Origin of the sequence: Janthinobacterium sp. J1-1, assembly GCF_030944405.1 — a bacterium.
GTDB lineage: Bacteria > Pseudomonadota > Gammaproteobacteria > Burkholderiales > Burkholderiaceae_D > Janthinobacterium.
The window spans coordinates 1,653,747-1,710,910 of the sequence record NZ_CP132339.1; the positions used below are offsets into that span (position 1 = coordinate 1,653,747).

The 57,164-nt window shown below is 62.4% G+C and carries 51 protein-coding genes and 1 tRNA gene (1 of these 52 only partly in view); 24 read left to right on the top strand and 28 right to left on the bottom strand.

Annotated features, from left to right (window positions below):
* Together Q8L25_RS07480 and Q8L25_RS07485 are read left to right on the top strand one after the other, a co-directional pair.
* Positions 1-225, top strand: the 3' portion of a protein-coding gene (locus tag Q8L25_RS07480) for a porin (RefSeq protein WP_308924259.1). The gene continues 849 nt to the left of window position 1, outside the view; only the last 225 of its 1,074 coding nucleotides appear in the window; its start codon lies off the left edge, out of view; it ends in the stop codon at positions 223-225.
* A 64-nt stretch (positions 226-289) separates the two neighbouring features.
* A complete protein-coding gene (locus Q8L25_RS07485; RefSeq protein WP_308924260.1) occupies positions 290-874 on the top strand; it encodes a GNAT family protein in 585 nt (194 codons plus the stop codon).
* A 25-nt stretch (positions 875-899) separates the two neighbouring features.
* Here the strand turns inward: Q8L25_RS07485 and Q8L25_RS07490 are convergent, their stop codons facing one another.
* The 5 genes from Q8L25_RS07490 to Q8L25_RS07510 all read right to left on the bottom strand — a co-directional run bounded on the left by Q8L25_RS07490 (position 900) and on the right by Q8L25_RS07510 (position 7,402).
* Complete coding sequence (locus Q8L25_RS07490) at positions 900-1,415, bottom strand: hypothetical protein (RefSeq protein ID WP_308924261.1); 516 nt, start codon at positions 1,413-1,415, stop codon at positions 900-902.
* A 370-nt stretch (positions 1,416-1,785) separates the two neighbouring features.
* Positions 1,786-2,826 carry a hypothetical protein gene (locus tag Q8L25_RS07495; protein WP_308924262.1) on the bottom strand — a complete coding sequence of 347 codons (1,041 nt, stop codon included), beginning with the start codon at positions 2,824-2,826 and terminating at the stop codon, positions 1,786-1,788.
* A gap of 400 nt (positions 2,827-3,226) precedes the next feature.
* A tRNA-Leu gene (locus tag Q8L25_RS07500) sits at positions 3,227-3,313 on the bottom strand.
* Between the two features lie 149 nt (positions 3,314-3,462).
* On the bottom strand, positions 3,463-4,785 hold the full coding sequence (locus tag Q8L25_RS07505; RefSeq protein ID WP_308924263.1) for a hypothetical protein: 1,323 nt from the start codon (positions 4,783-4,785) through the stop codon (positions 3,463-3,465).
* Positions 4,786-5,053: 268 nt separating this feature from the next.
* Entirely contained in the window at positions 5,054-7,402 is a 2,349-nt protein-coding gene (locus tag Q8L25_RS07510) for a DNA polymerase II (RefSeq protein ID WP_308924264.1), read from the bottom strand.
* A gap of 175 nt (positions 7,403-7,577) precedes the next feature.
* On the opposite strand from Q8L25_RS07510, the gene Q8L25_RS07515 reads away from it, so the two are divergent.
* Both Q8L25_RS07515 and Q8L25_RS07520 read left to right on the top strand, forming a co-directional pair.
* The gene (locus Q8L25_RS07515; RefSeq protein ID WP_308924265.1) at positions 7,578-9,821 is read left to right on the top strand and encodes an ATP-binding protein; all 2,244 of its coding nucleotides are present in this window, start codon (positions 7,578-7,580) and stop codon (positions 9,819-9,821) included.
* Positions 9,822-9,830: 9 nt separating this feature from the next.
* Entirely contained in the window at positions 9,831-10,286 is a 456-nt protein-coding gene (locus Q8L25_RS07520) for a response regulator (RefSeq protein ID WP_308924266.1), read from the top strand.
* An 11-nt stretch (positions 10,287-10,297) separates the two neighbouring features.
* Here the strand turns inward: Q8L25_RS07520 and Q8L25_RS07525 are convergent, their stop codons facing one another.
* Positions 10,298-11,902: a response regulator gene (locus tag Q8L25_RS07525; RefSeq protein ID WP_308924267.1), complete on the bottom strand. Its 1,605-nt coding sequence runs from the start codon at positions 11,900-11,902 to the stop codon at positions 10,298-10,300.
* 213 nt (positions 11,903-12,115) lie between these two features.
* Between Q8L25_RS07525 and Q8L25_RS07530 the strand changes: the two genes are divergently transcribed.
* A complete protein-coding gene (locus tag Q8L25_RS07530) occupies positions 12,116-13,798 on the top strand; it encodes an AMP-binding protein (protein WP_308924268.1) in 1,683 nt (560 codons plus the stop codon).
* A gap of 166 nt (positions 13,799-13,964) precedes the next feature.
* A complete protein-coding gene (locus tag Q8L25_RS07535) occupies positions 13,965-14,438 on the top strand; it encodes a type II secretion system protein (protein WP_308924269.1) in 474 nt (157 codons plus the stop codon).
* 3 nt (positions 14,439-14,441) lie between these two features.
* On the opposite strand, the gene Q8L25_RS07540 is transcribed toward Q8L25_RS07535, so the two are convergent.
* From Q8L25_RS07540 to hutC, 9 genes are all read right to left on the bottom strand, one after another.
* Positions 14,442-16,388, bottom strand: coding sequence for an AAA family ATPase (locus Q8L25_RS07540; RefSeq protein WP_308924270.1), 1,947 nt, complete (start codon positions 16,386-16,388; stop codon positions 14,442-14,444).
* 275 nt (positions 16,389-16,663) lie between these two features.
* Positions 16,664-17,662 (bottom strand): collagen-binding domain-containing protein, encoded by a 999-nt coding sequence (locus tag Q8L25_RS07545; protein ID WP_308924271.1) that lies wholly within the window; start codon positions 17,660-17,662, stop codon positions 16,664-16,666.
* 136 nt (positions 17,663-17,798) lie between these two features.
* On the bottom strand, positions 17,799-19,523 hold the full coding sequence (locus Q8L25_RS07550) for a glycosyltransferase (protein WP_308924272.1): 1,725 nt from the start codon (positions 19,521-19,523) through the stop codon (positions 17,799-17,801).
* Positions 19,524-19,678: 155 nt separating this feature from the next.
* Positions 19,679-19,948, bottom strand: coding sequence for a type B 50S ribosomal protein L31 (locus Q8L25_RS07555; RefSeq protein WP_308924273.1), 270 nt, complete (start codon positions 19,946-19,948; stop codon positions 19,679-19,681).
* A gap of 285 nt (positions 19,949-20,233) precedes the next feature.
* Positions 20,234-21,496 (bottom strand): transcription termination factor Rho, encoded by a 1,263-nt coding sequence (gene rho / locus Q8L25_RS07560; protein WP_034746249.1) that lies wholly within the window; start codon positions 21,494-21,496, stop codon positions 20,234-20,236.
* Positions 21,497-21,651: 155 nt separating this feature from the next.
* The gene (gene trxA, locus Q8L25_RS07565; RefSeq protein WP_065309607.1) at positions 21,652-21,978 is read right to left on the bottom strand and encodes a thioredoxin TrxA; all 327 of its coding nucleotides are present in this window, start codon (positions 21,976-21,978) and stop codon (positions 21,652-21,654) included.
* A gap of 223 nt (positions 21,979-22,201) precedes the next feature.
* Positions 22,202-22,645 (bottom strand): response regulator, encoded by a 444-nt coding sequence (locus Q8L25_RS07570; protein WP_308924274.1) that lies wholly within the window; start codon positions 22,643-22,645, stop codon positions 22,202-22,204.
* 38 nt (positions 22,646-22,683) lie between these two features.
* Positions 22,684-26,118 (bottom strand): PAS domain S-box protein, encoded by a 3,435-nt coding sequence (locus Q8L25_RS07575; RefSeq protein ID WP_308924275.1) that lies wholly within the window; start codon positions 26,116-26,118, stop codon positions 22,684-22,686.
* Positions 26,119-26,362: 244 nt separating this feature from the next.
* Complete coding sequence (gene hutC, locus Q8L25_RS07580; RefSeq protein WP_308924276.1) at positions 26,363-27,082, bottom strand: histidine utilization repressor; 720 nt, start codon at positions 27,080-27,082, stop codon at positions 26,363-26,365.
* Positions 27,083-27,259: 177 nt separating this feature from the next.
* Here hutC and ada point away from each other — a divergent pair, with 177 nt between their 5' ends.
* From ada to Q8L25_RS07595, 3 genes are read left to right on the top strand one after another with little or no spacing between them, the layout of a single operon-like run.
* Positions 27,260-28,315 (top strand): bifunctional DNA-binding transcriptional regulator/O6-methylguanine-DNA methyltransferase Ada, encoded by a 1,056-nt coding sequence (ada, locus tag Q8L25_RS07585; protein WP_308924277.1) that lies wholly within the window; start codon positions 27,260-27,262, stop codon positions 28,313-28,315.
* Positions 28,312-29,004 (top strand): 2OG-Fe(II) oxygenase, encoded by a 693-nt coding sequence (locus Q8L25_RS07590; RefSeq protein ID WP_308924278.1) that lies wholly within the window; start codon positions 28,312-28,314, stop codon positions 29,002-29,004. The genes ada and Q8L25_RS07590 overlap by 4 nt, the downstream gene beginning before the upstream one ends.
* A 44-nt stretch (positions 29,005-29,048) precedes the next feature.
* Positions 29,049-30,701 carry a mechanosensitive ion channel domain-containing protein gene (locus Q8L25_RS07595; RefSeq protein WP_308924279.1) on the top strand — a complete coding sequence of 551 codons (1,653 nt, stop codon included), beginning with the start codon at positions 29,049-29,051 and terminating at the stop codon, positions 30,699-30,701.
* Here the strand turns inward: Q8L25_RS07595 and Q8L25_RS07600 are convergent.
* From Q8L25_RS07600 to Q8L25_RS07630, 7 genes are all read right to left on the bottom strand, one after another.
* Entirely contained in the window at positions 30,693-31,181 is a 489-nt protein-coding gene (locus Q8L25_RS07600) for a hypothetical protein (RefSeq protein ID WP_308924280.1), read from the bottom strand. The two genes, Q8L25_RS07595 and Q8L25_RS07600, sit on opposite strands and share 9 nt — an antisense overlap.
* 31 nt (positions 31,182-31,212) lie before the next feature.
* Positions 31,213-31,734, bottom strand: coding sequence for a hypothetical protein (locus Q8L25_RS07605; protein WP_308924281.1), 522 nt, complete (start codon positions 31,732-31,734; stop codon positions 31,213-31,215).
* Positions 31,735-31,747: 13 nt separating this feature from the next.
* Entirely contained in the window at positions 31,748-32,182 is a 435-nt protein-coding gene (locus Q8L25_RS07610) for a hypothetical protein (protein ID WP_308924282.1), read from the bottom strand.
* A 191-nt stretch (positions 32,183-32,373) separates the two neighbouring features.
* On the bottom strand, positions 32,374-32,889 hold the full coding sequence (locus Q8L25_RS07615; protein WP_308924283.1) for a hypothetical protein: 516 nt from the start codon (positions 32,887-32,889) through the stop codon (positions 32,374-32,376).
* Positions 32,890-32,897: 8 nt separating this feature from the next.
* Entirely contained in the window at positions 32,898-33,452 is a 555-nt protein-coding gene (locus Q8L25_RS07620) for a hypothetical protein (RefSeq protein ID WP_308924284.1), read from the bottom strand.
* Positions 33,418-33,954 carry a hypothetical protein gene (locus Q8L25_RS07625; RefSeq protein WP_308924285.1) on the bottom strand — a complete coding sequence of 179 codons (537 nt, stop codon included), beginning with the start codon at positions 33,952-33,954 and terminating at the stop codon, positions 33,418-33,420. Before Q8L25_RS07625 ends, Q8L25_RS07620 begins: the two co-directional genes overlap by 35 nt.
* On the bottom strand, positions 33,872-34,942 hold the full coding sequence (locus Q8L25_RS07630) for a hypothetical protein (protein WP_308924286.1): 1,071 nt from the start codon (positions 34,940-34,942) through the stop codon (positions 33,872-33,874). The genes Q8L25_RS07625 and Q8L25_RS07630 overlap by 83 nt, the downstream gene beginning before the upstream one ends.
* 121 nt (positions 34,943-35,063) lie before the next feature.
* On the opposite strand from Q8L25_RS07630, the gene Q8L25_RS07635 reads away from it, so the two are divergent.
* The 9 genes from Q8L25_RS07635 (at position 35,064) to Q8L25_RS07675 (ending at position 46,308) form a co-directional block, all read left to right on the top strand.
* The gene (locus Q8L25_RS07635; RefSeq protein WP_308924287.1) at positions 35,064-35,687 is read left to right on the top strand and encodes a GNAT family N-acetyltransferase; all 624 of its coding nucleotides are present in this window, start codon (positions 35,064-35,066) and stop codon (positions 35,685-35,687) included.
* 54 nt (positions 35,688-35,741) lie between these two features.
* Positions 35,742-37,415: an amidohydrolase gene (locus Q8L25_RS07640; protein ID WP_308924288.1), complete on the top strand. Its 1,674-nt coding sequence runs from the start codon at positions 35,742-35,744 to the stop codon at positions 37,413-37,415.
* Between the two features lie 94 nt (positions 37,416-37,509).
* Positions 37,510-39,210 (top strand): urocanate hydratase, encoded by a 1,701-nt coding sequence (gene hutU / locus Q8L25_RS07645; RefSeq protein ID WP_308924289.1) that lies wholly within the window; start codon positions 37,510-37,512, stop codon positions 39,208-39,210.
* Positions 39,211-39,214: 4 nt separating this feature from the next.
* Positions 39,215-40,780: a histidine ammonia-lyase gene (hutH, locus tag Q8L25_RS07650; RefSeq protein ID WP_308924290.1), complete on the top strand. Its 1,566-nt coding sequence runs from the start codon at positions 39,215-39,217 to the stop codon at positions 40,778-40,780.
* A gap of 19 nt (positions 40,781-40,799) precedes the next feature.
* Positions 40,800-41,588 (top strand): N-formylglutamate deformylase, encoded by a 789-nt coding sequence (gene hutG, locus Q8L25_RS07655; protein ID WP_308924291.1) that lies wholly within the window; start codon positions 40,800-40,802, stop codon positions 41,586-41,588.
* Positions 41,585-42,955 carry a formimidoylglutamate deiminase gene (locus Q8L25_RS07660; protein ID WP_308924292.1) on the top strand — a complete coding sequence of 457 codons (1,371 nt, stop codon included), beginning with the start codon at positions 41,585-41,587 and terminating at the stop codon, positions 42,953-42,955. Before hutG ends, Q8L25_RS07660 begins: the two co-directional genes overlap by 4 nt.
* Positions 42,952-43,527: a HutD family protein gene (locus tag Q8L25_RS07665; RefSeq protein ID WP_308924293.1), complete on the top strand. Its 576-nt coding sequence runs from the start codon at positions 42,952-42,954 to the stop codon at positions 43,525-43,527. Before Q8L25_RS07660 ends, Q8L25_RS07665 begins: the two co-directional genes overlap by 4 nt.
* A 9-nt stretch (positions 43,528-43,536) precedes the next feature.
* Entirely contained in the window at positions 43,537-44,787 is a 1,251-nt protein-coding gene (gene hutI, locus Q8L25_RS07670) for an imidazolonepropionase (protein WP_308924294.1), read from the top strand.
* 81 nt (positions 44,788-44,868) lie between these two features.
* The gene (locus tag Q8L25_RS07675) at positions 44,869-46,308 is read left to right on the top strand and encodes a glycine betaine ABC transporter substrate-binding protein (protein WP_308925680.1); all 1,440 of its coding nucleotides are present in this window, start codon (positions 44,869-44,871) and stop codon (positions 46,306-46,308) included.
* Between the two features lie 513 nt (positions 46,309-46,821).
* On the opposite strand, the gene Q8L25_RS07680 is transcribed toward Q8L25_RS07675, so the two are convergent.
* Together Q8L25_RS07680 and Q8L25_RS07685 are read right to left on the bottom strand one after the other, a co-directional pair.
* Positions 46,822-47,334: a GNAT family N-acetyltransferase gene (locus Q8L25_RS07680; RefSeq protein WP_308924295.1), complete on the bottom strand. Its 513-nt coding sequence runs from the start codon at positions 47,332-47,334 to the stop codon at positions 46,822-46,824.
* On the bottom strand, positions 47,331-48,275 hold the full coding sequence (locus Q8L25_RS07685) for an EamA family transporter (RefSeq protein ID WP_308924296.1): 945 nt from the start codon (positions 48,273-48,275) through the stop codon (positions 47,331-47,333). The genes Q8L25_RS07680 and Q8L25_RS07685 overlap by 4 nt, the downstream gene beginning before the upstream one ends.
* Positions 48,276-48,437: 162 nt before the next feature.
* Here Q8L25_RS07685 and Q8L25_RS07690 point away from each other — a divergent pair, with 162 nt between their 5' ends.
* A complete protein-coding gene (locus tag Q8L25_RS07690; protein ID WP_308924297.1) occupies positions 48,438-48,569 on the top strand; it encodes a hypothetical protein in 132 nt (43 codons plus the stop codon).
* 2 nt (positions 48,570-48,571) lie between these two features.
* Here the strand turns inward: Q8L25_RS07690 and Q8L25_RS07695 are convergent, their stop codons facing one another.
* On the bottom strand, positions 48,572-49,021 hold the full coding sequence (locus Q8L25_RS07695; protein WP_308924298.1) for a glycine zipper 2TM domain-containing protein: 450 nt from the start codon (positions 49,019-49,021) through the stop codon (positions 48,572-48,574).
* 124 nt (positions 49,022-49,145) lie between these two features.
* Entirely contained in the window at positions 49,146-49,592 is a 447-nt protein-coding gene (locus Q8L25_RS07700; RefSeq protein ID WP_308924299.1) for an Mpo1-like protein, read from the bottom strand.
* 80 nt (positions 49,593-49,672) lie between these two features.
* On the opposite strand from Q8L25_RS07700, the gene Q8L25_RS07705 reads away from it, so the two are divergent.
* Positions 49,673-50,188, top strand: coding sequence for a DNA-deoxyinosine glycosylase (locus Q8L25_RS07705; RefSeq protein ID WP_308924300.1), 516 nt, complete (start codon positions 49,673-49,675; stop codon positions 50,186-50,188).
* A gap of 5 nt (positions 50,189-50,193) precedes the next feature.
* Here the strand turns inward: Q8L25_RS07705 and Q8L25_RS07710 are convergent, their stop codons facing one another.
* Together Q8L25_RS07710 and Q8L25_RS07715 are read right to left on the bottom strand one after the other, a co-directional pair.
* Positions 50,194-50,544, bottom strand: coding sequence for a transcriptional regulator (locus Q8L25_RS07710; RefSeq protein WP_308924301.1), 351 nt, complete (start codon positions 50,542-50,544; stop codon positions 50,194-50,196).
* Positions 50,544-50,906, bottom strand: coding sequence for a DUF6516 family protein (locus Q8L25_RS07715; protein ID WP_308924302.1), 363 nt, complete (start codon positions 50,904-50,906; stop codon positions 50,544-50,546). Before Q8L25_RS07715 ends, Q8L25_RS07710 begins: the two co-directional genes overlap by 1 nt.
* 298 nt (positions 50,907-51,204) lie before the next feature.
* Here Q8L25_RS07715 and uxaC point away from each other — a divergent pair, with 298 nt between their 5' ends.
* The 4 genes from uxaC (at position 51,205) to Q8L25_RS07735 (ending at position 57,080) form a co-directional block, all read left to right on the top strand.
* Entirely contained in the window at positions 51,205-52,599 is a 1,395-nt protein-coding gene (gene uxaC, locus Q8L25_RS07720) for a glucuronate isomerase (protein WP_308924303.1), read from the top strand.
* Positions 52,600-52,625: 26 nt separating this feature from the next.
* Positions 52,626-54,224 (top strand): altronate dehydratase family protein, encoded by a 1,599-nt coding sequence (locus tag Q8L25_RS07725; RefSeq protein WP_308924304.1) that lies wholly within the window; start codon positions 52,626-52,628, stop codon positions 54,222-54,224.
* 11 nt (positions 54,225-54,235) lie between these two features.
* Positions 54,236-55,666, top strand: a complete 1,431-nt coding sequence (locus Q8L25_RS07730; protein ID WP_308924305.1) for a tagaturonate reductase — start codon at positions 54,236-54,238, stop codon at positions 55,664-55,666.
* 121 nt (positions 55,667-55,787) lie between these two features.
* On the top strand, positions 55,788-57,080 hold the full coding sequence (locus tag Q8L25_RS07735; protein ID WP_308924306.1) for an MFS transporter: 1,293 nt from the start codon (positions 55,788-55,790) through the stop codon (positions 57,078-57,080).
* The last annotated feature ends 84 nt before the right edge of the window (positions 57,081-57,164 follow it).

Consider the following 57,164-nt stretch of genomic DNA (forward strand, 5'->3'; position numbering starts at 1 on the left):
CAGCTGGCGCTGATGTACCGCAATGTGGCCGGCCATCACGCGCTGAACTCGTTTACGGCCGGTTTCGGCTACAGCTACAACTTCTCGAAAACGTCGTCGATCTACACCCGCATCGGCGGCGTGCTCAACAACAGCGAGGGCATTTCCACCCTGGCCGCCACGCCGGTCAGCGCAGCGGGCAACGACGTGCGCGTGCTGGCGCTGGGGCTGCGCCAGCGGTTTTGAGCCGGCGGCCAGCGCGCGCTATCATGTGCTTCCGATACCCGTCACGGAAGGATGGCTCAGCAGCATGGATTCGCAACAACCCACGCTCCACGGCAGCATCGTCACCCTGCTGCCGCTGCAGCAGGAACACGCGCCGGCCCTGCTGCGCGCCGCGCAGGACGGCCAGCTATGGCAGTCCAAGGTGACCAACATCCCCGGTCCCGACACGGTGGATCAGTACCTCGCCACCGCGCTGGCCGGGCGCCAGGCGGGCACCGTGATGCCGTATGTCATCGTGAACCGGGCCACGGACACCATCGTCGGCAGCACGCGTTTCTGGAAGATCGACCGGGTCAACCGCAAGCTGGAGATCGGCCACACCTGGCTGGCCGCCTCGGTGCAGCGCACCGGCATCAATACGGAAGCGAAACTGCTATTGCTGACCCATGCCTTCGAGACTATGCACGCCGTGCGCGTGCAGTTCACCACCGACGAGCTGAACGAGCAATCGCGCGCCGCCATCCTGCGCCTGGGCGCCGTGCAGGAAGGCATCGTGCGCCATGAACGCATCATGCCGGACGGACGCAAGCGCAATTCGGTGCGGTTCAGCATGATTGAGACGGAGTGGGAGGCGGTCAAAAAGGGGCTGGCGCTGCGGCTGGCGCGATAGGACAGTCTGCTTGGTGGCTTCACGCTTAGATACTGTGGATCATTTCCGGACTTGCACCAAGGGCGAGTTGCCGGCATCCTGCGCTGCCTTCAAAAGTGATCAGGTACACGGGCAAGATTGAGAATGCGCACAATGTGAGCTGGCCTTGGGTATTCCAAAACCAGCCTGAAAAATAGCCAAATGCGGCGATGCCATTTTTCCTCGTCGATAAGCCAATCTTATCGAACGAACTGACCTCGCGAATACTTGCCGATGCAACGTCGTTACGCTGCACGGCCAGCGTGTACAAGCTATGTTTGACTACCAAGAGGTCTTGTAACAACTCAAGCACATGCCGTTTTGCCGCAGCGATCAGCATGCCAGATACACCAACGGCGATGACGCCGATGATCGACAAAGCCAGTACATCATCCGATTTGCCGTGTCCTGGCTTGGACGGTGCCCAGAAGACCGCTGCCACTGCCAGTGCTAGTGGTAGCAAAATGAGGAGCGCCAAGTAGAAGAGCTGTTTTGAGGAAACAGGAATATCATATTTCCTCATAAAGGCCTCGCTTCAGGTAAGTGCTGCCTGTTTCCACCATGACGTTGACATGCTGGCGTGGGCGTTGCAACGCAGTCGGCACGCGACGCGCCAATAACAAAAAACCCGCCAAGCTTGGAAGCATGCGGGTTGCGATATCGAACCGGCACGCTGCTTCCAGCGCGGGATTTTGAGTCTCTTGAAAAATTATTTAAAATCAAAGCACTAATCTTGATTTTACTTCCTCAAATCACCAAGGATGCTACTTTGTGACGCCCTGAGACTTTAAAGCCTTAGAACGTTTTGCGGAAAGACTTCGCTAAGAAAATTTGCAATCAATTGCAAAAAAGCCCGCATCAGCAGGCTTTTTTTGTTGTTTGAATGAACTTATCTAGGCCTGCTGGCCGTCATCTGGGACCGCATGATCTTGCTCGCTTCCGACAGGATGTTGTTCTCGCTCATCGTTCGGCGCAGATCCGCCATCAGGTCGTTCTGACTGCTGCTCATCGCGCGAGTTGGCGTCGAAACCTTGCTCTGCGCTGGCAAAGGATTCAGGAACATTCTCATCTTGATTCTCCGTAGGTGCTTCAGGTTGTTGTTGCGAAATTTCATTAAAGGCTTCTACTATAGCAGAAGTTGAAGAGCCCAGTTTTGACATGGGGTGGTTGCGGAAGCTGTTGCAGAGCCACTGTTCATGCGGATTCGGCTTTGTAACGTCCTTGAAGAGTTGCCGCGCTTCAGACCTGTCAATTACAAATCCATGTGTTGGGTACCCCATAATCAGTTTGTTCAGAGAGTGCTCAATCAAGCTTTTTGACTTCGAGTCGAGCCGTTCACCATAGTGTCTGGCGATCTGAAGCGCGGCATTCATTTCGCCGAGCTTCACAGGATCGACCTGCGCAAACAGAGGTTCATACAGTCCAATGACAAGCCCACTCGCGATCTCAGATGCAATTTTAGTGCTTAATCCCGCCCCGCCGTTGATGTCAATCAAATATGTTTTAAAGGACTGAAGTGCTTCGTCTTGAAGGTAAGTCACACCCCGTAGGATGTCAAGCCCCGAGCTTTGTTGAAATAATTCATCTTGTTTGCGTAGCTGTACGTCAAGAGGCCCCAGCTCTGCTTGGTCCGCCATGACCAGCCTTGTCGCCCCAATGCAGATGAGTGTCCCAGCACTTTTGCAGTATGCCGGGATGAGGATAGAAAAATTGTCAGCGCCATAGTTATGGATCGCGGCCCGAGCAATGCGATATCCAGCGTTCGGGTCGCCGCCATAGGTGTTCAGCACCATGAGCAACTTCTTGCGGCGAGGCTTTTCCAGCAGACGGCAAAATTTATCGTACCCTTCGCGCGCGATGCCGCCGGAATAAATCACTACGTCAGTATCGTTGTCAGCAAAATGAGCCTGGCACTCAGCAAGATCTATGGTCATATTCAAAAGTATAAATTTGAAAACTCAAGTATATGTACTTTCATGCCAACAATTATCTCTAAATGTAACATTCAGGTCATCTAGGAACGTCCCCTATCTGGTAGGTTTGACCAGCTTCCCTCGTCGATGCCGAACATATTGAGCAGTCATAGTTTCGGACGAATGCGCGCGATTGCCGCCAGGGCAGATCAACTTGAGCGAAGCTTGCCTCCACCGCCTTACTTGGGCGCGATCGGGCTTATTAGAGGCGCTTTGCGCGTCTAACTCGATGGCGAACCGTGCATTGTAGAGATGCCACGATTGGACTTGAGCGCTTAACAAATTGGGATATTTTGCGGAACGTGCATAGAATTGCGGAACAAAACAAAACGGCCCTCAAGTCTGAGAGCCGCATGTTTGTTGGTGCCGGGAGCCGGAATCGAACCGGCACGCTGTTTCCAGCGCGGGATTTTGAGTCCCGTGCGTCTACCTATTCCGCCATCCCGGCAACGCGAGACGCATTATTACTGATTTATCGCGATCCGGCAAGTTTTTTGCTTTATCTATCATTTATACCGTTTGCACGGCATCTTGCCAGCCATGCAAAACGCCGCCGCAGGCGTGAGCCCGGGGCGGCGTTGTGGGCGCTACAGCAGCTTAGGCAGGGTTATGCACCGAGCTCAGCTGGCGTGCGATGATGTCGTGGTTGAGCCAGACGACGGGCGCTTGCGGGTCGGACATGGCATGGAACATCAGCGGACCCGTGCCTTCCAGCACCAGGGAACTCAGGTGGTCGGTGATCAGTTCCTTGCGGTCCTTGTGCAGCTTGGTGATGTCGTCGGAGGTGCCGATCATGACTTCGGCCAGCTCTGGCGTGTTGTCCATCGGCCAGGCGGCGAAGTTGCGGAAGTGGACGCTGGTGGCGTCGCCGTTGTAGGCGGCGATGCGGTCGAGCAGGTCTTGCAGCGAGGTGCCGTCTTCCAGCAGGGCCTGGCAGGTTTCCCATTGCTGTTCGGCCCAGGCGCCGCCGCCTTCTTTCTTCAGGGCGTCGAGCAGGGGGAACAGCGACAGTTCCACGCCGACAAAAATGTCGGACGAATTGGTGCGGATTTCCGGGCAGTTGAAGACGGTCGCCTTGATGCCCTTGTCCCACGCGGCCTTGGCCACGTTTTCCAGGCGCATCTTGGCCAGGCCCTGGGTGTAGTTGCTGTAGGTTTGCCACTGGTACTTGCCGTCGATCAGGATCTCGGTGCCGTGGTAGCCGTAGGCGCTGTAGCGGACCTGGCCGCCGGCCTGCTCGATGCGGGCGCGGATGGCGGCGCTGCCGTCGATCAGGTGCTGCAGGGTGTTGGCGGTGACTTCGTCGAAGTTCATCAGGATCAGCTTGCCCAGGTCGCTGTCGAGCAGGGCGCGCGAGGACATGAAGCGCTCGCCGCGGCCTTTGTAGATGCGGTTGGCGATCGCCAGGAAGACCTTGACCTTCGGAATGCCGCCGGCCATGGTGTGGGCGAAATAGACATTGCTGCCGTCAGGAATCAGGCTGTCCAGCTCGGCCATGGCTTTTGCCACCGAGGCCGTGAAGCGGGCCGTGCCAGCTTCGCGCGAACGCTCGATTTTTTCCCAGTCCAGTTTGTCTTCCTGCCAGCTTTTCAGCGTCAGGTCGGACAGCAGCGCGGTCGGGGTCGGCTCGCCTTCCGGTGCGTCGAGGTCGAAACCGGCCATCAGCGGCACGTTGATGATGCGGCCACCGAGGTTGGCTTCGGCTTCGGCCAGTTCTTCCGCGTTCAATGGGCGCAGCGCCAGGTTTTCATCGCGGCGGCCGACCGTCATGCCGACGATGTTCATGCCCGCCTTGCGCGCCTCGTCCAGCAGGCCATTGACATAGCCCCGGCCGAACAGCTCGCCAAACAGCACAAAGGTATCGCCTTTGCGGAAGATGTTTTTTTGCGGAATGTCTCTTAAGGACGTGATCTCGGTCATGGTGTCAATTCATTCTAAAAATAACAGGCAAGGGGCAAGCGAGGCCGCATTGCGTGCTGGTTCAACATCGGTGCAGTATGCGCCACTTCAGTCCGGAATATGGTGTTGCGAATGATTCTCGACTGGGGCGCAGCTTCTTGTAACTGGTACAGCTCTTATTCTTTCGCCATGGCGTATTTTACGCCTGTGCAGGGCTGAATGCCTGTGGCCGAGGCCAGGCAGGCGCCGATATTACCTCAGCTTGACGGCGCAGGTAAGCAGAATCGCTTCAGAACAGGTCGTGCTGGCGTGAAATCAGCTTGGAAAAGTCGTCGCCGAGGAAGGGCAAGATGGCGTCGGCCACCGGCTGCAACTGCTTCGTCAGGTAATGCTCGTAGTCGATGGACGAGCGCTGCGTCTCCAGCGGTTCGGGGCCGGCCACCGTGATCACATAGCTGATCCAGCCGCCGTTCTGGTACTGCAAGGGGCGCCCCTGTGCCAGGTTGTAGGCGTCGGCCGTGCGCGCGGCGCGCACATGGGGCGGCACGTTGCGCAGGTATTCGTCCAGCGGCCGGCGCAGGCGCTTGCGGTAGACCAGCAGCGCGTCGAATTCGCCGGCCAGGGTACGCTCCACGTAGTCGCGCACGTAGTCCTGGTAGGGCGCGCGCTGGAAGATGCGCAAATACAGGGCTTGCTGGAATTGCTGGGCCAGCGGGGTCCAGTCGCTGCGCACCGTTTCCAGGCCCTTGTAGACCATCTGTTCGCTACCGTCGGCTTTGCCGACCAGGCCGGCATAGCGCTTCTTGCTGCCTTCTTCCGAACCGCGGATGGTGGGCATCAGGAAACGCCGGTAATGGGTCTCGAATTGCAGCTCCAGCGCGCTGTCGAGGCCGAATTCCTCGCGCAGATAGTGCGTCCACCACTGGTTGACGTGCGCCACCAGCGCGCGGCCGATGGTGCCGGCCGCCTCGTCGTCATGCGCGGTATTGAGCCAGACAAAGGTGGAGTCGGTGTCGCCATAGATCACCTGGTAGCCCTGTTCGGTGATCAGCTCGCGCGTGCGGTGCATGATGTCGTGGCCGCGCAAGGTGATCGACGAGGCCAGGCGCGGATCGAAAAAGCGGCAGCCGCTGGAACCCAGTACGCCATAAAAGGCATTCATGATGATCTTCAGCGCCTGCGACAGCGGCGCGTTGCGCTCGCGCTTGGCGACCTCGCGGCCTTGCCATACCTGCTTCACGATGGTGGGCAGGCAATGCTTTTCGCGCGAGAACAGCGCGCCGCGATAGCCGGGCACGGGATTGATCTCGTCCTTGCGCGTGCCCACCACCAGCCCCACCGGGTCGATCAGGAAGGTGCGGATAATCGACGGATACAGGCTTTTGTAGTCGAGCACCAGCACCGAATCGTACAGGCCCGAGCGCGAATCCATGACGAAGCCGCCCGGACTGTTGTCGCCCTGCACGTCGCCCAGGTTGGGCGCCACATAGCCTTGCCGGTGCATCAGCGGCAAGTACAAATGTTCGAAAGCGGCCACCGAGCCGCCGCTGCGGTCGGCCGCCAGGCCCGTCACGCTGGCCCGTTCCAGCAAAAAGGTCAGCAATTCGGTCTTCGCAAAGATGCGCGTGACCAGTTCGCAATCTTTCAAGTTATAGCGTGCCAGGGCCGGCTTGTCTTCGCGAAAGCGGCGGTCGATCTCGGCCATGCGCTGATACGGGTTGTCGATCGATTTACCCTCGCCCAGCAGGGTTTGCGCCACGTTGTCCAGGCTGAACGAGGAAAAATTCCAGGTCGCCGATTTCAGCGCCTCGATGCCGTCGATGATCAAGCGGCCGGCGGCCGCCGCGAAATAATGCTCCTGCTTGCCGCCATGTTCGCGCCACTCCAGTTCGGCGCCGCCGCGCCCCAGCTTCAGGGGCACGCGATGCCGCTGGGCCTGCTCGCGCAGCACGCGCAGGTCGAACTGCACCACGTTCCAGCCGATGATGGCGTCCGGATCGTGCTGTTCCATCCAGCTGTTGAGGCGCTCGATCAGCTGGCCGCGGCTGGCGCAGTATTCCAGGTCGAAGTCGAGCGGTTCGTCGCCGCCGTTTTTCGGCCCCAGCATATACACCTGGCGCTGGCCGCAGCCTTCGATCGCGATCGAATACAGCTCGCCATGGGCCGTGGTTTCGATATCGAGCGAGGCCAGTTTCAAACCGGGCCGGTAGCCGGGCGCGGGTTTCAGGTGCAACTCCTGGCCGGCTTCACCGTCAAAGGCGACCGGTGCCGTGATAAAGCGCTCCATCAGGTAGCGCTCGGGCGGGCGGATATCGGCCTCGTAGACATCCACGCCATGGGCGCGCAGGTGTTTCTCCAGCTTCAGCAACTGCCGGTATTGCTTGCAATACAGCCCTAGCACGGGGCGATGGTGAAAATCGCACAGGGCCAGGGGCCGCAGCTCGGCATGGCGCTCGCCGCGCAGCAGCAGTTCGGCCTGTTCTTTTTGTTCCAGGGGGATAAAGGCGACCGAAGTCTGCGGCGGCAGGCGCACCTGGCGCGGGCCGGCGTCGGTCGCCAGCCAGAAATCGACCTGCGTGCCGTCGCGGGTATCGCGCCAGTGGCGGGTCAAAATAAAGCCCTGTTGTAAAGATTGCACCGTTGACCTTGCTGTAAGAATCGCTATGCGCCGCCGCGCTGGGCTGCATGGTAATGCAAATGCGTGCCGCTGAATATGCCGCCAGGGCGCATGCCGTGCGGCATCGGCTATTGGGCTCTAGTAAAATAGCATTACTTTCACCGCCTGACCGGCCCGCGTTGCCGACATACCCGCCATGATGCCAGCCGCTACCGCCCCGCTTCCCCTCAATCTCACCGCTTGCGACCAGGAGCCGATCCGCATTCCCGGCAGCATCCAGCCGCACGGTTTCCTGCTGGCCTTGCCGCAAGATGGCGCGCGGCATGTGCTGCAGGCGTCCGCCAACCTGGCGCAGATCACCGGCGTGGCGTTTGACCCGGCGCTGAAACAGGACTTGCCGGCCATCCTGGGCGAGCAGGCCGGCGCGCAGCTGGAAGCCGAGCTGGCGCGCGGCAGCCTGGGCGTTCAGCCGACGCATATGGGCACCGTCCGCGTGGCCGAGGCCGGCTACTTCGATGTGCTGGGCCATGTGCATGACCGCCTGCTGCTGCTTGAATTCGAGGCCGTCAGCCGCGCCACGCCGCCCGATTTTCGCCACCTGTATCCGAAGGTGGGGAACTTCCTGTTGAAAATCAACGACGTGCAGGATGTGGTCGAGATGAGCCTGCTCGCCGCCCGGCAGATCCGCGACGTGACGGGCTTTGGCCGCGTGATGGTGTACCAGTTCGACCGCGACGGCCATGGCCAGGTGCTGGCGGAAAGCCGCGAAGAGGGCTATGAGTCCTACCTGGGGCTGCGTTTTCCCGCCACCGATATTCCGCGCCAGGCGCGCGAGCTGTACATGCTCAACCGCATACGCCTGATCCAGGACGCCCATTACACGCCGGCGCGCCTGGAGCCGGCCATGAATCCCGTCACCGGCCTGCCGAATGATTTGTCGTATGCGGCCTTGCGCAGCGTCTCGCCGATTCATCTGCAGTACATGCGCAACATGGGCACCCTGGCATCGATGTCGGTGTCGCTGATCGTCAAGGGGCAGTTGTGGGGCCTGATTTCCTGCCATCACGCGACGCCCTTGCCTGTGGCGTTCGAGCAGCGCACCGTGTGCGAACAGCTGGGGCAGATCTTGGCGCTGTGCATCGAGTCGCGCACCGACGCCGGCGAATTGCAATTTCGCCTGGAAGTGCGGCGCACCATGGTCAGCATGCTGGCCGGCCTTTCGCAGCAGAACGTCGACTTTGCCGACAGCCTGTGCAGCGTATTTCCCGAGCTGCTGCGCTTTGCCCGCGCCAGCGGCGCGGCCATCGTGGTCGGCGACCGGATCATGACGTATGGCAATGCACCGGGCGAGCAGGAAGTGGGCGAACTGGTGCAGTGGCTGGGCGCGAACGGCCATGGCGAGGTGTTCCATACCGATCATCTGGGCAGCGTCTACCCGCCGGCGCAGGCCTATGCGCGCCATGGCAGCGGCCTGCTGTCGATGTCGATCTCGCGCATCCATCCGCATTATCTGCTGTGGTTCCGGCCGGAAGTGGTACAGACGGTCGATTGGGCCGGCCAGCCGCAAGGCAAGACGGGGCCGGGCCAGCTGACGCCGCGCAGCAGTTTCGACAGCTGGCGCGAAACCATCCACGGCATCAGCGCGCCCTGGCATGATGGCGAGATTGAACTGGCGGTCGAGTTTCGCGGCGCCTTGCTGGGCATCGTGCTGGAACGGGCCGAGCAGATGGCCGAGCTGGCCGAAGAGCTGGGCCGCATCAACAAGGAACTCGAAGCGTTTTCGTATTCGGTCTCGCACGACCTGCGCGCGCCGCTGCGCCATATCGCCGGCTTTGCCGACCTGCTGATGGAAACGGCGGGCGCGGAAGACCTGGACAAGCGCCGCCGCTTCCTGAAGAACATCAAGGATTCGGCGCGCCTGGCCGGCAAGCTGGTGGATGATTTGCTGAGCTTTTCACAGATGGGCCGCGCCGCCTTGCACCCCAGCCTGGTGAACATGACCGACCTGGTGCGTGGCTGCATCCAGAAGCTGGGGCTCGATATCCGCGAGCGGCGGGTGGAGTGGGAGATCGGTACCTTGCCTGTGGTGCGCGCCGATCCGACTTTCGTGCAGCTGGCGCTGTACAACCTGCTGTCGAACGCCGTGAAATTTACCAGTCACAAGGAGGTCGCGCATATCGCCGTGACCGCCACCGAGACCGCGCAGGAAGTGGTATTCCAGGTGAGCGACAACGGCGCCGGCTTCAATATGGACTATGTGCACAAACTGTTCGGCGTGTTCCAGCGCCTGCACCGGATGGAAGATTTTCCCGGCACCGGCATCGGCCTGGCCAATGTGCGCCGCATTGTCGAGCGCCATGGCGGCCGGGTCTGGGCCCAGTCCACCCAGGGCGCCGGCGCCACTTTCTCATTCAGCATTCCCAAAGACATCGATACGTAAGGCTAGCCTATGTTAAAACCCATATTATTGGTCGAAGATAACCCGCACGACCTGGAACTGACCCTGATCGCCCTGGCCAAGAGCCAGCTGGCCAATGAGGTCATCATCGCCCGCGACGGTGCCGAAGCGCTCGATTACCTGCTGTGCCGAGAACAATATGCCACGCGTGAAGCGGGCAACCCGGCGGTGGTGCTGCTCGATTTGAAATTGCCGAAAGTCGATGGCCTGGAAGTGCTGGCGGAAATCCGCAGCACGCAGGCGCTGCGCAGCATTCCGGTGGTGATGCTGACCTCGTCCAAGGAAGAACAGGATCTGTTGCGCAGCTACGAGTTGGGCGTGAACGCGTATGTCGTCAAGCCCGTCGATTTCGAGGAATTCGTGCGCGCGATCGCCGATCTGGGCATCTTCTGGGCCGTGCTGAATGAACCGCCGCCAGGCTCGCACCGCTATATCAAACCGCAGTAATGGTCAGCTATTCAGGCAGCGCCCTTGCGCCGCTGCAGCAACTGCCGGATGCGGCTGCTCAGCACGTCGGGCGTGTACGGTTTTTGCAGCAGGTTGACGCCGGGATCGAGCCGGCCTTCATGGGCCAGCACGCCTTCCGCGTAACCTGATGTAAACAGGATCTGCGTGTCGGGCAAGTGCTCGCGCACCGCCTCGCTCAGCTGCAGGCTGCTGATTTCGCCGGGCATGATCACATCCGTAAATACCAGGTCAATCGGCACGCCCGAGCGCACCAGGTTCAGCGCCGCGCCGGCATGCGCCGCCTGCAGCACGCGGTAGCCCAGCGCCGACAGCAATTCGACGGTGGAGCGGCGCACTTCTTCCTCGTCTTCCACCACCAGAATGGTTTCCATGCCGCGGCTGAGCGGCGCCATGGGCGTTTCCTCGACCGCCAGCGCTTCCTGCTCATTGCGCAACAGGAAAATCTTCACGCTGGTGCCGACGCCCGGTTCGCTCTTGAGGATGATCTCGCCGCCCGATTGCTTGACGAAGCCATACGCCATGCTCAGGCCCAGGCCGGTGCCCTGGCCGGTCGGCTTGGTGGTGAAGAACGGCTCGAAGGCGCGCTGCAGCACGGCCTGGTCCATGCCGATTCCGGTGTCGGCAATTTCCAGCATCACATAGTCGTCATTGCCCACTTCCGACAGCTGCATCGAACCGGCGTTCATATTGCGTGCGCGCATGGTCAGGGTACCGCCGGCCGCCATCGCGTCGCGCGCATTGATGGCCAGGTTCAGCAGCACGTTGTTGAGCTGGTTGGCGTCGACCATGGTGCTCCACAGGCCGTCTTCGATATCGGTCTCGATGGTGGCGCGCGGGTCGAGCAGGCGCCGTATCATGTCGCCCATGTCGCGCAGCACCTGGCCCGGATTGATCAGCTGCGCCTGCAGCGGCTGGCGCCGCGCGAAGGCCAGCAGATGGGCCGACAGCTTGGCGCCCCGCTCCACGCCGGCCAGCGCCACCTCGATGCGGCTGCTGGCCTTGTCGCTGACGCCGCCCAGCAGCTTGATCAGTTGCAAGTTGCCGCCAATAATCTGCAGCACATTGTTGAAATCGTGGGCCACGCCGCCCGTCAGCTGGCCGATGGCTTCCATTTTTTGTGCCTGGTGCAGGGCCGACTGGCTGACGGCCAGTTCTTCCTGGCTCAGGCGCAAGGAGACAAAGGCGGCGTCGCGCTGCTGGCGGGCGATATACGCACCGCTGTGATAGCGCACCCGGGCCAGCAGTTCGCGCGGGTCCGGCCATTTCACCAGGTAATCGTTGGCGCCGGTGGCAAAGGCCTTGACCTTGATCGACGGGTCGTCTTCTGACGACAGCAGCACCACCGGAATATGTTCGGTGGCCGGATCGCCGCGCAGCATGCGGATCACGTCAAAACCGTCGGCGCCGGGCATGCGCAGGTCGACCAGCACGGTGGTGGCGCCCGTTTCGCGCGCCAGGGCCACCGCCATTTCCGAACGCGCATCGTAGCGCAGGGTGACGTCGGGCTCGCGCTCGAGGCCATGGGCGATCAGATCGAGCGCGATGGCTTCGTCGTCTATCAGCAATACGGAAATGCCTGGAGATTCTTGAGTCATAAGCAAGCCAGGTGGAAGTCGCTATCCAGCTTCCCGAGCCGGCATGCAAATATTTTACATGAGCTTGACTAGTTACATTCGCAAGCAATGCTGCCGTGCGCCAGTTTTCAGGCAATTGACCGGCGTGCCGCGTGCCGGGGATGGTTGGGGCTATAATTTTTCTTGTTTTTGTCATTATCAGAGCGCAAAAGCGCCCCTTACCCTGGAGACGGTATGCAAGACATGAGTTATGTGCACGGTGCCCACGAGACACCGTTGATCGGCGACACCATCGGCGCTTACCTGGACGCCATCGCGGCACGCTATCCGCAGCACGATGCCCTGATCGTCGCGCACCAACAGGTGCGCTGGACCTACGGCGAATTCCGGCAGCGCGTGCACCGCCTGGCGGCTGGCCTGCTGAAACTGGGCCTGCAGCCGGGCGACCGCATCGGCATCTGGTCGCAGAACTGCGCCGAGTGGGTGCTGACCCAGTTCGCCACCGCCAAGGCGGGCCTGATCATGGTCAATATCAACCCCGCCTACCGCCGTTCGGAGCTCGAATACGTGCTCGACAAGGTGAGCTGCAGCGCGCTGATCCTGTCGCCCAGCTTCAAGTCCAGCGACTATTTGACCATCGTGCAGGACGTGGTGCCGGACATCGCCGCCAGCCGCGCCGGCCAGTTGCAGTCAAATCGTCTGCCGCAGCTGCGCCATGTGATCCGCCTGGGCCAGGACGCCACGCCGGGCATGCACAATTTTGATCAGCTGATGGACGGCATCACGGAAGCCGACCTGGCGCACCTGGAAGCGGTCAGCGCTACCCTGCAGTTCGATGACGCGGTGAATATCCAATTTACTTCCGGCACCACCGGCGCACCGAAAGGCGCCACCCTGACGCACCACAATATCCTCAATAACGGCTTTTTTATCGGCGAGGCCATGCGCCTCACCGAGCAGGACCGCCTGTGCATCCCGGTGCCGCTGTACCATTGCTTCGGCATGGTGCTGGGCAACCTGGCCTGCGTCACGCATGGCGCGGCGATGGTGTTTCCCGGCGAAGGGTTCGATCCGAAAGCCGTGCTGGAAACGGTGCAGGCCGAGCGCTGCACGGGGCTGCATGGCGTGCCGACCATGTTCATCGCCATGCTCGACCACCCCGACTTCCAGCAATACGATCTGTCGCAGCTGCGCACCGGCATCATGGCCGGTTCGCCGTGCCCGATGGAAGTCATGACGCGGGTGATCGAGCTGATGCACATGGAGGAAATCACGATCGCGTATGGCATGACGGAAACTTCGCCTGTCAGTTTCCAGACCGCGATCGAGGACCCGCGCGAGATGCGCGTGTCGTCGATCGGCCGCGTGCACCCGCATCTGGAGGTAAAAATCATCGATGGCGAAGGGCGCATCGTGCCGCGCGGCGAAAAGGGAGAATTGCTGACGCGCGGCTATTCGGTGATGCAGGGCTACTGGGGCGACCCTGAAAAAACCGCCGAGGCGATCGACGCGGCGCGCTGGATGCACACCGGCGACCTGGCGGTGATCGACGCCAACGGCTTTTGCAGCATCGTCGGCCGCTCGAAGGACATGGTGATACGCGGCGGCGAAAACATCTACCCGCGCGAAGTGGAAGAGTTTTTATACCGCCACCCCAGCGTGCTTGACGTGCAATGCGTGGGCGTGCCCGACGCCAAATATGGCGAAGAACTGTGCGCCTGCATTATCTTGCGCCCCGGTACTCAAGCCACCACCGCCGAGGACATCCGCGCCTTTTGCGACGGCCAGATCGCCTATTACAAGATTCCCCGCTATGTGCGCTTTGTCGAGGAATTTCCGATGACGGTGACCGGGAAGATCCAGAAGTATCTGCTGCGCAAGCAGGTGGCGACGGACCTGGGCCTGGGGGCGGATTGATGGCGGTATTTGTTATTGTGGCAATGCCGGCTGCACACGCATGCACGGGAAATAAAATTGCTTACATGTAATATTTTTATACAGTAAAATAACTAAATTACTTAATGCTAACATGGTGCGTGCCCAGGAGCAGCCATCGGCCATCCGCCATTGTCGAAAAACCGCCATGACTGTATCGCCACGCCGTTTCACATCTGCCCAGGGCGGCTTCACGCTGGTGGAGCTGATTTCCGTGATCGTTATCCTGGGCATCCTGGCGGCGACGGCCTTGCCGAAGTTCGCCGACCTGGGCAGCGATGCGCGCAGGGCCACCATCCGGGCGGCGAGCGGTGCGCTGGCCAGCGTCAATGTCATGACGCATGGAAAGTGGCTGATCACCGGTTCAAGCACCAGGACCATCGACATGGAAGGGGTCGCCGTGGCCATGGTCAACGGCTATCCCTCGTCCGCGGCCACCACCGCGGCGGCGGCCGGCCTGTCCGCCGATGACTGGACCATCATTGTCAACGGCCGCGACCTGATCATCCGCTCCAAGGGTGCCCGTACGCCGGCCAACTGCAAGGCGACCTATTCCGAGGCCGTGGTTGACAATGACGTGCTGACGCCTTCCGCGGTCAAGGTGGTCGACAGCGGTTGCTGACACTTATGCCGCGTGCAGTTGCGCTTGCGGTAACGCTTGCGCTGATGCGGGCACCGGCTGCAAATGCTCTTCCAGCAACTCGAACACGGCATCCTTGGACAGCACATAGCGTTCCAGCAGCACCACCTTGATCGCCTCGATGGCGGCGCGATAGTCGGCGATCGCGTCCAGGGTGTAGCTGTACAGTTCGTCCGCCTTGGCTTCCACCAGGGCCAGCGTGCGCTCGTCGCCGTGTGCGTGTTTCAGCTGGCGGTAATCGAGCTTGGAGCGCGAGTACATCGACAGTTTGTTGACCATGGTGTCGAGCAGGGTCGTGGCTTTTTCGATATCGTTCTGGCTGCCCACCGAGATGCCGCGCGCGCCATAAAACAGTTCCTCGGCCGCCACGCCGCCGTACAGGCCGATCACGTCGCGCTCCAGTTCTTCCAGGGTGCGCAGCGACAGGTCGTCGCCCGACGACAGCACATAGCCGAGCGCGCCGATCTTCGAGACGGCTTCGGTACTGATCTTGAGCAAGTGCGACTTCTGCTTGACCTCCATCAACGGCATGCCGGCGCGCAGGTACGGGTCGATCTGCATGAAAAAATGGCCCAGCTCGTGCAGGGCGATGCGTTCGCGCTGCAAGTGTTTTTCGGCGGTGGCGGCGCGGTCGGCCAGGCCGATGGTGGCCCGCTCGAACGCCCGGAACAGCAAATCGGTATCGATCAGCACTTTTTCCTGGATCGCCAGCATGCTGGCCCGCTCGACCACGGTTTCCAGCAGGGCCGGGCTGAGGTTGGCCGTCACTTTGGCCACCTGCGCCAGGTCCATCCGAGGCCAGTCGACGCAGCCCTCGGCCTTTTGTGACAGGAAATGGCTTAACAAGGCACCGCGTTCGGCCTTGTTGGGCAGGCGGAAATTGATTTTCACGGGGAAGCGGCGCAGCATGGCCTCATCCATCTGGCTCGATGCATCGTCGAAGTTGGAGGCGACGATCCAGATCACGCCCGCGCCTTCGCTGCTTTTCACGCCGTCCAGCAGCCCCAGCAAGGTGTTGGCCGTATCGTCTTCCCATTTGCGCTCGCCGCGTCCACGCGGCATGAACAGCGATTGGGCTTCGTCGAGGAAAATGATGCAGCTGCCGCGTGCGCAAGCCTTGCGGTACAAGGCATTCAAGGCCTTTGCGCCGCCGCCCACATAGCCCGATTCCAGCGCCGAACCCGAGGCCTGGATCAAGGGAATGTCGAGCCGCTTGGCCAGGTAGCCGGCCAGCTTGGTCTTGCCGGTGCCGGCCGGGCCCGTCAGCATGACATTGAAGGGCTTGTCGATATTGTGCGATTTGTACACGCTGCGGTTGCGTATCATGTCTTCCAGGTGCAGCACTTCCTGCTTGATGTCGTCCATGCCGATCAGGTCGTCCAGGCTGCCCTTGAGCTTGCCCGGCGCGATGACATTGGCGCTGACGCCCATGCCGGGGATGCCGAATTTGAGCACGCACAGCAGCAGAATCACGAGAAAAATATCGATCGCATGACGCTGCGCGAAAGCGCCAGCCTCGGCCAGCGCGCCATCATCGGCGTCCTGCAAGACCGCCTTGTGCGAGGCCAGGAAAGCATCGGTGGCGATCGCGTAGGGCAAGCCATTCTTCAGCAGTACTTCGCGTTCCAGGCTCAGGTGCGAGGTGGCCGGCACTTTCACCACATGAATCGATGGCGCATCCTTGAACTTGAACACATAGCGCGGCGTTTCCGATAAGGGCCTGGCCAGCAGCAGATACTCGAGGCGCGCGCGCTGGGCCGGCAGGGCCGTGATTTCGCCGATATTTTGCGAACGCAGCAAGGGACTGGCGTCCTGTGCGACCGAGTTGGCAAAATACAGCGCGGCGGCCACGCCGGCCACCAGGCAGGTCGCCAGGGCCAGGCGGACATAGGTATTCCGGAGCGCAAGCCGGAGTTGGTACAAAAAGGGCATGAAGGACTCGGATGGTAAGCCGGGCTTGCGGGGCTGGGCAGCGGCGGACGATAGTCTGGATGGAGCGCGGGTCGCGGCAGCATGTCGATTCGACATGCTGCGAGGCAACATACTAGTGCCAACTATAGCGCCGTCCACCGGCTTTGTGACGTGGCTGCCACAAAAAAAGGCAGCTGATACAACAGCTTGGCGATGTGCCAATGCTGGATTGTTAACGGCTTAAAAGTAAAAAACACCGGGCGCTTGCGCGTGCCGGTGTGGTATCCAAGGAAAACTCAGGCCATGGCGGGCGCGCGGGCCGGCGTGCGGCGGCGCATCCAGGCCAGCACGCCGAGGCCGGCCAGCAGCATGGCGTAGGTGCCGGGTTCCGGTACGGCCGAGACCGTCACCGCGCTGAAGCCGGTGGCGCCGATTTCAACCTGTGAATTCCACGGCGTTTGCGCGCTGACGGAACTGGCGATCAGGGTGCCTTCCAGGTGGCCGGTGCCGGAGAAATCGCTGTTTGGCGCCAGGATGCTACCCCAGGTGTAGGTGGTCAGGCTGGTGCTGGTGGCGTTCGAGAAATTGAACAGGGTGCGGTCGGCAAAGCTGCTGAAGCTGCTGTAACCACCCGACAGGTTGATGCTGCTGGCGCTGTCGTTGATGATGATATGGGCCGTGCTCTTGATCGACGACAGGTCCAGCGTCAAATTCTTCAGCGAGCTGCTGTCGATATTGAAGATATTGACGTCGGCGTTGATATCGCCGACCAGGGTATAGCCGCTGTTTTGCATGATCACGGTACCGGTCGGCGCCAGCTTGGCGACCTCGTTCGACAGGGTGGTCAGCTGCTGTTTGGCGGCCGCGAAATCCAGGGTCGCGGCGCTGCCCTTGCTGAAGGTGCCCGCTTCGAACCATTGATTGGTCGAGACGGTGGCGCCCGGATTGCTGACGCCGTACACGGCCTTGCCCAGCGCGCCTCCGTTGTAGATGGCGCCGGTGCCGATATTCAGGTTGCCGCCGGCAACAATGCTCGGCGCGCTGGCGCCGGCCGTGCTTTTCTGGCCCACCGAAAAGCCGCTCAAATACACATTGCCGCCGGCGGCCAGGCGTCCTTCGACATCATGGAAACCGGTGGCGGTGCTGCTGCCGACATTGCCGAAAATCAGCGCCGAGTAGCCGCTGGCCGCGCCCAGGTCGATCACCGTCGTTTGCGCTTGCGCCGGCGTGCTCAGGGACAGGGCCAGCAGGGCGGCGCCGAACAGCGGCAGGGCAGGAATCGAAGAGGGGGTCATGGCGGGTCTCATGGTGAGGGATGGGCGTTCTGGCTGGAATGAATTATATGTAAAAAGCAATTCTAATTCAATAAATATAATAATTGTTGGCAAAAAAAACCGGGCAGAGGAGCCCGGTTTTTTTCAGTGCGCTGGCTTATTTCACGCGCTGGTACAGGCGGAAGCGTTCGACATCGTCGGTGGCGCGACGGCCTTCCCACAGCTTGATCCAGTCGGTGCCATGCTGTTCCTGCAACTGATCCCTGCCATCGCGTTTGCGGCTGCTGTCCTGCAGCAGCAACAGGTCGCAGCGCGGGTTGTCGACGCCGGCGAAGGGCAGGCGGCCATAGTAGGCGAACGAGGCGCGCTGGGCCGCCCCCACATTGGTATTGATGCAGGCATTGCCTTGCGGCAGGTTGACGGAAATCTGGTGCGCCACGCTGGCGTAGCTCTTGCTGTAGTTCAATTCAGGCAGGAACAAGGTCATGATCAGCACCCAGATCAGGATCAGGCCGCCGGACGACAGCACCACGGCGCGCCACAACACGGCCGGCTGGCGCGAGATGCGCCAGTGCACCAGCGCCACCCAGCCGGCGGTGGCGCAGGCGGCGACAAAAAAGGCGGCCAGGCCCAGTTCAGGCTTGAATCCTGGCAACAGCTTCAGGGCGTTGTGGGCCAGCTTCGGCGGCCATCCCGTCAGGGCGGCAAACCAGAACAGCCACAAGACAAAAGCGCAGATGGTCAGCACCATCACCGAGAACCAGTCGATGGCGTTGATGGCGCCACGCTTCATGGTCAAGAGGCCAAAGGCGGCCATCACGGCCAGCGGCGGCAGCAGCGGCAGCAGTTGTGCCGGGTCCGGATCGGGATGGAACATGGCCAGCAGGGCCAGCATGGCGACAAAGGTCAGCGGCACCACGATGTGCAGTACATGGTGCTGGCGGCGCCAGGCGTACACGGCCCAGGCGGCGAACGGCCAGGCGGGCCAGAAGAACCAGATGCCGACGCGGAAGAAATACACCACGCTCTGGCGGTCCGGCAGGCTGAACTGGCGGCAATTCCAGTCCGTCCATGCCTGCAGCGGCGAATGGCCGTACGGCTGCAGCAGTTCGCCCGGCAGCAGCCAGACCAGGGTCAGCAGGGCGCCCACCACTACCGCCAGCGCCAGGTGGCCCAGGGTGCGCAGCAGCGGCAGGCGCAGGAATACCGCGCACAGCAGCAATGACAGGGTCAGCGCCGCCGGTGCGACCCAGCCGCGCGTGAGGGTCAGTCCGCCCAGCGCCAGGCCCATCAGGATGGCATTGCGCAGCGAGGAACGTTCCACATAGCGCACGGCGCGGTACAGCATATAGGCCATCAGCGATACATACAGCGCTTCGGCCGTGATGTCGTGGCTGTGTTGCAGCAGGCCCAGGCAGCCCAGGTAGATCAGGACGGCGGCGTCGGCCAGGGTGCGGCCGAAGTCGTCCGGCTCGGGCTGGCCGCCAAAGGCCAGGCGCAGCGGCTGGGCGTCGCCGCGGCGGCCCAGGTTGAAGGCGGTGTACCAGACCGACAGGGCGCTGATGACGAAAATGCCGATGGTCGACATGCGCGCGGCAAACACTTCGTCGCCGATCCAGCCGAACAGCTTGATGAAGATGGCGCCCAGCCAGAACGCCAGCGGGCCTTCGTCGGGCATCGACATGCCGGCGACATTCGGCCACAGCCAGTCGGCAAGGCCGCCGTGCGCCATGGTCCACATGATGCCGAAACTGGCGGCGTCATCGTTCTTCCACGGTTCGCGGCCGATCAGGCCAGGCAGGATGTACAGCAGGCCAAGCGCAAACAAGGCCCATCGTGGCAGCGCGAGTGTGGCAGCGGCGGGAAGGCGGACTGGCTTCATCGATGGTGGTATCAGTAAAAAGGAATCTGGGACGCATGCGGACGCGTCGGGCTATGCGGCAGTATAAAGTAAAGAGGCAAAAGGCAAAAAAGGCAGCCGTGGCTGCCTTTTTGTTGACAGCCGAAGCTGCCTGTTTTTGCCGCAAGCGGCAAAAATCAGCCTGCTGCGATCGCGGTTTTCGAACCGACGGTACCGAATTTCTGACGGAACTTCTCGACGCGGCCAGCCGTGTCGACGATTTTGTGCTTGCCCGTGAAGAATGGGTGCGATTCAGCCGACACCTCGATTTTCACCAGCGGGTATTCTTTACCGTCGTGGGTGATTTTTTCGCGGGTCTGGATGGTCGAACGGGTAACGAATTTGAAATCGCACGACAGGTCGTGGAAAACAACTTCGCGGTAATCTGGATGGGTATCGACTTTCATGGTCTTCTCTCTAGGTTGGTAGCCAAACAGCACTTCGTCGGTCGTCTTGCTTCTTGACCCGATTGCCGATCACTTGCCAGGGTTTAAATAAATGCAACCGCAGATTATATAGCGGTTTAAGGCTGGCGGCAATAAAAAAGCCGCTCGGCGAGCGGCTTTGTCGGCAGCATGGTGCCACCGGGGAGGGCGAAACCGTAGCGAGCAGGCCGGAGTTGCGATTGAGTAGCGCAGCCGTACTTTAGTACGGTGAGCAACGGAGATCGCAAATCTGGCCGCGCAGTAGGTTTATCCCCCCCGGCGCATCATGTCGAAGAACTCTGCGTTGTTCTTCGTGGCTTTCATCTTGTCGAGAATGAACTCCATCGCTTCGATCTCGTCCATCGAATACAGCAACTTGCGCAGGATCCAGATTTTTTGCAGCTCGTTCGGCTTGATCAGCAGTTCTTCGCGGCGGGTACCCGATTTGTTCAGGTTGATGGCCGGGTAGACGCGTTTCTCGGCCAGGCGGCGTTCCAGGTGGACTTCCATGTTGCCGGTACCCTTGAATTCCTCAAAGATCACGTCATCCATGCGCGAACCGGTTTCGATCAGGGCGGTGGCGATGATGGTCAGCGAGCCGCCTTCTTCGATATTGCGCGCGGCGCCGAAGAAGCGTTTCGGGCGTTGCAGCGCGTTCGCGTCGACACCACCGGTCAGGACCTTGCCCGAGGCAGGGATCACGGTGTTGTAGGCGCGCGCCAGGCGGGTGATCGAGTCGAGCAGGATCACCACGTCTTTTTTCATTTCGACCAGGCGCTTGGCTTTTTCCAGCACCATTTCAGCCACTTGCACGTGGCGCGTGGCCGGCTCGTCGAAGGTCGAGGCGACCACTTCGCCGCGCACGGAGCGCTGCATCTCGGTCACTTCTTCCGGCCGTTCGTCGATCAGCAGCACGATCAGGGTGATGTCGGGGTGGTTCGCCGTGATCGCATGCGCGATGTGCTGCAGGATCACGGATTTGCCGGACTTCGGCGACGCCACCAGCAGGCCGCGCTGGCCTTTGCCGATCGGCGCGATCAGGTCGATGATGCGGCCGGTGATGTTTTCCTGGCCATTCATTTCACGTTCCAGGCGCAGCGGCTCGTTCGGGTGCAGCGGCGTCAGGTTTTCAAACAGGATGCGGTGTTTCGACATCTCCGGCGATTCGCCGTTGACTTTGTCGACTTTGACCAATGCGAAATAGCGTTCGCCATCTTTCGGGGTCCTTACCTCGCCCTCGATCGAATCGCCGGTGTGCAGATTGAAGCGGCGGATTTGCGAAGGGGAGATGTAAATGTCGTCGGTGGACGCCATGTAGCTGGCGTCAGGCGAGCGCAGGAAGCCGAAGCCGTCAGGCAGCACTTCCAGGGCGCCGTCGCCAAAAATCTGTTCGCCCGATTTCGCGCGTTTCTTCAGGATCGCAAACATCAGCTCCTGTTTGCGCAAGCGGGCCGCGTTGTCAATGTCAAGACCGATCGCCATCTCAAGCAGGGCGGATACGTGTAGGGCCTTTAGTTCGGATAAATGCATATATGTTGAGTGTCCCGAGACGGGAGGTAAAGGTAGGGGAGGGGACTGCGTGGCGTTGATTAATTATCAGGGAAGGGACAGCGTATGGTGCTTCAAGCCGCTTCCCGGTCTATCCAGTCAGGCGGCGCTGCGGGCGCAGCGCTGCCTATCATACATTAAATATTGCTGTCGACGAAAGCGGTCAGCTGGCCCTTGGCCATGGCGCCGACTTTTTGCGCCGCTGCTTCACCGTTCTTGAACAGGATCAGGGTCGGGATGCCGCGGATGCCGAACTTGGCAGGCACTGCCTGGTTCGAATCGACGTCCATCTTGGCGATCTGGATGCGGCCGGCATATTCCTTGGCCACTTCTTCCAGGATCGGCGCGATGGCCTTGCATGGACCGCACCACTCGGCCCAGAAATCAACCAGGACCGGCAATTCGGATTTCAGGACGTCTGCTTCAAAAGAAGCATCGCTAATGTGTTTGATATTTTCGCTCATATTTTCCTCAAATGAGGGTGGGATCAATAATGCCTGGAATTAACCATACGCTGGTTCGCCATCCACGCTTCCTGAAGTACATCTGGCAGGTGGGGGCGATGGGCACAAATTCAATGTTCTTGGAAGGTGCGACCAGGGGTATGCAGGCGGGGATGGCTGAAATAATAACCCATTTTTTCAAAGCGTGGCGATTATTGCGGAAAAACTTGGCGCGCCTGGCCTTTTAGCCTGGCATGGACCGAATTCCCGCACTCACCTGCCGCTGCAGCGCGATCATGTGCTGCAGGTCGGCGCTGCTCAAGGGTTTGGGAAAGGCGCCCAGGATACGCAGGCCATTGGCCAGCGCCAGCCGTTCGGCGGCCTGGCGGATGGCCGAATGCAGACCCGACAGCAGCACCACGCCGCCGCGAAAGCCGATTTCGGCCGCCATGCGCAAAAATTCGATGCCATCCATGTCGGGCATCGACAGGTCGCAGATCAGCAGGTCGGGCTGCTGCTGGCGCAGGGCGCCCAGCGCGGCCATGCTGCCGGTCTCGCTGCGGATGTCGAACTGGCCCAGCTGGCCCAGCATGTCGGCCAGCACGTCGAGCATGAAGACGTCGTCGTCGAGCAGCAGCACGCGCAGCGGCGCCAGGCCGGGATTGGGCACATCAGTGGCATGAGTCATCGCAGTGCCTTTCCTTGAAGGTGCCAAGCTTGCCGCGATCAGTCATCGTTGGCAAAGCTGGTGTTGTTCATGATCTGTTCGGTAATCTGTTCCAGCAGCGGCCACAGTTGCCTGACGATATGGCGGGCCTGTTCGGCTTCCTGGGCGGGTGCGCCCGGCGGCAAGTTTTCCAGGCGGTGGCACAGCTCGGACATGCCCAGCGCGCCCACCGTGCGCGCCGACGACTTGATGCGGTGGCCCAGCTCGCGCACCTGCGCCACGTCGCCGCGCCCCAGCGCCGCATCGATGTCGGCAAAGCCGTCCTGCGTGGTCTGCAAAAACTTGAAGGCGAACTTGCGCACTTTTTGCGGGTTGTAGCCGAGCAGCTTGGCCAGGATCGACAGATCGATCACCTGCGGATCGCCGGCCAGGGTGGTCTTGAAGGCTGGCGCGCTGCGGGTGCGCACGGGCGGCGGCGGCGTGTCGCGTGCCGGCAGCCAGCCGGCGATGGTCTGGTACATCATGGCCGGCTGGATCGGCTTGGAAATGAAATCGTCCATGCCGGCCTCCAGGCAGCGCACCCGGTCTTCGCTGGTGGCGGTGGCCGTCATGGCCAGTACGCGCAAGTGGGCCAGATCGGGATCGGCGCGGATCAGGCGCGTGGCCTGCAAGCCATCCATCAGCGGCATCTGCACGTCCATCAGCACGCAGTCGAACTGCGTCTGGCGCAGCAGGTCCAGCGCCTCGACGCCATTGTTGGCCAGGCAGACCGAGGCCCCGGCTTCTTCCAGCAGCTCCAGCGCCACCTGCTGGTTGAAGGTATTGTCTTCCACCAGCAGGATGCGGGCATGCTTGAGCGCGCCCATCACCATCGCCGCATCGGCGCTGGCGCGCATGGCTTGCGCCGTTTTCAGCATGGTGTCGAGCAGGGCCGGCGCGGCCTGGCTCGAGATGCCCAGGCGGGCCGTGAACCAGAAGGTGCTGCCCAGGCCCGGGCTGCTGTCGACGCCGACCTCGCCGCCCATCAGCTGGGCCAGCTGCTTGCTGATGGCCAGGCCCAGGCCGGTGCCGCCATATTCGCGCGTGGTCGAGGTGTCGGCTTGCTGGAACGACTGGAACAATTTGCTCATCTCATCCTGCGACAGGCCGATGCCGTGGTCGCATACTTCAAAGCGCACCAGGCAATGCTTGTCGTCGCCGACCACTTTCTTGACGATCACGGTGATGCTGCCCTGTTCGCTGAACTTGATGGCGTTATTGGCGTAGTTGATCAGCACCTGGCCCAGGCGCAGGGGATCGCCCACCAGGATAGGTGGCAGTTGCGGGTCGATCTCGAACAGCAGTTCCAGGTTCTTGCCGGCCGCGCGCGGCGCCACCACCGTGTTGAGGGTCTGGATCACGTGGTCGAAGCTGAAGTTGACGTGTTCGATCTTCAGCTTGCCGGCCTCGATCTTGGAAATGTCGAGGATGTCGTCGATGATGCCCAGCAGGTGTTCGCCGGCAAAGCGGATCTTTTCCAGGTAATCGCGCTGGCGCGGTTCGAGGTCGGTTTTCAGGGCCAGGTAGGCCATGCCGATCACGCCATTCATCGGCGTGCGGATTTCGTGGCTCATGTTGGCCAGGAACTGGCCCTTGGCCAGGCTGGCTTCCTCGGCTACCTGCTTGGCCTGGTCGAGCTGCTCGGTACGCTGCGCCACGCGCTCTTCCAGGTGCTCGTTCAGTTCGCGCAGGGTGTTTTCGCTGCGCTTGTGATATGTGATGTCGGTCAGGCTGGCCACCACCATGCCCACCTTGCCGTATTCGTCGCGGATGGCTTCGGTGTTCACCGACAGCCAGCACAGGTTGCCGTCCAGCTGCTGCACCCCCATCACCACGTCGCGCATGGCCTGGCCGGTCGACAGGGTGATGTGCACCGGATGGCTGCGCTGCTCGAAAGTGGAACCGTCTTCGCGGATGGCCTGCCACAGGCTGCCGCCGGCGCGGCTGGCGGCCAGCATGCGCTCGGCGGCGGCATTGCTTTCCAGAATGTGGCCATCGCTGTTCTGCACCACCAGGCCATTCGTGACGGCGCCGAACACCGAGGCCATGCGCTGGCTGGAATTGGACAGCGCGATCGAGGCCTGGCGCCGCTCGGTGATGTCGGTGATCATTGCCAGGGTGCCGCCAGGCTCGCCATGGTCCGACTGGATGCTGCTGCTCGACAGCAAGCCCCACATGCTGGACTGGTCCTTGCGGAAGAAGCGGAAATCGACCTGGTCCGGCTGGCTGTGCAGGCTGCCCAGGCTGTCGAGGCGGCGCTGCATCAGCAACTGGCTGTCGCGGTCCATGAAGTCGAGCAGGGGGCGGCCCAGCATTTCCTGCACCGTATAGCCGAGCATGTGCGCCATCTTCGGATTGACGAAGGTGGTCTGGCCGCTGCTGTTGGTCATCCAGATGCCTTCGGCCGCCGTCTGCACGATCAGGCGGTAGCGTTCGGAGCTGGCGTGCAGGGCTTCCTCGGCGCGCTGGCGCTGCGTCATGTCGCGCAGCGAAACGATGGAATACACCTGGCCGGCCATGCGCAGCGGTGACAGGCTGACCTTGGCCGGAAAGTGCGAGCCGTCGCGGCGGCGCGCCATCATCACCCGGCCAGGCAGGCTGTGGCGTGATTGCGTATCGCCGGCCGTCTGGCCATGCGTGCTGTCCGGCACCAGTTGTTCGAGCGAGATGCCGATGATGTCGGCCAGCGGGTAGCCGAAGCAGCGCGCGCCGATCTGGTTGGCGAAATGCACGCGGCCGTCGATGTCGGCGATCAGCATCGCTTCGGGCGCCGCTTCGAGCATGCAGCGCATGCGCGCTTGTTCGTCGGCCTTGCGTTCGGCGATGTCGCACAGGATGCCGCTGGCCTGCACCGGCGCGCCATCGGAGGCGCGCGCCAGCACCGCGCCGCGCAGCAGCAGCCAGCGCCATTGGCCGTCGCCATGGCGCAAGCGAAATTCACAGCTGATGGGCGCCGGCGCCTGGCCATCGAAATGCTGGCGGAAAGCATGTTCCAGGCGGGCGCGGTCGTCGCGGTGCACTTCGGCCAGCCAGTCGGCCAGGGTATGCTCCAGGCTGGCTTTCTTGTCGCCCAGCATGCTGCGGTACAGGCCGGACATGGTCAAGCGGTCACCCGCGCGCTGCCAGGACCAGCCGGCCAGCACGGCGCCTTGCAGCGCCTGCGCCGCCGCTGCGGCCATGCCTTTGTCCGTCATTGCGCCCGTTTGCCCGCCATGCAGTTGCCGGCGCAGCCGCCATGCTTGCCAGGCGGCAAGGCCGGCCACCAGCGTGGCGCTGGCCGCCAGCCAGGGCCATGGCCCCGGACCGGCGCCCGCATCGCCGGCGGCGGCCGCTGGCGCAGCCCATGCCAGCACTGGCCAGCGGCAGGCCAGCAGGATCCGGGCGAGCGGACCCAGCGCACGCCGCCGCAGGCGTCGTGCGCTGGATCTGGTGAGGCTGCGATGCGACAAATGCATCCCTTTCTGCTGCGTGATGGGCCTGGATCGGGCGGTATGGTGCGGGCCGGAACGCGGCCGGTATCCTGTTCTGGCGGCAACTATAGCACCGAATATTTATGCCGACTATCTAACTTCAAGCACTGTGGCAAAGGCATATTTTTCCTCACGGAATCGCCAATTTTCTGCCGGGCCGGTGAGAATTCGAGAGAAAAAAGCATGAAAATCATGCTAATAAAGATAGCATCATGATAGTTGCTGCAAGTCAGCTAAACGAGCCGGCGAACTGGTAGCGGTGGCCCGGATGCCACATGGTGGCAATCGAGGCAATCTTGCCGTCTGACCGCGTCTGGCGGCGCAGCACCAGGCAAGCCTGTTTCATGTCGATCGCCAGCATCTCGGCGATATTGCGCGGCGCCGACAGGGCTTCGATGCTGTAGGTGGCGCCCTGCAGCGGCGCGGCCGCCATCAGGTATTCGTTCGGCGTGATGGTGGCAAAATCCTGCGCCAAGTAGTCCGGTGCGCAGGCGGGATTGACCCAGCGGTCTTCGACCTGGATCGGCACGGCGTTTTCAAAGTGCACGATCAGCGAATGGAACAGCTTTTGCTCGGACGGCAGGCCGAACTGCCTGGCCATCAGCTCGGATGGCTTGACGTGTTCGAGCACTTGCAGCTTGCTGCGGTGCAAATGGCCACGCGCGCGCACCTCATCGGCGATATTCTTGATTTCCAGCAGCGTCGCCTGGTACTTCTGTTGCGCCACATAGGTGCCGGCTCCCTGGCGCCGCGTCAGCACCTGCTCGCTGGTCAGTTCGCGCACGGCGCGGTTGACCGTCATGCGCGAGACGCCAAACTGTTTGACCAGCGCCTGTTCGGACGGGATCACGTCGCCTTCCTTCCAGCGGCCGGCGGCGATGCCGGCCAACAGAAAATCCTTGATGCGCTGGAAAATGGGCGTATTTTCTTGTGTAATCTGGTCGTCCAATGCAATCTCTCCGATGCGCGAGGCAAGGCACGCCGCCACATGGCGGCGCGCTGGCCGATTTTAGCACCGCCGCCCTTGGCGCAGCCGGTCGTCGAATTCAAAAGCAAGACCCGGAGTGCGGCCAGGGTCGGCGCGTGTCACGATGGCGGCCAGTGATGAACAAAACGGGAGTGCGCCATGGAGCAACTGTATACAAACGACGAAGCCCGCTGGGACGCGGTGCGCCAGCGCGACAGCAAGGCCGATGGCCAGTTTTATTATTCGGTGCGCAGCACCGGCGTGTACTGCCGCCCGTCGTGCGCGGCGCGCCCGGCCCTGCGCGTCAACGTGGCCTTCCACGCCAGTTGCGCCGAAGCGGAAGCGGCCGGTTTTCGCCCCTGCTTGCGCTGCAAGCCGGGCCAGCCGCCGCTGGCCGAGCGCCAGGCCGCCATCGTCGCGCAAAGCTGCCGCCTGATCGAGGCCAGCGACGCCATGCCCGACCTTGACACCCTGGCGCAGGCGGCCGGCATGAGCCGCTTTCATTTTCACCGCGTCTTCAAGGCCCACACGGGCATCACGCCGAAAGCCTATGCGGCGGCGCGCCGTGGCGAACGGGTCAAGGCCGGCCTGGCCCAGCCGGGCACGGTGACCGATACCCTGTATGCGGCCGGCTTCAATTCCAGCGGGCGTTTCTATGCCGCCACGCCGGGCTTGCTGGGCATGACGCCGGGCGCCTTTCGCGCCGGCGGCAGCGGCGCCGTGATCCGCTTCGCGATTGCCGCCTGTTCGCTCGGTGCGCTGCTGGTCGCCAGCACCGGCAAGGGCGTGTGCGCGATTCTGCTGGGCGACGATGCCGACATGCTGCTGCGCGACCTGCAGGACCGCTTTCCGCAGGCCGACCTGCGCGGCGCCGAGCCGGACTACGAGCAGACGGTGGCCAAGGTGATCGGCATGGTCGAGGCGCCCGCCCTGGGCCTGGACCTGCCGCTCGACGTGCGCGGCACGGCCTTCCAGCAGCGCGTCTGGCAGGCGCTGCGCGAAATTCCCGCCGGCAGCACCGTCAGCTATGCGGAACTGGCGCGGCGCATCGGCGTGCCCACCGGCGCACGCGCCGTGGCGGGCGCCTGCGCGGCCAATGCGCTGGCGGTGGCGATTCCCTGCCACCGCGTGGTGCGCAACGACGGCGCGCTGTCCGGCTATCGTTGGGGCGTGGAGCGCAAGCGGCAACTGCTCGAGCGCGAGGCGGGCAAATGAAAACGGCGCTTGACTGGCAGGCCATCGAGGACGACCTCAACCGCCATGGCTGCGCCTTGGTGCCGGGCCTGCTGGCGCCGGCGGCCTGTACAGCGCTGGCGGCGCAATATGACGAGCCGCAACGCTTTCGCAGCCGGGTGGTGATGGAGCGCCATGGTTTTGGCCGCGGCCAATACCAGTATTTCGCCTATCCGCTGCCGGAACCGGTGGCCGCCCTGCGCATGGCGCTGTATGCGCCGCTGGCGGCGATCGCCAACCGCTGGCAGGCGGCGCTGGGGCTGGAGGCACGCTTTCCGACGGAACATGACGCCTTCCTGGCACGCTGCCATGCGGCGGGGCAGGTGCGGCCCACGTCCTTGCTGCTGCGCTACGGCGAAGGCGACTACAACTGTCTGCACCAGGACCTGTATGGCGAGCATGTGTTTCCGCTGCAACTGGCCGTGCTGTTGTCGCGCCCGCAGCTGGATTTTACGGGCGGTGAATTCGTGCTGACGGAACAGCGTCCCCGCATGCAGTCGCGCGTGGAAGTGGTGCCCTTGCTGCAGGGCGACGCCGTCATCTTTCCCGTCGCGCAGCGCCCCGTGAATGGCGTGCGCGGCAGTTACAGAGTCGGCATGCGCCATGGCGTGTCGCGCCTGCGCTCGGGCACGCGCCATACCTTGGGCGTGATTTTTCATGACACCAGCTGAAGCCGTGGCATGATGGCCGCTTCCCCGTCATCTTCTTGCTTGCCATGCCTGCGCTTTTTCGCCTGTTTTTTCTCTGCCTGATCTTCTTGCTGCCCGGCGCCCATGCCGAAGAAGCCTCCACCCCGGCGCTGGCGCTGGCTGCCGCCAAGGTGCAGGCCAAGGTGGACAAGACGGCGCCGTTGACGTTTGCCAACCGCACCGTCTTCGTGTTTCGCGCCACCCTGGCCGGCTATCCGCCCGAGGAGCGGGCGGCCGGCGCGCAGCGGCGCCTGGCCGGCGTGCTGGCGAAACACGGCGCGCTCAAGGCCACCACCCACATGATTCCCGAAGGCACGCAAGTGCTGCTCGATGGGGTGCAGCTGTTTGTCGTGCTGCCCGGCGACATCAACCAGCTGGCCGGCGACAGCACGGAAAGCGTGGCCATGGAGGCCGCCGGCGAACTGGTCAAGGCCTTGGAGGAGCACCGTGAACAGGGCAACTGGCGCTACCTGGCGACCGCCGCCGGCATCTGCCTGGCCGCCACCTTTGTTTTCTGGCTGGCCTGGCTGGGCCTGACGCGCTTGCACCGCTGGGCCCGGCGCCGCAGCGGCGTGCTGCTGGCCTCGCGCCTGCGCGACGTGCGCCTGAAAAACGTGCGCGTGCTGGACGCCGAACACTACATCGCCTTTGCCTACCAGTTGCTGAGCGCCGTGCTGTGGGGCTTGCGCCTGATGGCCACCTATCTGTGGCTGGCCTTCGTGCTGGGCCGCCTGCCGTACACGCGCGCCTGGGGCGAACGCCTCAGCGGCTACCTGCTCGAGGTGGCCGCCGATGTGGTGCAGTCCATCCTGGGCGCCCTGCCGGGCCTGGTGCTGGTGTGCGTGATCTTCGCCATCGCGCGCCTGGTGGCGGCCACCGCCGCTTCGCTGTTCAAGCGCGTGGAAAGCGGGCAATTGCAGATCGGCTGGCTGGACCAGGACACGGCCCTGCCGACACGCCGCATCACCAGCGTGGTGATCTGGCTGTTCGCGCTGGCGATGGCCTACCCTTATTTGCCCGGTTCGCATACGGCCGCCTTCCAGGGCCTGTCGGTGCTGGTCGGCCTGATGGTCTCGATCGGCGCGTCGAGCATCGTGGGACAAGGTGCAAGCGGCCTGATCCTGATGTACACGCGCGCCCTGCGCAAGGGAGAGTACGTGCGCGTCGGCGAGAGCGAAGGCACGGTGGTCGACGTCGGCATGTTCGAAACGCGCCTGCGCACGGGCCTCGGCGAAGAGGTGGCCTTGCCGAACGCCTGGATCATGTCGCAGACGACGAAAAATTTCTCGCGCGCCCAGCCCGGCGGCGGCTTCGTGCTCGACGCCTCGGTAACCATCGGCTACGCCACGCCGTGGCGCCAGGTGCACGCCATGCTGGAACTGGCCGCCGCCCGCACCACGGAACTGTCCAGCACGCCGAAACCCTATGTGATGCAGCTGGCCCTGCACGATTATTATGTGCAATACCGCCTGGTCGCCTACGCCAGCGCGGAAGTGCCGCGCCAGCGCGCCGAGGTGCTGAACCAGCTGCACCAGAACATCATCGACGTCTTCAACGAATTCGGCGTGCAGATGGTCTCGCCGCACTATATGGCCGACCCGCAACAGTCGCAGGTGGTGAAGCCGGAGGAGTGGTTCAGGGCACCGGCGAGTGCGCCTGGACAAGAACCTTCAAGGTAAGGGTGATGGCGCTGGACAGATTTCATCCCGCCACGCGGGCATCTCCCTGGTAATGGGAACGACTTGCTGTTCGCCATTGGCCGTGACAGTGATACAGAACTTGCCTTTGTAACCGTAGGTGAAATCGGCTGCATCATCCGGCCTGCCGTTCAGGAAGATGCTGTACATCGTACCTTCCTTTAACTTTGCAGCAGCAGTTGCCTCTGCTATTGCCGGCGCGTGTCCATATAGAAAGCATGCCTTTGCATGGATGGGCATGGTAGTCGTGCCGGAAAAAATAAAAGACCAGGCTTCTTCGGCAGGTTTGCTTGAGATATCGTAGACCGTCAGTGCGCCAAGCAAGGGCGTGCCATTGCGTGCTTCTTCCTTTTTCGAGACGGTGAAGCATGGTTGACCATTGATGGCGTGAACCCTGGCATCTGCCATGCGCGACCATGCATGGGTTTGGCTGCAAGCGAGCGTGGCAAGCAGATAAAGCATGGTATGCCGGTATCGCATGGCGCGCTTCGGACTATTTGGAAGGTGAACTGACGGGGCAGGTTTCATCTATCCACTCCCGCATATCGCTGGTCACCACAACAAGTTCATGACCACCGCCTGCTTTGGCGGCCAGGCAAAATTTCCCTATGTATCCGCGTGTGGGATCGGAGGGATCGTCGGGCCTGCCATTGAGAAACACGTCATATAGTCGTCCGCTCTTTAGCGGTGGTGCCGGTCTTGTCTCCGCGCCTGCAGGTGCTACTCCATACAGGATGCAAGAGCTGGCGCGGACAGGAATGGTGACCATGACAGGCATGATGAAAGACCATAGCTTGATCGCCGGTTTGACGGAGAGATCGGACAGGTTCAGTGCGCCAATTTGTGGAATGCCGTTACGTTTTTCCTCTTTTTTGGAGATGGAAAAGCATGGCAGGCCATTCACCATGCGTACTTCAGCGTAAGCCATGCGCGACCATGCGCATGCATTCATGCAAGCCGGTGCGATGAGTAATGCAAGCAGCAAGTGGCGGTACGGCAAGCGGGGATACCTCATGGAACTCTCCGTATTATTGAGGCGGCGGAGCGCTGGCACAGACTTCATCCCGCCATGCCGGCATATCGCTGGTGATGGCGATGACTTGTTGCCCGCCGTCGGCCTTGGTTGCAATGCAGAACTTGCCTTTGTAGCCATACGTGGGATCAGACGGGTCCTTGGGGCGACCATTCAAAAAAACGCTATAAAAATGCCCAGTAATAAGTTTCCCTGGACTGATGCCATTCGCCATCGTTGGCAATTCTCCATAGCGAATACACGAAGCTGCATGGATAGGCAGTTGTGTCGTTGACGGCAGGAAAAAAGACCATACTTTTTTGACTGGTCGAACTGACAGGTCGGAAACGATCAACGCACCCAGCATGGGCACACCATTGCGGGCTTCTTCCTTCGCTGTGATTGAAAAGCAAGGGATGCCGTCGGATGATGTCACGACAGCGTCAGTCATGCGTGAGTACGCTGATACATCAGGGGATATCCACCATAGGCTGACGCTCAATATTGTGACCAGGCAGATTTTTGGGGCCTTTACGATTCTTGAACACATCACTAGACTCCTCTTTAAAAAGCGCAGAGGTACTGACGCCGGGACTGATGACGGTCGATGTGGCGCGATACTATCTGGTAGTCGTGCCGGCCTTATCGGGATGGCGGGGAACTTGGGCAAACCTCATCTTTCCAAGCTTGTGTATCGCTGTCGATAGCAATAATCTCTCGATCTCCGGAAGGCAAAACGACGATGCAAAACTTTCCTCTGTAGCCATAGGTGGGATCGGACGGATCATTTGGTCTTCCATTGAGGAATATGCTGTAGACCCTTCCAGTCTGCAATTCAGGTGCAGGCATGCTGGCCGCTGTCTTTGCTCCTTCAGGGAGTTCGCCATATCGAAGACAGCTTGTTGATGAGAGCGGGATTTTTCTTCCCCCGGTCATGAAAAAGCTCCATGTGTCCGTAGCGGGCTTGCCTGACAGGTCTGAAACGCTTAATGCTCCCAACAAGGGCTGACCATTGCGGTTTTCTTCTTTAAGAGAAATTGTGAAGCAAGGCACGCCATAGGCGGACTGGACTTCGGCTTGCGCCATCCGCGACATCGCGCAAGCATCCATGCCAGTGGCGACAAGCAAAACAAACAGTGTCTCGTAGCGCAAGGACATGGCTGGTCTTATTGGGATGGAGAGGCGCCTGGACAGACTTCGTCCCTCCACTCCCGCATATCGCTGGTCACCACAACAAGTTCATGGCCACCGCCTGCTTTGGCGGTCAGGCAAAATTTTCCTACATATCCCTGTGTGGGATCAGCAGGGTCGTTTGGTCTGCCATTAAGGAACACGTCATACAGTCGTCCGGTCTTGAGCGGTGGCGCTGTTCTGGTCTCTGCGCCTGCTGGCGCAGTTCCATACCGGATGCAAGAGTTGGCGCGCACAGGAATGGACTCTGCGCCAGGCAAGATGAAAGACCATATCTTGATCGCCGGTTTGACTGAGAGATCGGACACGTTCAGTGCGCCAATTTGCGGAATGCCGTTACGTTTCTCCTCTTTTTTGGAGATGGAAAAACATGGCAGGCCGTTCACCAGGCTTACTTCAGCGTAAGCCATACGCGACCATGCCTGGGCTTGGCTGCAAGCGAGCGTGGCAAGCAGATAAAGCATGGTGTGCCGGTATTGCATGGTGCGCTCCGTACTATTTGGAAGGTGAACTGACGGGGCAGGTTTCATCTATCCACTCCTGCATCTCTCTGGTGACTGGAATAATCTTCTGCATCCCGTTCATGCTGTCAGCCACGCAGAATTTGCCAGCATAACCATACGTGGGATCGCTGCCGTCCTTGGGCCTGCCATTCAGAAATACTTCATATACATGGCCAGTCTTCAATGCGGGCGCGGGTAATCCAGATGCTCCAGAAGGAAGGTTTCCGTAAAGAAGGCAGCTTTTTGACGTCAGCAAAACCTTCTTGCCGCCGGTCATGAGAAATCCCCATACCTCTGATACCGGCTTGTCAGTGAGATCCGAGACAATCAGTGCGCCCAAGTAGGGCTGGCCATTGCGCCTTTCTTCTTTTTCGGAAATGGTAAAGCAAGGTACACCCTTGACCGAGTGAACTTCTGCCTTCGCCATGCGTGACCTGGCGAGCGCATCATGGGATATCAACAACATCATCGCGCTCAATATTGTAGCCAGGCAGATTTTTTTTATTTTTTCGATTTGCAAAGAAATCACACAGTACCTCCTTGTAGAGCGGTAGTGAATTAGCGTATTTTTCCTGACTCATCGCCTTTGGCTCATGTAAGTACATCAAGACGAAATAGTCAGCCAATAAATCGCCTTGGGCCTCCATATTGTAGTCAGCTAATCTTTGCTTCTTTGATAGCACATAGTTGTAATCGAGTCCTAACCGAATTGCCCCTCTTATCTTTACCGGGTAGTTCAGTTGAAACTGCCACACATGCACCATCTCATGAATGAACCAGTGTTTTTGCTTGGAACTTTCCTTGGAGAAATCCTCCCTGAACTCCGACTCATGAAAATACATCTCCCCATTTGGTGTCATCGCCACATCCTTGGGCTGCAAGCCAAACCATAAATATGGCTCCGCATGCACCTTGACCTTGCCGTAGTCGATCGCATCCTCGAACACCATCCATGCCATATCGATCTCCCCCTTGGTCAGCGGGCGTACCTTGTCTTTCACGGTCACTTTCCTGACCGACGAACCGAGATCCTTGTCGGTGGTTTTGACGTCCCGCAGTTCGACCGTCTTGCCGGCCGCCTTGGCATGTGCGGGTGACGCTGCGCAGCACGGCGATTTGTCCGCCTGGGGAAAAAACTCGGCCCCGGTAATCTGCGCCTCCTGCTTGCTGGTGATGCGCTCCGTACGCCCCTTGGCATCCGTCGTCCCCGTGCACGTTTCCCCATTGCTGACGCTGATCCTGTAATCGGCATGCGCCAGCGGCACGCCGGTTTGCGACACGAATTCCAGCTGCTCGTCGTAGCCACAGCACCAGCATTCACCGGCCTGGCCGGCGCGCCGGTGCATTTCGCAGCCGCTCTTGGCGTCGCGCAGGGTGGCGCCCAGCACGGGCTTGCCGCCGTCGGAATAGGTGACGACCATGCTGTCGAAGCGCGCGCCCAGGCTGTTCCGGTAGTGCGTGACGAGTGCATGAAACACATCGCAGCCGGTGGTGCTGATCACATGGTGGCGCGTCATGATGGGCTCCGCGATAAAACGCCAGCGTAGGCCTGTCGCGAACCGGTCTTGTTGACACGGCGCAATCGACAAGCCCTTGCGTTAAGATGCAGGCCATCACTTTCGATAAAAGAACCAGCACATGACCGATACCGCACAGCAGACCCATGCCGCCGCCGCCAGTCTGGCCGCCGCCCTGATAGACGATCCGTTTTACCGCAGCGTCACGGTCGCCTGCGGTGAAGATGAACCCGCTCGTCTGGCCATGCTGACCACCTATTTCGCGCTGGCGCTGGTTGAAGGCTTCCAGACCGGCCGCGTCGACCTGGCCGATGGCTTTGGCCATGGCGCCGCCATCTGGACCACCGATGCGCCGCTGCCGCTGCGCCAGGCGGCGTATGCGCAGCGCGAAGCGGCCTTGCGCGAATTGCTGGGGCCACAGGGTTCGGCCAATTTCACGGCGATTGTCGCCAATATGGAACACGCGCTGGCACAGCATGCGCTGCAGGACGCCTGGTATCTGTCGATTGCCGGCATCGCGCCCGCCGCGCAGGGACGTGGGCTGGGCGCCTCGGTGCTGGCGCCGGGCCTGGCGGCCGTCGACCAGGCCGGCGCCGTGTGTTTCCTGGAGACCTATAACCAACGCAGCCTGCCGTTCTACGGCCGGCTCGGCTTTACAGTGGCGGGCCGCTACGCGGAAGCCGTCACGGGAGCCGATTACTGGCTGATGCTGCGCCAGCCGATACGCCCTGCAATGCCTGATTGACCATTTTGTGCATTTCTATACACTCGTCTTTTATTTGACGACCTGGAGATGGACATGCCCGCCCCGCAACTGCACCGTACCCTGATCGCCCTGGCCTGCCTGGCCGCCATCGGCGTCGCGCAAGCCGATACGGTGATCGACAACGCCAACGGCTACACCCTGAACGCCGCCGGCAAGCTGCTGCGCTTTGGATCGCTGGCGTTTGACGACGCGGGCAGGATCGTCGCCGTCGGCACGGCTGCCGAGGTGAAGCGCAAGGCGGCCAGGGGCGCCACGCACATTGACGTGCAGGGCAAGACCGTGCTGCCAGGCCTGATCGACGCGCATGGCCATGTGTTCGGCCTGGGTGCGATTGCCAGCGGCGTGATGCTGTACGGTTCTTCTTCGCTCGAATCAGCAGTCAAGACAGTTGGCGAATTTGCACGCGCGCATCCCGAACGCGGCTGGGTGACCGGCAATGGCTGGAATCAGGAAATCTGGAAGCTGGGGCGCTTTCCTACCGCGCTGGAGCTTGATGCGGCGGGGAGCGCGCGGCCGGTCTGGCTGCGCCGGGTTGACGGTCATGCGGGCTGGGCCAACAGCCGCGCGCTGGCGCTGGCCGGCATCACGCGCGACACCCAAGACCCGGCCGGCGGCAAGATCGTGCGCGATGGTGAGGGCAACGCCACCGGCGTGCTGGTCGATAACGCCATGGACCTGATGGACCAGGTGCTGCCGAAACCAGGCGAGGCGGACAACCGCGCGGCGCTCGACGGTGCGCTGGCGCAGCTGGCGCAAGTGGGCCTGACCAGCGTGCACGACGCCGGCATCGACGTGGCCCAGGACCGGCTGTACCGCGACTACGCCGATCACGGCAAGCTGACGGTGCGCGTGTACGGCATGATTTTTGACGTCACGGCCGACTTTGACGCGCTGTCGAAAATGGGTCCCTTGAACAGCTACGCGCACGACCTGTATGCGCTGCGCGCCGTGAAACTCTTGTCCGACGGCGCGCTGGGCAGCCGCGGCGCGGCCCTGATCGAACCCTATAGCGACTCGCCCGAGACGCGCGGCCTGCTGTTTCATGACGATGACGCGATGCGGGCGCGGATGGACAAGGCCATGCGCGCCGGCTACCAGGTCAATGTGCACGCCATCGGCGACGCCGGCAACCGTCAGCTGCTCGACGGTTACCAGGCCTTGACCAGGCAGTACGACAATGTGGGGCTGCGCCACCGCATCGAACACGCGCAAGTGGTGCGGCCGGCCGATATCCCGCGCTTCAAGACCCTGGGCATCGTGCCGTCGATGCAGCCGACTCACGCCACCTCCGACCAGAACATGGCCGAACAGCGCGTGGGCCCCGAGCGCATCAAGGGCGCCTATGCCTGGCGCACCTTTCTGAAACAGGGTTCGCGCATCGCCTGCGGCTCCGATTTTCCGATCGAGTCGCCGAATCCCTTCGAGGGCATCCACGCGGCTGTCACGCGGCAGAACAATGAAGGCTTGCCGGCGGGCGGCTGGTATCCGCAGCAGGCGATGACGGTCACCGAAGCGCTGCGCTGTTTTACACTGGACGCGGCGTGGGCGGGGCACCAGGAAAAAGTCATAGGCTCGCTGGAAAAGGGCAAGTGGGCCGACTTTATCGTGGTCGACCAGGATTTGTTTACCGTGGCGCCGGCGGCGATTGGCAAGACGCAGGTGCTGCAGACGTGGCTGGCGGGGAAGCGAATATTTGAGAAAAAGTAAAACAAAACCGGTTGACTTGCTTGTATAGACAACCTATGCTTGTCACATAAAAGCGGGCCACGCATGCCCGCTTTCCCCCTTGAGAGGAGACAGCATGAACAACATGGACAGCGATCCGCGCTTCGACGCCAGCCGCAGCATCCGTGCCCCGCGCGGCACGCAATTGGCCTGCAAGAACTGGCAGATCGAAGCGGCCTACCGCATGGTGCAGAACAATCTCGATGCCGAGGTGGCGGAGCATCCGCAGCACCTGGTGGTCTACGGCGGCATCGGCCGCGCCGCGCGCAACTGGGCCTGTTTCGACCAGATCCTCGCCTCGCTGCGTGAACTGGAGGAGGACCAGACGCTGCTGATACAGTCCGGCAAACCGGTCGGCGTATTTCGCACGCATGTGGATGCGCCGCGCGTGCTGATCGCCAATTCCAACCTGGTGCCGAAATGGGCCAACTGGGAACATTTCAACGAACTCGATCGCCAGGGCCTGTTCATGTACGGCCAGATGACGGCCGGCAGCTGGATCTATATCGGCACGCAAGGCATCGTGCAGGGTACTTATGAAACCTTTGCCGAAGCGGGCCGCCAGCATTTCGGCGGCGACTGGGCCGGGCGCTGGATACTGACGGCGGGCCTGGGCGGCATGGGCGGCGCGCAGCCGCTGGCCGCCACCATGGCCGGTGCCGTCTCGCTGACCATCGAATGCCAGCAAAGCAGCATCGATTTCCGCCTGCGCACGCGCTACCTGGACAAGCAGGCCGCCAATCTGGACGACGCGCTGGCGCTGGTCCGATATCACACCGAACGCAAGGAGGCGATCTCCATCGGCTTGCTGGGCAACGCGGCCGAACTGCTGCCGGAACTGGTCAAACGCGCGAAAGCGGGCGGGCCGCTGCCGGACCTGGTGACGGACCAGACCTCGGCGCACGACCTGGTCAACGGCTATCTGCCGCGCGGCTGGAGCGTGTCGGACTGGAAGGCGGCGCAGCAGGACCCACAGCGCCATGCGCGCCTGGCGGTGGCCGCCGCCGACTCCTGCGCCGCGCACGTGCAGGCGATGCTGGATTTTCATGCGATGGGCGTGCACACGGTCGACTATGGCAACAATATCCGCCAGGTGGCGTTCGACCAGGGCGTGCAGAACGCCTTCGATTTTCCCGGTTTCGTGCCGGCGTATATCCGCCCGCAGTTCTGCGAAGGGCGCGGGCCGTTTCGCTGGGTGGCGCTGTCGGGTGACCCGGAAGATATCTATAAAACCGACGCCAAGATCAAGGAATTGTTCCCGCAGCATGTGCAGGTCCACCACTGGCTGGACATGGCGCGCGAACGCATCGCCTTCCAGGGCCTGCCGGCGCGCATCTGCTGGCTGGGCCTGGGCGAGCGTCATCTCGCCGGCCTGGCCTTCAACGAGATGGTGCGCACGGGCGAGCTGAAGGCCCCCATCGTGATCGGCCGCGACCACCTCGATACGGGCTCGGTCGCCAGCCCGAACCGCGAAACGGAAAGCATGAAAGACGGCACCGACGCCGTCTCCGACTGGCCGCTGCTGAACGCCCTGCTCAATACGGCCGGCGGCGCCACCTGGGTCTCGCTGCACCATGGCGGCGGCGTCGGCATGGGGTATTCTCAGCATGCGGGCATGGTGATCGTGGCCGACGGCACGGAAAGCGCGGCAAAACGCCTGGCGCGTGTGCTGGTCAACGACAGCGGCTCGGGCGTGATGCGCCATGCCGATGCCGGCTATGAAACGGCGGCCGCCTGCGCCAAACGCAATGGCCTGAACCTGCCCATGATGGACTGAAAACATGACACCACCACTGAAAAGCTGGACCCTGAAACCGGGCGCGATGACCCTGGCCGAGCTGCGCGCGGTGTGGGCCTGGGCCGCGCCGGCAAAACTGATCCTCGCTGCCGAAGCCTATGGCGTGATCGAGAGTTCGGCCGCGGCCGTGCGGGCGATCGTCGCCAAGGGCGATGCGGCGTATGGCATTAATACCGGCTTCGGCCTGCTGGCCAAGACGCGCATCCCCGACGACAAGCTGGAACAACTGCAGCGCAACCTGATTTTGTCGCACTCGGTCGGCACCGGCGAACTGCTGTCCGACGCGGTGGTGCGCTTGATCATGCTGATGAAGATCGGCAGCCTGGCGCGCGGCTATTCGGGCGTGCGCCCGCTGATCGTCGACACCCTGATTGCGCTGTACAACGCGGGCATCATGCCGGCGATTCCCGCCAAGGGTTCGGTGGGCGCCTCGGGCGACCTGGCCCCGCTGTCGCACATGACCCTGGCCATGCTGGGCGTGGGCGACGTTCGCATGCATGGCGTGCTGATGCCGGCGCCGGAAGCGTTGGCGCAGGCCGGCATCGCACCGGTGGTGCTGGCGGCGAAAGAGGGCCTGGCGCTGATCAACGGCACGCAGGTGTCGACCGCGCTGGCGCTGCACGGCCTGTTCATGGCCGAGCGGCTGCTGGAAGCGGCGATGGTGACGGGCGCGCTGTCGCTGGACGCGGCCAAGGGCAGCGATGCGCCGTTCGACGCGCGCGTGCATGCCGTGCGCGGCCAGCCGGGGCAGATCCTGGCGGCGCAGATGTACCGCCAGCTGGTGGCGCACAGCACCATCCGCGCCTCGCACCTGGAAGGCGACGAGCGCGTGCAGGACCCGTACAGCCTGCGCTGCCAGCCGCAGGTGATGGGCGCCTGCCTGGACCTGATCGTCAATGCGCGCCGCACCCTGCTGATCGAAGCGAATGCCGTCACCGACAATCCGCTGCTGTTCCAGGACGGACCTGGCACCCTGGCCGAAATCGTCTCGGGCGGCAATTTCCATGCTGAACCGGTCGCCTTTGCGGCCGATACCCTGGCGCTGGCGATCGCCGAAATCGGCGCGCTGGCCGAACGCCGCATCGCGCTGCTGATCGACGCGACCTTGTCCGGCCTGCCGCCGTTCCTGGTGCGCGAGCCGGGCATCAATTCCGGCTTTATGATCGCGCATGTGACGGCGGCGGCGCTGGCGTCGGAAAACAAGTCGCTGGCGCACCCGGCCAGCGTCGACAGCCTGCCGACTTCCGCCAACCAGGAAGACCATGTCAGCATGGCCACCTACGCCGGACGCCGCCTGGATGACATGGCGCACAATACGGCCGTCATCGTCGGGATTGAATTACTGGCGGCGGCGCAGGGCATCGATTTCCACCGCCCCTTGAAAACCTCGCCGCAGCTGGAACACGTGCACCATCAGCTGCGCCAGAAGGTGCCGTTCTTTGACGCCGACCGTTACTTCGCGCCCGATATCGAGGCCGCCCGACAGATGGTGCTTGCCGGCGACTTGAGCCTGACCTGCAAGCAGCTGTTCGCGCCGCTGTACGATTGAACGGCGCCAGGAGACCATCATGGATTATCAATTTGATGCAGGCAGCATCCCGCTGCTGGTATCGATGCCGCATGTGGGCGTCGATATCCCCGACGAGATCGCCGCACGCATGACGCCGCAGGCGCTGCAGAAAGCCGATACCGACTGGCATCTGCGCGAGCTGCATGGCTACCTGCGGCAGATGGATGCGTCGGTGCTGTCGGCGCGCTGGTCGCGCTATGTGGTCGATCTGAACCGGCCGCAGGAGGACACGAATCTGTATCCGGGCCAGGACACGACCGGCCTGCTGCCGATGGATACCTTCCACCGCGAGCCGCTGTATCTGGCGGGGCAGGAGCCTGACGTGCACGACCGGCAGCGGCGCGTGGAGCGTTACTGGGCGCCGTATCACCGCCAGCTGCAGCAGGAGCTCGAGCGCCTGCTGCGCGTGCATGGCGCGGTGGTGCTGTGGGAAGCCCATTCGATCGCCTCGCATGTGCCGCGTTTTTTCGACGGCAAGCTGCCCGACCTCAATTTCGGCACGGCCGATGGCGCCAGTTGCGATCCCGGCCTGACGTCCGCCGTGGTCGGCCTGGCGCGCTCGCAAGAACAATTGACGGTAGCCTTGAACGGCCGCTTCAAGGGTGGCCATATCACGCGCCACTACGGACAGCCTGCGCGCCGCGTGCACGCGATCCAGCTTGAAATGTGCCAGTGCCTGTATATGGACGAAGCGGCGCCGTTTGCCTATCGCCCCGACCTGGCAGCGCAGGTGCAGCCGCTGCTGCAAGCCGTGATGGAAGCGGCCGTGGCGTGGGTGCGGCGGTGAAGCTCTTTGCGCGCCATGCGCTGCTGCCGCAAGGCTGGCGCCGCGACGTGCTGCTGGCCTGGGATGCGCATGGCGACTTGACGAGCGTGATCGATAACGCCGTGCCGCCCGATGGCGTGGAGCTGGCCGAGTACGTACTGCCAGGGATGGTCAACCTGCACTCGCACAGCTTCCAGCGCGCGCTGGGCGGGCGCACGGAATTCGCCGCTGATGGCCCTGGCAGCCATGACAGCTTCTGGACCTGGCGCGACCTGATGTACCGCTTCGCGCGCAACATCACGCCCGACCAAATCGAGGCGATTGCCGCCCAGCTGTTCTCCGAATGCCTGCGCCACGGCTATACCTCGGTGTGCGAATTCCACTATGTGCAACGCCAGCCGAACGGCGCCTGGTACGACCGGCCGGCCGAAACCGCCGAGCGCGTGATTGCCGCCGCGGGGTTGGCTGGAATCGGCGTCACCATGCTGCCGGTGTTGTATAGTTATTCAGGATTTAACGACAGCGCGTTGAAACCGGAGCAGCAGCGTTTCCGCACCGATGCCGACGACGTGCTGCGCGTGATCGAGGCTTTGGCGCCGCTGCGCGACGGCCAGACCGAGGTGGGGGTGGCGCCGCATTCGCTGCGCGCGGCATCGATGGCGCAGATCGCGCAGGTGGCGGCGGCCTTGCCGGCCGGGCGCCCGATCCATCTCCACATCGCCGAGCAGCAGGCCGAAGTCGATCAGTGCCTGGCCGCGACCGGCATGCGGCCGGTGCGGTATCTGTACGATCGGGTGACTGTCGACGCGCGCTGGTGCCTGGTGCACGCCACCCATCTGGACGCAAGCGAGATTTCGCACATCGCCGCCAGCGGCGCGGTGGCGGGTTTGTGTCCCACCACCGAGGCCAACCTGGGCGACGGCCTGTTCCCGCTCGAAGCGTTTCTGGCGGCAGGCGGGCGCTTTGGCATCGGCAGCGACAGCCACGTGTCGCAAAGCCCGGTGGAAGAACTGCGCTGGCTCGAGTATGGCCAGCGCCTGCGGCAGCAGCGCCGCAATATCGCGGTGTCCAGCGAGCGGCGCCAGGTGGGCGACTTTTTATGGCAGGGCGCCTTGCAGGGCGGGGCGCAGGCGGCGGGGCGGCCGGTGGGCGCGCTGACGCCGGGCCGCCGGGCCGACGTGCTGGTGCTCGACGGCGCGCATCCCAAGCTGTGGGGCCTGGCGCTGCACGAGGTGCTGGGCAGCCTGGTCTTCAGCGGCAACGACAACCTGGTGCGTGACGTCATGGTCGGCGGCAGGTGGGTGGTACGCAACGCACAACATGTGGCGCAGCAGGCGATTGCTGCGCGCTTCAAGCAAACGATGACAGAACTGAGGGAGTTTCAATGAACCGGCTGATCCAGTACGCAAGCCTGCGGCCCACGCCGTGGAAGAACGGCGGCGGCGTCACCACCGAACTGGCGATGTCGCCGCCCGGCGCCGGCCTCGACAATTTCGACTGGCGCGTGAGCCTGGCCAGCATTGCCGAAGATGGTCCGTTCTCGCAGTTTCCCGGCGTGGACCGCACGCTGGTGATGGTCGCCGGCGACGGCGTGCTGCTCGAGGTCGGCGACGAGCGCGTGGTGCTCAGTCCCGGCGAACCGCTGGTGGAGTTTGCCGGCGAAGATCCCGTCCATGCCACCGTCAACGGCCAGTCCACGCTCGACTTCAACGTCCTCACCCGGCGCGGCAGCTACCGCCACCGGATCGTACCGTTCGTGGTCGGCGGCAGCGTGCCGCTGCCGCGCCGCAGCGGCACCACGCTGGTGTTCCTGGCCGATGGCGAGAGCCTGTCGGTGAGCAGCGCGTGCGAACGGCTGGCGCTGGTGCGCTACGACCTGCTGGTGCTGGAAGGCGAACAGGACTGGACGCTGGAATCGGCCCAGGCCACGGTGTTCGTCGTCGACCTCATCGCCAATTAAAGGCCGCCCATGGCCTGGGACCTGTTGTTGACCAATGTGCACCTGGCGACCATGGCCGGCGATGACGCCTATGACACCAATAACGGCTACGGCGAGATCCTGGATGGCGCAATCGCCGTCGAGGACGGACGCATCGCCTGGCTGGGCCCACGCGCGGCACTGCCCACAAGCCAGGCCGCCACCGTGCACGATGGCGGCGGCTGCTGGCTCACGCCCGGCCTGATCGACTGCCACACGCACATCGTCCACGCCGGCAACCGCAGCGGCGAATTCGAAGCGCGCCTCAATGGCGCCACCTACGAGGACATCGCCCGCGCCGGCGGCGGCATCATCTCCACCGTGCGCGCCACGCGTGCCGCCAGCGCAGACGAGCTGCTGGCGCAAAGCCTGCCGCGCGTGCTGGCCTTGCTGGCCGAAGGCGTGACCACTCTGGAGATCAAGTCCGGCTATGGGCTGGACTTGGAAACCGAGGCGAAAATGCTGCGCGTGGCGCGCGCCATCGGCGAGCAACTACCGGTCAGCGTGCGCACCACATTTCTCGGTGCGCATGCGCTGCCGCCCGAATACGCCGGCCGGCCGGACGACTATATCGAGCTGGTGTGCCGCCAGATGCTGCCGGCGCTGGCAGCGTCTGGCCTGGTCGACGCGGTCGACGCCTTTTGCGAGCGCATCGGCTTTACGCCGGCGCAGACGCGGCGGGTATTCGCCGCGGCGCAGGCGCTGGGCCTGCCCGTGAAACTGCATGCCGAGCAGCTGTCGGACCAGGGTGGCGCGGCGCTGGTGGCGCAGTTTGGCGGCTTGTCGGCCGACCACCTGGAGTTTTTGAGCGACGACGGCATCGCCGCCATGGCGCGCCACGGCACGGTGGCCGTGCTGCTGCCGGGCGCGTACTACTTTTTGCGCGAAACGCAGCCGCCGCCGATTGCCGCCCTGCGCGCGGCCGGTGTGCCGATGGCGGTATCGACCGACTGCAACCCCGGCACCTCGCCGCTGACCTCCTTGCTGCTGGCGATGAACATGGCCTGCACCTTGTGGCGCTTGACGCCGCAGGAGGCGCTGGCCGGTGCCACCATCCATGCGGCGCGCGCGCTGGGCCTGCAGCATGACAGGGGGAGCCTGGCGGTGGGCAAGCGCGCCGATTTCGCGCTGTGGCGCATCGCCCGTCCGGCCGACCTGTCGTATGCGATGGGATTGAATCCCTGCGCGGGCGTGGTGCACGGCGGCGTGTGGCGCATGCCGGTGGTAAGCTTGCCCGATTGATCATTCGTCGGGGAGCGCCGCGTGCGCGTCATTCATTTATTGGCCTTGTTTGTTTTCTGCTGCACCTCGCCGGCCCATGCCATGGACACGGGCACCCTGAAGGTGGGCTCGAAGCGCTTTACGGAATCGTATATCCTGGGCGAGATCGTGCGGCAAAGCGTCGCGCCGCAGGTCAAGGCCGAACATCGCCAGGGCCTGGGCAACACGGCCATCGTGCTGGCCGCGCTGCAGGCCGGGAGCATCGACCTGTATGCGGAATACACGGGCACGATTGCCAGCGAAATGCTGAAACATGACAAGCCGATGACCCTGGAGCAGATGCGGCGCGAACTGGCGGCGCTGGGCCTGGGCGTGGCCGTGCCGCTGGGCTTCAACAATACCTATGCGCTGGCCATGCGCGGCGACGACAAGAGCATCGCCAGCCTGGCGGACCTGGCCACGCATCCGGCATTGAAATTCGGCCTGTCGCATGAATTCATCGGCCGCGTCGATGGCTGGCCGGGCTTGGCCGCGCGCTATGGCCTGCCGCAGCGCCCGCGCGGACTCGATCACGGCATCGCCTATGAAGCGCTGGCGCAGCGGCAGGTCGATGTGATCGATATCTATTCGACCGACGCGAAGATCCGCCAGTACGGCCTGCGCGTGCTGGCCGACACGCAGCAGTATTTTCCCCGCTACGACGCCATGCTGCTGTACCGCCTGGATATGCCCAAGCACTTTCCCGCCGCCTGGCAGGCGCTGCAAAAGCTGGAAGGGCGCATCAGCGAGCAGGCCATGATCGCCATGAATGCGGCCGTGGAAATCGACGGCAAGAGCTTTGCGGTGGTTGCCAGCGAATGGCTGGCGTCCGGCGGCGGCAAGCCGGCAGCAAGCGCAGCGCGCGCCGGGCTGCTCGATAAAATCATCGGAGACGATTTATGGACCCTGACGCGCCAGCACCTGACCCTGGTGCTGCTGTCGGTGGCGCTGGCCTGCCTGGTCGGCGTGCCGCTGGGCGTGCTGGCGGCGTTTTATGCGCCGCTGCGGCAAACCGTGCTGGCGCTGGTGGGCGTCTTGCAAACCGTCCCCTCGCTGGCGCTGCTGGCGATGCTGATACCGCTGCTGGGCATGATCGGCATGGTGCCGGCCCTGGTGGCGCTGTTCGTCTACGCGCTGCTGCCCATCGTGCGCAATACCTGCACCGGCATCCTGCAGATCCCGCCGGGGCTGCGCATGGCGGCGCTGGCGCTGGGCCTGACCCGCCGCGACCGCCTGCTGCATGTGGACTTGCCGCTGGCCTTGCCGGTGATCCTGGCCGGCGTGAAGACTGCCGCCGTGATGAGCGTGGGCACGGCCACCATTGCCGCCTTTATCGGCGCCGGCGGCTATGGCGAACGCATCACCATCGGCCTGGCGCTGAACGACAACGACATGCTGCTGGCCGGCGCGATTCCCGCCGCCGTGCTGGCGCTATTAACGCAGGGTATCTTTGAACTGGTGGAGCGGTGGGCGGTGCACCGCGAGGGCAGGCTGCGGACTTGATCTTGCACAAAGCCCAAACGCGGGAAGATGCCACACTGAACCTCCCGCGCTGCATGCATCCTCTTGCGCAGCCGGTCCTAAACCCTCAAGGAGATTTGCATGACACGCCACTTTGTTGCCTGCTGTATTGCCTTCTTCTACAAAAACAGACAGCACCAGGGCGGCGCCGCGCAGCAGCAGATCGGCTTGCATGGCACATTGATTGAGCCACGGAAATAGTAACGAATTACCGATGAAATGTAAGAGCTGGTAAGCAAATGTAAGGGTAGGCCTCAGCGTATTGTGCAACGTTTATATTCATTCCGTTGATTGAATTCTCCCCCTCCCACTTGACAATGGGTTCTACCTCACGGTGCCGCTAGCCCGTGAGGTTTTTTTTTGCGTGGTGGACGCTGACCAGACCTGCTGCGCGTTGGGATAGGCAGCTTGCGATGCTCACCGTACTTGAGTACGGTTGCGCTTCTTGGCCGCCTCTCCCTGCCGCTCGCGACGGTCTGGTCATGCGTCGAAACGTTATTGGGAAATTCCTTGCGGTTTGCCCGCTGATAATTTCGTCAATGCTTCCCCGGTCACGCGGCAGATGCGCCAGTCGGGCATCACGTCGGCGCCCATGCCCTGGTAAAAATTGATGGCGTTTTCGTTCCAGTCCAGCACCGACCATTCGAAGCGGCCGCAGTTGCGTTCGACTGCCAGTTGCGCCAGGGCGACCAGCATCTGCTTGCCATAACCCTTGCCGCGCGCGGCCTGTTTCACGTACAGGTCTTCCAGGTACAGGCCTTTGCGGCACAGAAAGGTCGAGAAATTGTGGAAGAACAGGGCGAAGGTGACGACCTCGCCGTCTTCCGTGCCGACCAGCGCTTCGCAGGCGGGCTGCGGGCCGAACAGGCTGTCGTGCAGCATGTCGGGCGTGGCGATCATCATGTGGTCGAGTTTTTCAAAGACGGCCAGTTCGTGGATCATGCCGAAGATGGCGGCCACGTCGGCGGCTTGGGCGGGACGGATGGCGAGGGTGGACGAGTTGCTCATGGTGCCTTTGCGGTAGGTGAGGCGGAAATCGGGGAGGCGATGCGGGTCTTGCGCGCGCCTGAGGTCAAGGCCCAGGCCACGCTGGCCAGACACAGCACCATGCCCAGCCATTCGATGGCGGCCGGGCGGTAGTGTTCGAACTGTATCGACAGCAGCACGGAAATGACGGGCGTGACCACACCGATATACACGGTCTTTTGTGTGCCGATGCGGGCGATCAGGGTGAAATAGGCGCTGAACGCAATGACCGAGCCGAACACGGCCAGGTAGACCAGGCCCATCCAGTAGCTGGCGCGCGCCGGCAGGGTCCAGGCCTGGCCCGTCGCCAGCGCCCAGACTGCCACCATCAGGGTGCCCCACAACATGGTCCACGCCATGGTCAGCATCACATTGCTCGAATGGCTGCGCACTTTCATCACCAGCGCATTGCCGACCGTGCTGGCGACAGTCGCCACCAAGGCCAGCATAAAGCCGAGCAAAAAGTGGCCGTTGCCACCTCCGAGGATCTCTTTCAAGGCCGCATCGATCGACTGGTAGAACAGCAGCACGATGCCGCAGATGGCGACCGCCCCCGCAAAACAGGTGGAAACGGTGATCGGCGTGCCGAAGGCCAGGCGGTTGAGCAGCGGCGTCCAGAACACCATCAGCGCGAACAGCACGCTGACCAGGGCGGAGACCAGGTATTGCTCCGAGCTGTAAGTGCACACATAGCTGAGCGCGAACGAGGCCAGCCCTTGCAGCATCATCCATTTTTGCGCGCGCCAGGGCAGGTGCAGGGTATCGCCGCGGATGGCGCACCAGGCAAACAGGGTGGCGGAGGCCAGGCCGAAGCGGTAGACCACGGAAACGGCGGGGGCGACATCGCCCAGTTGCAAGGTGATGGCCCAGAACGTGGAGCCCCAGATCAGGCAGGCGGTAATAAACAGGAGGGGAGAGGACATCGCGACAGTATACGGTGTCGCTTAGGGCTTGACCAGCGCAGCATCGGCGCCACGGCGTGGCTTGAGCCAGAGCAGGGATGATGAAAAATATTGATTTTATGAAAATATTTATATTATTATTAATTCAATATTTTCCGACTTCAACTCTTCAGGGAGCCCATCATGCCAGCCTCGCTGCACTTCAAAGTATGGACCGTGATCGTCTACGTGGTGGTGACAACCTTGATCGCCATCTGGCTGCATGAAGGCATGGCGCCGGCCGCCAGTTTGATGGCGACCGGCAGCTTCGGCTAAGCTTAATGCGTTACGCGGGTGGTGCGGCCATCGGACAGCAGGCGCACGCGTTCACCGGGACGGAATTGCTCGTCCGCATCTTGCACGATGGCGCGCAGGTCGCCATTGTCCAGGCGCACGGTGATTTCAAAGCCGGGCTTGTTCGCCGAGTTCGCTTCGATGCTCTGGCCGGCAATGCCGCCCGCCACCGCACCGAGGATGCTGGCCGCGATGGCTCCCTTGCCGCCGCCCACGGCCGAACCGGCCACGCCACCGAGCGCCGCACCGGCCAGCACGCCGGTGCCGCTTTCGCCCTTGTCGATGGTGACCTGGCGCACGGATTCCACGGTGCCCATGCGCACCGACTGTTCATTCTGCGCCTGGCGCGCCTTGTACACATTGGCTGAATTCGGTTGTACGGCGCAACCGGCCAGGGTGGCCAACAAGGCCACGGCAATAATCGATGTTTTCATGTTCAACTCCAGGGATAAAAAGATAGTGCGCCGATCGCACCGGATGGCATCGGCTGCACATTAATGATAAGACAAGTTGCCGTTGATAAACAGAGTGCAATGGTAATAATCTGTTACCTCAACACTAATAAGCCAGCCGCAAGCGCCGGTACGCAAAGCCCAGCACGAACAGCGGACCGATCAGCAAAAAGCGCACATCGTCCAGGAACGACGGTTTCCTGCCCTCGATCTGGTGACCGATGAACTGGCCGATCCAGGCCAACACGAACAGCACCAGCGACAGCGGCAGAATCACGATTGGCTGCATCGCCGCCAGCGCGATCAGCATCAGGGCCAGCATCGCCAGCATGCCGAGCGCAAACGGCCGCGACAGTTTTACATAGTACGCCAGGGCGGCCACGCTGCCCGCCAGCGCCACCACCGCATGCACGCTCCACAGCAAGCCCAGCACACTGAACACGATCAGCGGCACGCAGACGATGTGCACCCATTCATTGACGGGATTGCGGTGGCTGTCGCCGTACTGCGCCAGCAGGGTGTCGATGGTGCGCATGGCAGTCTCTGTAGTCATTGTCCGGAAATTCTACACCGGTTTGCTGCTGGCCTGAGCGCGTAGAATGGTGGCTTGCCCATCCGACACAGGAACCGCAGTTGATTCCACCCCTCGCTACCATTGACACCCGCAAACGCTGCTTCGATCCCGTCGTCGACGCCAACACGCGGCTGCTGATACTGGGCAGCCTGCCCGGCGAAAAGTCGCTGGCGCACGGCCAGTACTATGCCCATCCGCAAAACAAGTTCTGGCTGCTGCTGGGGGAAGTGCTGGGCGTCGAGCTGAAAAGCCTGCCGTATGAAGCGCGCCTGTCGACGCTGTTGGCGCATGGGGTCGGGCTGTGGGACGTGGTGGCGCAGGCGCAGCGCTCGGGCAGCCTGGACAGCAATATCCGCGAGCGCGACGATAACGACCTGGTGGCGCTGGCCGCCAGCCTGCCGCGGCTGGACACCATCGCCTTCAACGGCGGCACGGCGGCCAGGCTGGGTTTGAAGGTGCTGGGTGGACAGGCAGAGCGTTACCGCATTGTCAGCCTGCCGTCGAGCAGCCCGGCGTACACGCTGGCGTATGAGGCCAAATTGCAGCAATGGAAAACACTGGAATCAGCTTCCTAGGCGCATCACTGCGCCACAATCCGGAACTCAGTTGCTTTGACGACAGGGCGCACCTGATTGCGTTCCCGCTGCAATTCCACGATGCCGTAATGCGACATCGTTTTCAGCGTGCGTGACAGGTTGCTCTGCTTGCGGCCGGTGACCTCGGCCAATGCGGAAATCGACTCAGGTTGCATGTCCCCGATCACGTGCAGCAGCGCCCGGTTTTCATCGCTGAGCACTTCGGCCAGCGACTTCATGGAGACAAACCAGACTTTCGGTTCGTCGGGTTGTGGCTTGTAGCTGCCACTGGCGATCGCCAGCACGCGTTCGCGAATCTTCTCTTGCGGCATGATGCCTATAAAAATCGGTTTCATTACTTTTTTACCTCCTGAAGCACGCGGTCGACATCCGCAAAGAAATCGTTCAACAATTGTTGCGCATCCTTGAATTCATACGGCACGCCCTGGTCTGAAACATGCCGGTGCTTGTGATCGAAAGCCAGGATCCGTCCCGCATACTTGAATTTCTTTGGCGGCTTGATGAGATGCGCGTTGTCGTAACCCAGTATGCGTTTGCCATACGGTTCATGCAGCGTCAGCGAGTAGCGTATGCCGTGCGGTACTTCGTCCGAGACAGCCGATCGCTGCGCCTCGATCTTGATCCAGTAGCCGTTTTCCTGGTCGAGCAGTGACCCGTCCAGGTCCAGCAGGGTATCGATGGCAGGATCGGTCTTCATGGCCTATATATATCATCAGTTGATATGTTAGCGCTTTCTCGCGCAGTTTTCAAGATGGTGCCACCGGTGCGCATGACGAACCCCCAGGTTTTGTCAAGCTTCCTCACTGCCAGCCTGCCAGCTGCTTGCGCGTCCTGGCTGCTTCTTCACCTTGGCTGTTGTATCCACGCCTAACTCTTTTGCTCCCTCTTCACTTTTGCGCTTGCTTACGCTGATATATTACGTTTAATATCCTGATATATCAGAGTGCGCCAAGTTGGTGCCACGACAAAACATGCAAAGCAAGGAGATGGCAGCGATGACCGAGTTCATGAACCAGGATTTTCTACTCACCACCGAGACGGCCCGCAAGCTGTATCACGAAGTGGCGGCCGACCTGCCGATCATCGATTACCACTCGCACCTGCAACAAGGCGAAATCGCCGCGCGCAAGACCTTCCGCAATATCGCCGAGCTGTGGCTGGCGGGCGACCACTACAAATGGCGCTTGATGCGCACCTCGGGTGTGGCCGAGGAATTCATCACGGGCGAGCGCTCGGACCAGGAAAAATTCCGTGCCTTCTGCAAGGTGCTGCCTCTCGCCATCGGCAATCCGATCCACCACTGGAGCCACCTGGAACTGCGCCGCATCTTCAATATCGACCTGATCATCAACGAGGCGAATGCCGACGCGATCTGGGAACAGGCCAACGCCAAGCTGGCCACGATGGACACCTGGTCGCTGCTGGAGCAAGCAGGCGTGGAAATCGCCTGCACCACCGACGACCCGGCCGACGACCTGCTGCAGCATGGGGAAATTGCCGCCTCCGCACTGAAGACCCGCGTGCTGCCGGCCTACCGTCCCGACAAGGCCATGCGCATCAACCAGCCGCGCTTCGTGGAATACCTGAAACGCCTGGGCGACGTGGCGCAAGTGCCCGTCACCTCGTTTGCCTCGCTGATCGCCGCGCTGGCCGTGCGCGTGGAGTTCTTCCACTCGCGTGGCGCGCGCATCTCGGACCATGCAGTCGACGTCAGCTTGCCGGTGGTGGGCGCGACGCCCGAAGAACTCGAAGCGCTGTTCGCCAGGCGCCTGCAAGGCACCTTGTTGACGGACGTGGAAAACGGCCTGTACCTGCGCGGTCTGCTCGAAGCGATCGGCCGCGTGTACGCCAACTACGGCTGGACCATGTGTCTGCATATCGGCGCCCAGCGCAACAATAACGACCGCATGCGCGCCAAGCTGGGGCCGGACACGGGCTACGACTCGATCTCGGACCTGGGCACCAGCGCCGGCCTGGCCTCCTTGCTGAACGCCCTGGACCAGGACGACCGCCTGCCGAAAACCATGCTGTTCTGCCTGAATCCGAACATGAACGAAGTGCTGTCGACCATGGTCGGCAACTTCCAGGACGGCACCGTCGCCGGCAAGCTGCAGTTCGGCCCGGCCTGGTGGTTCAACGACCATAAAGAGGGCAATCTGCAGCAGCTGGTCGGCTTCGGCAATCACAGCGTGCTGGGCGTGTTTGTGGGCATGGTGACCGATTCGCGCAGCTTCGCGTCCTACCCGCGCCACGACTATTTCCGCCGCCTGGTGTGCCGCCAGATCGGCGAATGGGTGCACGGCGGAGAGTATCCGAATGACTTCGAGGCGCTGTCCACCATCGTGCGCGGCATCTGCTACGAAAACGCACGCAAATACTTCCAGCTTTAATCCCTCAGCCGCCGCCAGGAACAGTCATGCAAAAAGTATTGTGTATTCACCCCGACGACGACATGCTGGTCGCCCTGTCCGACCTGGCCGCCGGCGAAGTGGTCAACTGGGAGGGTGAATCCATCCTGATCAGCAGCGCCGTCAAGACCAAGCACAAGCTGGCCCGCCGCGCGTTTGCGGCCGGCGAGATCCTGCGCCTGTACGGCGTACCGGTCGGCAAGGCCACGGTCGATATCCGTCGCGGAGAAGCCGTCACCACCGACAACCTGCACCATTACGCAGCCGAAGTGGAGCTGGAGCCGCAAGCGCCCTACACCTGGACGCCGCCCGACGTGGACCGCTTCGAGGGTGCCACCTTCCCCGGCGTGGTGCGCGCCGACGGCCGCGTGGGCACGGCCAATTACTGGCTGGTGTTCCCGCTGGTGTTCTGCGAAAACCGCAATGTCGAGCACCTGCGCAATGCGCTTGAGGCGCCGCTCGGCTACACGCGCAACGACCTGGCGTCGTTCACCCTGTCGCTGCTGGGCGAAGACATGGAAGCGCCAAAACCGGTGGTGCGCCCGTTCCCGAACCTCGACGGCGTGCGCATCATCACGCACAACGGCGGCTGCGGCGGCACGCGCGCCGACGCACGCTCGCTGTGCAGGATTTTGTCGGCCTACGCCGACCATCCTAACGTGGCCGGCATCACCGTCTTCAGCCTCGGTTGCCAGAACGCGCAGATTGCCATGTTCAAGGATGCGCTGGCCAAGCAGAACCCGAACTTCGACAAGCCCTGCCTGATCTACGAACAGCAACAGTGGGACAGCGAAGACGCGATGATGAAGGCCGTGCTGACCGACACCCTGGCGCAGCTGAAGGAAGCGAACAAGGTCGTGCGCCAGCCGGTGCCGCTGTCGCACCTGAAGATCGGCGTCAAGTGCGGCGGCTCCGACGGCTTTTCCGGCATCTCCGCCAACCCGGCCATGGGCCTGGTGTCGGACATGGTGGTGGCCGTCGGCGGCTCGTCCATCCTGGCCGAATTTCCCGAGCTGTGCGGCGTGGAAGCCAATTTGATCGAGCGCTGCGAAAACGACGACGACAAGCGCCGCTTCCTGGGCCTGATGCGCGACTTCGAAGCACGCGCCGAAGCGGTCGGCACCCACTTTGCCGACAACCCCAGCCCCGGCAATATCCGCGACGGCCTGATTACCGACGCGATGAAATCGGCCGGCGCGGCCAAGAAGGGCGGCACCTCGCCCATCGTCTCGGTGCTCGACTACGGCGAACAAAGCCCGAAAGCCGGCCTGTCGTTGCTGTGCACGCCGGGTGGCGACGTCGAATCGGTGACCGGCATCGTGGCCTCGGGCGCCAACGTGGTGCTGTTTTCCACCGGCCTCGGTACGCCGACGGGCAACCCGATCGTGCCGGTGCTGAAAATCTCCAGCAACACTCGCGTCGCCAAAAAACTGTCGGACCTGATCGACTATGACTGCGGCCCCGTGATCGAAGGCACACCGCTGCCGGAAGTGGCCAACGGCCTGTTCGACATGGTGGTGGCCACCGCCGGCGGCCAGTACACGGCCAAGGCCGACCGCCTGCAGCAGTACGACTTCATCTTCTGGAAACGCGACATCTCACTGTGAGCCACACGTCCATGCAAATCCTACGCCGCAGCGCGCCTTATGCGCTGCCGATCAAATTCCTCCAGTTCGGCCAGGGCAATTTTCTACGCGGCTTTTTCGACTGGCAGATCGACCTGCTCAACGAGCGCAGCGGGTTGAACGCCGGCGTGGTGGTGGTGCGTCCGCGCGGCGGCAGCGGCTCGCCCCTGCTCGACGTGCAGGATGGCCTGTTTACCACCGTCGTGCGCGGCCTCGATGAAAGCGGCGCGCCCGTCAGCGAATACCGCACGATCAGCTGTGTGCAGCGCGAGATCAATCCGGCCACCATGTATGGCGACTACCTGGCGCTGGCGCACTTGCCGGAGCTGCGCTTTATCGTCTCGAACACCACCGAAGCGGGCATCGCCGTCAACGACAGCGATGCGTTTGACGATGCGCCACCCTCGGCCTTCCCCGCCAAGCTGGCGCGGTTGCTGTTCGAGCGCTACACGCATTTCAATGGCAGCGCCGACAAAGGCGTGGTGCTGCTGCCGTGCGAGCTGATCGAACAGAACGGCCCCGCATTGAAAGCGGCCGTGCTGCACTTCGCGCGCCTGTGGCAGCTGGACGCCGGCTTTGCCGCCTGGATCGAGTCGGCCTGCGTGTTCTGCTCGACCCTGGTCGACCGCATCGTTACCGGTTTTCCCGATGGCGAAGCCGATGCCATCGCGGCGGACCTGGGCTACGCCGACCAGTTCCTGGTGGCCGCCGAGTACTACTACCTGTTCGTGATCGAAGGCCCGGCATGGCTGGCCGACGAACTGAAACTGGCCGGTTCCGACCTGAATATCCGGCTGGTCGACGACATCACGCCGTACAAGAAGCGCAAGGTCGGCATTTTGAATGGCGGCCATACGGCGCTGGTGCCGGTGGCGCTGCTGGCCGGCCTGGACACCGTCGGCGCGGCCGTCAACGACGAACAGGTCGGCGGCTATCTGGCCGACACGCTGGCGCAGGAAATTATCCCCGCCTTGCCGCTGCCGCAGGACGAACTGCAGCAGTTTGCGCGCGACGTGCTGCTGCGTTTCCGCAACCCGTATATCCAGCACCGCCTGGCCTCGATCGCCCTCAACAGCTGGAGCAAATTTGCCGCCCGCATCGCGCCGCAACTGCTGCGCTACGTGGAAGTGCAGGGCCAGTTGCCGCAACGGCTGGTGCTGGCCCTGGCCGCCACCATGCGCCTGTATCGCGGCGACGTGATCGCGCTGGCTGACGATGCGGCGACATTGGCCTGGTTTTCGGCTGCCTGGCAGGACGTCGACAGCGGCCGGCAAAGCCTGGCGCAACTGGCGCAGGGCTGGCTGGCGTATGAAAAAGTGTGGGGCCGCGACATGAATGCGGTGCCGGGCCTGGCGCAGGCGGTGACCACGGCGCTGGTACGCATCGACGCGGATGGCATGCGCGGCGCGCTGCAGGCCTTGTAAGGATTCAGCAGTACCGCAGTAAAAATAAAAACCGAGGCCGAAAGCACTTCCCCAGGAAGGCTGAACGGCCCGCAAAGTGGCGGCGCAGCTGCGCCGCCGTGGATGGCTAGAGGGAGACAAAATGACTAAAGTACGCGGCATGCGCTGGTGGATGGTCGGGCTGGTGACGGCTGGACTGATCGTGAATTATTTGGCGCGCAATACCTTGTCGGTGGCGGCGCCAACGATGATGAGCGAGCTCAATATCACCACCCAGGAGTATTCCTATATCGTGGTGGCGTGGCAGGTCTGCTACGCGCTGATGCAGCCGATCGCCGGCTATGTGATCGACGCGGTTGGCACCAAGATCGGCTTTGCGATGTTCGCGCTGGCTTGGTCGGTGGCCTGCGCCTGCGCCGCGATGGCGACCGGCTGGCAAAGCATGGCGCTGTTCCGCGGCATGCTGGGCCTGACCGAAGCGGCCGGCATTCCCGCCGGCGTGAAAGCCACCACCGAGTGGTTCCCGGCCAAGGAGCGCTCGATCGCCATCGGCTGGTTCAATATCGGCTCCTCGATCGGCGCCCTGTGCGCGCCGCCGCTGGTGGTCTGGACCATCCTGCACGGCAGCTGGCAGATGTCGTTCGTCATCGTCGGCGCCATCGGCATCGTCTGGACGGGACTTTGGCTGGCCTTCTACAAGCACCCGCGCGACCAGAAACTGCTGTCCGACAAGGAACGCGACTTTATCCTCGAAGGCCAGGAGCAGAGCGATGCCAACGGCGTCGGCGTGGCGCCCAAGGCGCGCTGGCACCAGATCGTCCTCAGCCGTAACTTCTGGGCGATTGCGATTCCCCGCTTCCTGTCCGAACCTGCCTGGCAGACCTTCAATGCCTGGATTCCCCTGTACATGGCCACCGAGCGCCACATGAACATCAAGGAAATCGCCATGTTCGCCTGGCTGCCTTTCCTGGCCGCCGATATCGGCTGCGTGCTGGGCGGGTACCTGAGCCCATGGTTCCACAAATACTGGAAAGTGTCGCTGTTCACCTCGCGCAAGCTGGTGGTGATCGTCGGCGCCGTCTGCATGATCGGCCCGGCCTGCATCGGCCTGGTGGCCAGCCCGTATGCGGCGATTGCCCTGCTGTGCGTGGGCGGCTTTGCGCACCAGACTTTATCCGGCGCGCTGTATTCGATTACTTCGGACGTCTTCGGCAAGAACGAAGTGGCCACCGCCACCGGCCTGGCCGGCATGTCCGGCTACCTGGGCGCCACCATCTTTACGCTGCTGTTCGGCGTGCTGGTGACCCTGGTTGGCTACAGCCCGCTGTTCATGCTGCTGGCCGTGTTCGACCTGGTGGCCGCCGCCGTGGTGTGCATTCTGATCCGCGAAAAAATCGCGCCATCGGTCCCGCTGGGCAAACCGGCATTCGGCTGACGCCAGCCTTTAATTCCCTTCGACTTGTTCGCATCCGCGCCAGGGCGGAGGGATCACCATTTTCAACGAAGTTAATAAAGCGCC

Bases quoted from the DNA above. Each gene is read 5' to 3' on its own strand.
- Q8L25_RS07485 (WP_308924260.1), top strand. From the start codon at position 290: ATGGATTCGCAACAACCCACGCTCCACGGCAGCATCGTCACCCTGCTG.
- Q8L25_RS07490 (WP_308924261.1), bottom strand. From the start codon at position 1,415: ATGAGGAAATATGATATTCCTGTTTCCTCAAAACAGCTCTTCTACTTG.
- Q8L25_RS07495 (WP_308924262.1), bottom strand. From the start codon at position 2,826: ATGACCATAGATCTTGCTGAGTGCCAGGCTCATTTTGCTGACAACGAT.
- Q8L25_RS07505 (WP_308924263.1), bottom strand. From the start codon at position 4,785: ATGACCGAGATCACGTCCTTAAGAGACATTCCGCAAAAAAACATCTTC.
- Q8L25_RS07515 (WP_308924265.1), top strand. From the start codon at position 7,578: ATGATGCCAGCCGCTACCGCCCCGCTTCCCCTCAATCTCACCGCTTGC.
- Q8L25_RS07520 (WP_308924266.1), top strand. From the start codon at position 9,831: ATGTTAAAACCCATATTATTGGTCGAAGATAACCCGCACGACCTGGAA.
- Q8L25_RS07525 (WP_308924267.1), bottom strand. From the start codon at position 11,902: ATGACTCAAGAATCTCCAGGCATTTCCGTATTGCTGATAGACGACGAA.
- Q8L25_RS07530 (WP_308924268.1), top strand. From the start codon at position 12,116: ATGCAAGACATGAGTTATGTGCACGGTGCCCACGAGACACCGTTGATC.
- Q8L25_RS07535 (WP_308924269.1), top strand. From the start codon at position 13,965: ATGACTGTATCGCCACGCCGTTTCACATCTGCCCAGGGCGGCTTCACG.
- Q8L25_RS07540 (WP_308924270.1), bottom strand. From the start codon at position 16,388: ATGCCCTTTTTGTACCAACTCCGGCTTGCGCTCCGGAATACCTATGTC.
- Q8L25_RS07545 (WP_308924271.1), bottom strand. From the start codon at position 17,662: ATGACCCCCTCTTCGATTCCTGCCCTGCCGCTGTTCGGCGCCGCCCTG.
- Q8L25_RS07550 (WP_308924272.1), bottom strand. From the start codon at position 19,523: ATGAAGCCAGTCCGCCTTCCCGCCGCTGCCACACTCGCGCTGCCACGA.
- Q8L25_RS07555 (WP_308924273.1), bottom strand. From the start codon at position 19,948: ATGAAAGTCGATACCCATCCAGATTACCGCGAAGTTGTTTTCCACGAC.
- rho (WP_034746249.1), bottom strand. From the start codon at position 21,496: ATGCATTTATCCGAACTAAAGGCCCTACACGTATCCGCCCTGCTTGAG.
- trxA (WP_065309607.1), bottom strand. From the start codon at position 21,978: ATGAGCGAAAATATCAAACACATTAGCGATGCTTCTTTTGAAGCAGAC.
- Q8L25_RS07570 (WP_308924274.1), bottom strand. From the start codon at position 22,645: ATGACTCATGCCACTGATGTGCCCAATCCCGGCCTGGCGCCGCTGCGC.
- Q8L25_RS07575 (WP_308924275.1), bottom strand. From the start codon at position 26,118: ATGCATTTGTCGCATCGCAGCCTCACCAGATCCAGCGCACGACGCCTG.
- ada (WP_308924277.1), top strand. From the start codon at position 27,260: ATGGAGCAACTGTATACAAACGACGAAGCCCGCTGGGACGCGGTGCGC.
- Q8L25_RS07590 (WP_308924278.1), top strand. From the start codon at position 28,312: ATGAAAACGGCGCTTGACTGGCAGGCCATCGAGGACGACCTCAACCGC.
- Q8L25_RS07595 (WP_308924279.1), top strand. From the start codon at position 29,049: ATGCCTGCGCTTTTTCGCCTGTTTTTTCTCTGCCTGATCTTCTTGCTG.
- Q8L25_RS07600 (WP_308924280.1), bottom strand. From the start codon at position 31,181: ATGCTTTATCTGCTTGCCACGCTCGCTTGCAGCCAAACCCATGCATGG.
- Q8L25_RS07605 (WP_308924281.1), bottom strand. From the start codon at position 31,734: ATGAGGTATCCCCGCTTGCCGTACCGCCACTTGCTGCTTGCATTACTC.
- Q8L25_RS07610 (WP_308924282.1), bottom strand. From the start codon at position 32,182: ATGACTGACGCTGTCGTGACATCATCCGACGGCATCCCTTGCTTTTCA.
- Q8L25_RS07615 (WP_308924283.1), bottom strand. From the start codon at position 32,889: ATGTCCTTGCGCTACGAGACACTGTTTGTTTTGCTTGTCGCCACTGGC.
- Q8L25_RS07620 (WP_308924284.1), bottom strand. From the start codon at position 33,452: ATGAAACCTGCCCCGTCAGTTCACCTTCCAAATAGTACGGAGCGCACC.
- Q8L25_RS07630 (WP_308924286.1), bottom strand. From the start codon at position 34,942: ATGACGCGCCACCATGTGATCAGCACCACCGGCTGCGATGTGTTTCAT.
- Q8L25_RS07635 (WP_308924287.1), top strand. From the start codon at position 35,064: ATGACCGATACCGCACAGCAGACCCATGCCGCCGCCGCCAGTCTGGCC.
- Q8L25_RS07640 (WP_308924288.1), top strand. From the start codon at position 35,742: ATGCCCGCCCCGCAACTGCACCGTACCCTGATCGCCCTGGCCTGCCTG.
- hutU (WP_308924289.1), top strand. From the start codon at position 37,510: ATGAACAACATGGACAGCGATCCGCGCTTCGACGCCAGCCGCAGCATC.
- hutH (WP_308924290.1), top strand. From the start codon at position 39,215: ATGACACCACCACTGAAAAGCTGGACCCTGAAACCGGGCGCGATGACC.
- hutG (WP_308924291.1), top strand. From the start codon at position 40,800: ATGGATTATCAATTTGATGCAGGCAGCATCCCGCTGCTGGTATCGATG.
- Q8L25_RS07665 (WP_308924293.1), top strand. From the start codon at position 42,952: ATGAACCGGCTGATCCAGTACGCAAGCCTGCGGCCCACGCCGTGGAAG.
- hutI (WP_308924294.1), top strand. From the start codon at position 43,537: ATGGCCTGGGACCTGTTGTTGACCAATGTGCACCTGGCGACCATGGCC.
- Q8L25_RS07675 (WP_308925680.1), top strand. From the start codon at position 44,869: ATGGACACGGGCACCCTGAAGGTGGGCTCGAAGCGCTTTACGGAATCG.
- Q8L25_RS07680 (WP_308924295.1), bottom strand. From the start codon at position 47,334: ATGAGCAACTCGTCCACCCTCGCCATCCGTCCCGCCCAAGCCGCCGAC.
- Q8L25_RS07685 (WP_308924296.1), bottom strand. From the start codon at position 48,275: ATGTCCTCTCCCCTCCTGTTTATTACCGCCTGCCTGATCTGGGGCTCC.
- Q8L25_RS07690 (WP_308924297.1), top strand. From the start codon at position 48,438: ATGCCAGCCTCGCTGCACTTCAAAGTATGGACCGTGATCGTCTACGTG.
- Q8L25_RS07695 (WP_308924298.1), bottom strand. From the start codon at position 49,021: ATGAAAACATCGATTATTGCCGTGGCCTTGTTGGCCACCCTGGCCGGT.
- Q8L25_RS07700 (WP_308924299.1), bottom strand. From the start codon at position 49,592: ATGACTACAGAGACTGCCATGCGCACCATCGACACCCTGCTGGCGCAG.
- Q8L25_RS07710 (WP_308924301.1), bottom strand. From the start codon at position 50,544: ATGAAACCGATTTTTATAGGCATCATGCCGCAAGAGAAGATTCGCGAA.
- Q8L25_RS07715 (WP_308924302.1), bottom strand. From the start codon at position 50,906: ATGAAGACCGATCCTGCCATCGATACCCTGCTGGACCTGGACGGGTCA.
- uxaC (WP_308924303.1), top strand. From the start codon at position 51,205: ATGACCGAGTTCATGAACCAGGATTTTCTACTCACCACCGAGACGGCC.
- Q8L25_RS07725 (WP_308924304.1), top strand. From the start codon at position 52,626: ATGCAAAAAGTATTGTGTATTCACCCCGACGACGACATGCTGGTCGCC.
- Q8L25_RS07730 (WP_308924305.1), top strand. From the start codon at position 54,236: ATGCAAATCCTACGCCGCAGCGCGCCTTATGCGCTGCCGATCAAATTC.
- Q8L25_RS07735 (WP_308924306.1), top strand. From the start codon at position 55,788: ATGACTAAAGTACGCGGCATGCGCTGGTGGATGGTCGGGCTGGTGACG.